Source organism: Desulfonema magnum (genome assembly GCF_017377395.1).
Classification (GTDB): Bacteria; Desulfobacterota; Desulfobacteria; order Desulfobacterales; family 4be13; genus Desulfonema_C; species Desulfonema_C magnum.
Window position 1 is genome coordinate 7,886,373 of the sequence record NZ_CP061800.1, and the last position, 57,671, is coordinate 7,944,043.

Annotated in this window: 39 protein-coding genes (2 of these 39 cut by a window edge); 16 read left to right on the forward strand and 23 right to left on the reverse strand. The window is 44.1% G+C overall.

What is annotated here, in order from left to right; all coding sequences use genetic code 11:
* A protein-coding gene (locus dnm_RS30180; protein WP_207680570.1) for an ABC1 kinase family protein crosses the window boundary here: on the forward strand, positions 1-135 show its end. 1,566 nt of this gene lie to the left of the window's left edge; the window shows 135 of its 1,701 coding nt (coding positions 1,567-1,701); the start codon falls outside the window, past its left edge; the stop codon is at positions 133-135.
* A 241-nt stretch (positions 136-376) separates the two neighbouring features.
* On the opposite strand, the gene dnm_RS30185 is transcribed toward dnm_RS30180, so the two are convergent.
* From dnm_RS30185 to dnm_RS30200, 4 genes are all read right to left on the reverse strand, one after another.
* Complete coding sequence (locus dnm_RS30185) at positions 377-691, reverse strand: hypothetical protein (protein WP_207680571.1); 315 nt, start codon at positions 689-691, stop codon at positions 377-379.
* Positions 688-1,227, reverse strand: coding sequence for a hypothetical protein (locus dnm_RS30190; protein WP_207680572.1), 540 nt, complete (start codon positions 1,225-1,227; stop codon positions 688-690). The genes dnm_RS30185 and dnm_RS30190 overlap by 4 nt, the downstream gene beginning before the upstream one ends.
* An 84-nt stretch (positions 1,228-1,311) precedes the next feature.
* Positions 1,312-2,016 carry a hypothetical protein gene (locus tag dnm_RS30195; RefSeq protein ID WP_207680573.1) on the reverse strand — a complete coding sequence of 235 codons (705 nt, stop codon included), beginning with the start codon at positions 2,014-2,016 and terminating at the stop codon, positions 1,312-1,314.
* Between the two features lie 315 nt (positions 2,017-2,331).
* Positions 2,332-3,183, reverse strand: coding sequence for a hypothetical protein (locus tag dnm_RS30200; protein WP_207680574.1), 852 nt, complete (start codon positions 3,181-3,183; stop codon positions 2,332-2,334).
* A gap of 2,703 nt (positions 3,184-5,886) precedes the next feature.
* On the opposite strand from dnm_RS30200, the gene dnm_RS30205 reads away from it, so the two are divergent.
* Entirely contained in the window at positions 5,887-6,402 is a 516-nt protein-coding gene (locus dnm_RS30205) for an NUDIX hydrolase (RefSeq protein ID WP_246556150.1), read from the forward strand.
* 332 nt (positions 6,403-6,734) lie between these two features.
* On the opposite strand, the gene dnm_RS30210 is transcribed toward dnm_RS30205, so the two are convergent.
* The 14 genes from dnm_RS30210 to dnm_RS30275 form a co-directional block, all read right to left on the reverse strand.
* On the reverse strand, positions 6,735-7,811 hold the full coding sequence (locus dnm_RS30210) for a glycosyltransferase family 4 protein (protein ID WP_207680575.1): 1,077 nt from the start codon (positions 7,809-7,811) through the stop codon (positions 6,735-6,737).
* A gap of 140 nt (positions 7,812-7,951) precedes the next feature.
* On the reverse strand, positions 7,952-8,917 hold the full coding sequence (locus tag dnm_RS30215; protein ID WP_207680576.1) for a glucosamine inositolphosphorylceramide transferase family protein: 966 nt from the start codon (positions 8,915-8,917) through the stop codon (positions 7,952-7,954).
* A gap of 56 nt (positions 8,918-8,973) precedes the next feature.
* Positions 8,974-9,822, reverse strand: coding sequence for a DUF6625 family protein (locus dnm_RS30220; RefSeq protein WP_207680577.1), 849 nt, complete (start codon positions 9,820-9,822; stop codon positions 8,974-8,976).
* A gap of 183 nt (positions 9,823-10,005) precedes the next feature.
* Positions 10,006-10,803, reverse strand: a complete 798-nt coding sequence (locus dnm_RS30225; RefSeq protein WP_207680578.1) for an MBL fold metallo-hydrolase — start codon at positions 10,801-10,803, stop codon at positions 10,006-10,008.
* Positions 10,804-11,182: 379 nt separating this feature from the next.
* Complete coding sequence (fumC, locus tag dnm_RS30230; protein ID WP_207680579.1) at positions 11,183-12,583, reverse strand: class II fumarate hydratase; 1,401 nt, start codon at positions 12,581-12,583, stop codon at positions 11,183-11,185.
* A 37-nt stretch (positions 12,584-12,620) separates the two neighbouring features.
* The gene (locus tag dnm_RS30235) at positions 12,621-12,932 is read right to left on the reverse strand and encodes an STAS domain-containing protein (RefSeq protein WP_207680580.1); all 312 of its coding nucleotides are present in this window, start codon (positions 12,930-12,932) and stop codon (positions 12,621-12,623) included.
* A gap of 58 nt (positions 12,933-12,990) precedes the next feature.
* Positions 12,991-14,811 (reverse strand): response regulator, encoded by a 1,821-nt coding sequence (locus dnm_RS30240; RefSeq protein WP_207680581.1) that lies wholly within the window; start codon positions 14,809-14,811, stop codon positions 12,991-12,993.
* A gap of 194 nt (positions 14,812-15,005) precedes the next feature.
* Positions 15,006-16,487 (reverse strand): cache domain-containing protein, encoded by a 1,482-nt coding sequence (locus dnm_RS30245; protein ID WP_207680582.1) that lies wholly within the window; start codon positions 16,485-16,487, stop codon positions 15,006-15,008.
* Positions 16,488-16,675: 188 nt separating this feature from the next.
* Entirely contained in the window at positions 16,676-19,171 is a 2,496-nt protein-coding gene (locus tag dnm_RS30250) for a DegV family protein (RefSeq protein WP_207680583.1), read from the reverse strand.
* Between the two features lie 97 nt (positions 19,172-19,268).
* Positions 19,269-21,107: a hypothetical protein gene (locus dnm_RS30255; protein ID WP_207680584.1), complete on the reverse strand. Its 1,839-nt coding sequence runs from the start codon at positions 21,105-21,107 to the stop codon at positions 19,269-19,271.
* A gap of 95 nt (positions 21,108-21,202) precedes the next feature.
* Positions 21,203-21,376: a hypothetical protein gene (locus dnm_RS30260; protein WP_207680585.1), complete on the reverse strand. Its 174-nt coding sequence runs from the start codon at positions 21,374-21,376 to the stop codon at positions 21,203-21,205.
* 571 nt (positions 21,377-21,947) lie between these two features.
* Positions 21,948-24,455 carry a DegV family protein gene (locus dnm_RS30265; RefSeq protein ID WP_207680586.1) on the reverse strand — a complete coding sequence of 836 codons (2,508 nt, stop codon included), beginning with the start codon at positions 24,453-24,455 and terminating at the stop codon, positions 21,948-21,950.
* A 725-nt stretch (positions 24,456-25,180) separates the two neighbouring features.
* Positions 25,181-26,788 (reverse strand): M14 family zinc carboxypeptidase, encoded by a 1,608-nt coding sequence (locus dnm_RS30270; RefSeq protein WP_207680587.1) that lies wholly within the window; start codon positions 26,786-26,788, stop codon positions 25,181-25,183.
* A gap of 39 nt (positions 26,789-26,827) precedes the next feature.
* Positions 26,828-27,034: a hypothetical protein gene (locus dnm_RS30275; protein WP_207680588.1), complete on the reverse strand. Its 207-nt coding sequence runs from the start codon at positions 27,032-27,034 to the stop codon at positions 26,828-26,830.
* A gap of 520 nt (positions 27,035-27,554) precedes the next feature.
* Here dnm_RS30275 and dnm_RS30280 point away from each other — a divergent pair.
* From dnm_RS30280 to dnm_RS30335, 12 genes are all read left to right on the forward strand, one after another.
* Complete coding sequence (locus dnm_RS30280; protein ID WP_207680589.1) at positions 27,555-33,260, forward strand: chitobiase/beta-hexosaminidase C-terminal domain-containing protein; 5,706 nt, start codon at positions 27,555-27,557, stop codon at positions 33,258-33,260.
* The gene (locus tag dnm_RS30285) at positions 33,257-34,633 is read left to right on the forward strand and encodes an OmpP1/FadL family transporter (protein WP_207680590.1); all 1,377 of its coding nucleotides are present in this window, start codon (positions 33,257-33,259) and stop codon (positions 34,631-34,633) included. Before dnm_RS30280 ends, dnm_RS30285 begins: the two co-directional genes overlap by 4 nt.
* A 146-nt stretch (positions 34,634-34,779) precedes the next feature.
* Complete coding sequence (locus tag dnm_RS30290; RefSeq protein ID WP_207680591.1) at positions 34,780-35,784, forward strand: ABC transporter ATP-binding protein; 1,005 nt, start codon at positions 34,780-34,782, stop codon at positions 35,782-35,784.
* A 292-nt stretch (positions 35,785-36,076) separates the two neighbouring features.
* The gene (locus tag dnm_RS30295; RefSeq protein WP_207680592.1) at positions 36,077-36,292 is read left to right on the forward strand and encodes a hypothetical protein; all 216 of its coding nucleotides are present in this window, start codon (positions 36,077-36,079) and stop codon (positions 36,290-36,292) included.
* Complete coding sequence (locus dnm_RS30300; protein WP_207680593.1) at positions 36,289-36,480, forward strand: hypothetical protein; 192 nt, start codon at positions 36,289-36,291, stop codon at positions 36,478-36,480. The genes dnm_RS30295 and dnm_RS30300 overlap by 4 nt, the downstream gene beginning before the upstream one ends.
* A gap of 388 nt (positions 36,481-36,868) precedes the next feature.
* Positions 36,869-37,699, forward strand: a complete 831-nt coding sequence (locus tag dnm_RS30305) for an amino acid kinase family protein (RefSeq protein ID WP_207680594.1) — start codon at positions 36,869-36,871, stop codon at positions 37,697-37,699.
* 431 nt (positions 37,700-38,130) lie between these two features.
* Positions 38,131-38,916: a cyclase family protein gene (locus dnm_RS30310; protein ID WP_207680595.1), complete on the forward strand. Its 786-nt coding sequence runs from the start codon at positions 38,131-38,133 to the stop codon at positions 38,914-38,916.
* A gap of 1,122 nt (positions 38,917-40,038) precedes the next feature.
* Positions 40,039-40,884, forward strand: a complete 846-nt coding sequence (locus dnm_RS30315; protein ID WP_207680596.1) for a prohibitin family protein — start codon at positions 40,039-40,041, stop codon at positions 40,882-40,884.
* A 145-nt stretch (positions 40,885-41,029) separates the two neighbouring features.
* Complete coding sequence (locus dnm_RS30320) at positions 41,030-43,786, forward strand: ABC transporter substrate-binding protein (protein ID WP_207680597.1); 2,757 nt, start codon at positions 41,030-41,032, stop codon at positions 43,784-43,786.
* Positions 43,787-43,975: 189 nt separating this feature from the next.
* Complete coding sequence (locus dnm_RS30325) at positions 43,976-46,201, forward strand: ABC transporter substrate-binding protein (RefSeq protein WP_207680598.1); 2,226 nt, start codon at positions 43,976-43,978, stop codon at positions 46,199-46,201.
* On the forward strand, positions 46,198-48,405 hold the full coding sequence (locus dnm_RS30330) for an ABC transporter substrate-binding protein (protein WP_207680599.1): 2,208 nt from the start codon (positions 46,198-46,200) through the stop codon (positions 48,403-48,405). Before dnm_RS30325 ends, dnm_RS30330 begins: the two co-directional genes overlap by 4 nt.
* A gap of 71 nt (positions 48,406-48,476) precedes the next feature.
* Complete coding sequence (locus tag dnm_RS30335) at positions 48,477-49,352, forward strand: DUF481 domain-containing protein (RefSeq protein WP_207680600.1); 876 nt, start codon at positions 48,477-48,479, stop codon at positions 49,350-49,352.
* A gap of 841 nt (positions 49,353-50,193) precedes the next feature.
* Here dnm_RS30335 and dnm_RS30340 read toward each other — a convergent pair.
* The 4 genes from dnm_RS30340 to dnm_RS30355 form a co-directional block, all read right to left on the reverse strand.
* The gene (locus tag dnm_RS30340) at positions 50,194-52,002 is read right to left on the reverse strand and encodes a midas domain-containing protein (protein ID WP_207680601.1); all 1,809 of its coding nucleotides are present in this window, start codon (positions 52,000-52,002) and stop codon (positions 50,194-50,196) included.
* 88 nt (positions 52,003-52,090) lie between these two features.
* Positions 52,091-53,095, reverse strand: coding sequence for a tRNA (adenosine(37)-N6)-threonylcarbamoyltransferase complex transferase subunit TsaD (gene tsaD / locus dnm_RS30345; RefSeq protein WP_337833593.1), 1,005 nt, complete (start codon positions 53,093-53,095; stop codon positions 52,091-52,093).
* 1,371 nt (positions 53,096-54,466) lie between these two features.
* Entirely contained in the window at positions 54,467-55,270 is an 804-nt protein-coding gene (locus tag dnm_RS30350; RefSeq protein WP_207680603.1) for a hypothetical protein, read from the reverse strand.
* A 37-nt stretch (positions 55,271-55,307) separates the two neighbouring features.
* Positions 55,308-56,150, reverse strand: a complete 843-nt coding sequence (locus tag dnm_RS30355; RefSeq protein WP_207680604.1) for an HAD family hydrolase — start codon at positions 56,148-56,150, stop codon at positions 55,308-55,310.
* Positions 56,151-56,580: 430 nt separating this feature from the next.
* Here dnm_RS30355 and dnm_RS30360 point away from each other — a divergent pair, with 430 nt between their 5' ends.
* Positions 56,581-57,126 carry a DUF2889 domain-containing protein gene (locus tag dnm_RS30360; RefSeq protein ID WP_207680605.1) on the forward strand — a complete coding sequence of 182 codons (546 nt, stop codon included), beginning with the start codon at positions 56,581-56,583 and terminating at the stop codon, positions 57,124-57,126.
* 103 nt (positions 57,127-57,229) lie between these two features.
* The gene (locus tag dnm_RS30365; RefSeq protein WP_207680606.1) at positions 57,230-57,478 is read left to right on the forward strand and encodes a hypothetical protein; all 249 of its coding nucleotides are present in this window, start codon (positions 57,230-57,232) and stop codon (positions 57,476-57,478) included.
* 119 nt (positions 57,479-57,597) lie between these two features.
* Here the strand turns inward: dnm_RS30365 and dnm_RS30370 are convergent, their stop codons facing one another.
* Positions 57,598-57,671, reverse strand: the 3' portion of a protein-coding gene (locus tag dnm_RS30370; protein WP_207680607.1) for a glycoside hydrolase domain-containing protein. It continues 2,824 nt past the right edge of the window; 74 of the gene's 2,898 nt are visible here — the last part of the coding sequence; its start codon lies beyond the right edge, outside the window — the gene reads right to left on this strand; its stop codon occupies positions 57,598-57,600.

The window sequence follows — 57,671 nt, forward strand, 5'->3', positions numbered from 1 at the left end:
TCGGCCATGATTGTCATTGCCAAGGTTCCGCCGCTATTTTTCGGGATTTCCCTGGTCGGCATCATTTTGTTTTCCGCGGCCGCGATTATGGGGATATGGCTGTTGGCGGCGATTTTCAAAAAAGGGGGGTTATAAAACAGGGAAGCCTGATATGCTCAGGACAGATGGAAAAATATTTAGCCATCTCGTTCCCACGCTTCGCGTGGGAATGCAGCGCGGACGCTTCGCGTCCTGATTCTGTCTGCTGTTTTGGACGCGAAGCGTCCCGGAGACATTATTTTTTATAAAAAGTTGTAGCGGAGGGGGGAAGAAACCCGGCTTTTTCCCCGAATGAGGCCCTTCCCATGCAGGAAGACCCGGGTTTCTTTTACTTATTTCATTGGCGTTCTGTAATTGCGATTTCCACATAACCGTTCCTTATTTTTAACACATCAAAGTAATACGGCTCTCCATTATATTCGTACTGCCTTCTTGCACCTGATGTTATATTTTCCAGCCGGCTGATTCTCAAGTTGGGAAGTATGACCTTCAAGTCGGCGAACGGAGGATGAGTCTCTAAAAGTTTTACCGTAGCCTGCTTTGATAAAATCTTGATGACATCTCCTTCCCAGAGAAATATCCTTTCTGGTTTTTCTATGTTCTTCTCAGTTGATCTGATATGCCCGATCTCTTTCTCAGGCTTTGTTTTCAAACTTTTAGGAGGATTTTTTTTTTATTAGCTCTTTCAGCCAATCTTTCATCCGTGCTTCTCCGACTTTTTCTCTTATCGCTGTTTATCTGCTCATTCAATAATTTTTCCAGCATTTTTTTTATTTCATTTGTTTTGTCTAATAGTTCTTTTATCTGATCATTATGTAAATGTTCAAAAGCGATCTGCATGTCTTTTATCTTTTCTATTTCCTTTATTACCTGATCGTTATATAATTCGTTCAGAGCTTTTTGTACCTCTTTTATTCTCTCTATATCCTTTGCTATATTGTAGTCATCTGAAAAGTTATTGTTATTTGGAACACCGGAGGCGTTATTGTTATCTGAAACACCGGAGGCGTTATTGTTATCTGAAACACCGGAGGCGTTATTGTTATCTGAAACACCGGAGGTGTTATTGTTACCTGGAACACCGGAGGCGTTATTGTTATCTGTAAAAAAATATGATATAAAAAAAAAGATGATTAATGTGGCTGAAACGCTTATGACTACCAGAAGTATGTTACTTTTATTTATCATTTGAAAACCTCCTTTACGAATTTCATCAGATATGCCAAAGATGTTCAATAATGTGATAATTGCCTGATGAGACAGGAATGGCTATTAGTCATAATAATTCCGCCAGGTTCCCACTTCCCCCATCTCCCTCAGCCATTCCCGCAACAGTTCTGTTTTTTCGATTTTCACCGATCCCACAGCAATAATCCGTCCTCTTCGTGTCTCAATCATGCGAAGGTTGATGTCAATAAAATCCCGGGACTCTGTGACAACGCCGGTTTCAATCACATCAACACGATAGATTCTGCCCAGTGTTCTCGCGAGTCTCTGATCAATCACAAGGTGAGAATCAAAATTTTCAGGATGTAACTCTCTCAGAACATTTCCAAGCAAAAACCGCTCCACAATATTGAAATTATCCGCAATAACCGGTTGCAGAAAAGAGAAAGTCAGGGCTTTTTCTGTAATATAGTTGTGCATTCGGGTGACATTGCGCCGGTCAATATCTGAAATCTCCAGAAACCCCAGCCTGTGTTTTCCAAAGAAATGCCTTCGGTATCCCGGCTTGAGAGTTGCGGTCATTTGCTTCACAGCGTCTAAAATTTTTCGGTCGAATTGCACCTCAATCGTATGTTCCAAATCGCCTTCGGTCATTTGTTTCTCAACGATGCTGAGATTTCTTTTATCATAATAATTCAGAGGCGTTTCCATAGTATCTCTCACCGGAGGCGGACACCCCGTGAGCGTTACTGCAAAAAAAATAGCGACAATGATGACGAAATAAGGAAATGGCTTGAATGAGGGAGACATGAAAAAGAGATTCATTTTATTTTTTTTAGGTGTTAGGTGTTAAGGTGTTAAGGTGTTAAGGTGTTAGGTGTTAAGGTGTTAAGGTGTTAAGGTGTCAGGTGTCAGGTGCTAGCTGTAACATATTTGGAACTTAGGTAGTCAGAAAGAACGCATTGTCCCAGTTTTAATGTCCGACTTTCAGGCAGTCTGTAAATGACAGCTTTGTTGAGATAATGAGTTTTTTCCAAGTACCTTACGGTGTTGTTTCTCTTACTTAACACCTAACACCTAACACCTAACACTTTAACACCTAACACCTTAACACCTAACACCTTTCTAAAATATAAACCTGTAACCCACAAACACCGCATTGTTGGACTTCTCCCAATTATTATCCTCGTCATCCTCATCCTCAAACTGAGCCTGAAGGTATCTGAAACCAACTGAAATAATGCCTTTTTTCTGCCCCAAAACATATAAGCCGAAACTGGTTTTTATCTCTGTGTATTCATTCAGTTTGTCAAAGCAGAGCTGGCTGGGAGCGATACATATCTCCCCTGAAATTTCAAAATCAAAAGGAACACCATAATAAAAAAAATCAACTTCAGGAATATCATATACCGCGGAAAAAAGAAAACCGACAGCCCCCAAATCATCCTGTTTTCGTCCTTCTTCAGCGGTTCCCCACATCCCCTTAAAGCCCATCCCGAGGTTGACCCTCTCAATTAATTCTCTGTTTCCCAATGCAAAGCTGGCATTGATTATTTTATAGTTTTCATCACTGTAAAGCGCGCCAATTCCCACGGAGGTTAAAAAATTGTTTTCATTTTCCTCCCAGGTATGCCCGAGAATAAATTCCGCTTCTGACTGATTCGCATTCAGCTCAAAGAAAAAAGGATACGCATTTGTGTAAACATAGTCATACTGAGTGGGTCTCCGCAAAGAAGCCGGATATGAATCCCGTCGGATTTTTCGTTTTTCTCTTTCATACCTTTGCTTTTTATACAAAAAATCTTCTCGTTTTTCTGCCTCATCCTTCGGTTTATCATACAAAGGAGACTGTCTCAAATCCGGTTCCACTGTATCCGTGAGCTGTTCTTCACTAGGTTCAAAGTAATAATCCTTTTGTGCAAAAGCGTTACCTGACATTGTTAGCAAAATAAAGACAATGAATATTATTCTTTTCATATCTGCCACGTTTCCTTTTCCCAATAATTAAAGCTGAACCATGCTTGGAAAATTTCAAGTAAGTACCAGACCATAAGTTTTTTTGATATTTGTCCGATAAAGAAACCCGGGTTTTTTCCCAGTATGATCCTCTCTTCTTCTCAGGAAAAAGCCGGGTTTTTCCTCCGTTCCCAGGAAAAGATATATAAAAACTTTTGCTCAGGTACTTATTTCCCCATGCTTTCCCAATTCATCAGGAACGCCGGACAAATACCCCAAGTCGTTTTCACAGTGCGTTTTAGTGTACTTTTGCCTTCACCCGGGGGAGCAATCTTCCGGGTTTTTGATCACCCAACCTACAACAAAATCGAAAAACTGTAAACCCTTTTTTAGCTTCAACAAAGAATGTCCTCTGCCTCTGTAGTCATACGAACTGACGAGCAGGACAGTACGGGTGAAAAAAATGAAAACTTTGCTTTCAACAGAGGAAATATTCTGATAAGGCGTTTTTCAAAAATGAACGTATTATCGGTTCGGTTCGTAGTTCCGCCTTTAGGCGGTGCCGCACCGCCTAAAGGCGGAACTACGAACAGAAAAAATGCGCAGAGATGTTCTTTTCTGAAAATCGCCTAAGAAAACAGGTGAAAAAAATGAAAACTTTGCTTTCAACAGAGGAAATATTCTGATAAGGCGTTTTTCAAAAATGAACGTATTATCGGTTCGGTTCGTAGTTCCGCCTTTAGGCGGTGCCGCACCGCCTAAAGGCGGAACTACGAACAGAAAAAATGCGCAGAGATGTTCTTTTCTGAAAATCGCCTAAGAAAACAGGTGAAAAAAATGAAAACTTTGCTTTCAACAGAGGAAATATTCTGATAAGGCGTTTTTCAAAAATGAACGTATTATCGGTTCGGTTCGTAGTTCCGCCTTTAGGCGGTGCCGCACCGCCTAAAGGCGGAACTACGAACAGAAAAAATGCGCAGAGATGTTCTTTTCTGAAAATCGCCTAAGAAAACAGGTGAAAAAAATGAAAACTTTGCTTTCAACAGAGGAAATATTCTGATAAGGCGTTTTTCAAAAATAAACGTATTATCGGTTCGGTTCGTAGTTCCGCCTTTAGGCGGTGCCGCACCGCCTAAAGGCTGAACTACGAACAGAAAAAATGCGCAGAGATGTTCTTTTCTGAAAAATGCCTAAGAAAACAGGTGAAAAAAATGAAAACTTTGCTTTCAACAGAGGAAATATTCTGATAAGGCGTTTTTCAAAAATAAACGTATTATCGGTTCGGTTCGTAGTTCCGCCTTTAGGCGGTGCCGCACCGCCTAAAGGCGGAACTACGAACAGAAAAAATGCGCAGAGATGTTCTTTTCTGAAAATCGCCTAAGAAAACAGGTGAAAAAAATGAAAACTTTGCTTTCAACAGAGGAAATATTCTGATAAGGCGTTTTTCAAAAATAAACGTATTATCGGTTCGGTTCGTAGTTCCGCCTTTAGGCGGTGCCGCACCGCCTAAAGGCGGAACTACGAACCGAAAAAATGCGCAGAGATGTTCTTTTCTGAAAATCGCCTAAGAAAACAGGTGAAAAAAATGAAAACTTTGCTTTCAACAGAGGAAATATTCTGATAAGGCGTTTTTCAAAAATGAACGTATTATCGGTTCGGTTCGTAGTTCCGCCTTTAGGCGGTGCCGCACCGCCTAAAGGCTGAACTACGAACAGAAAAAATGCGCAGAGATGTTCTTTTCTGAAAATCGCCTAAGAAAACAGGTGAAAAAAATGAAAACTTTGCTTTCAACAGAGGAAATATTCTGATAAGGCGTTTTTCAAAAATAAACGTATTATCGGTTCGGTTCGTAGTTCCGCCTTTAGGCGGTGCCGCACCGCCTAAAGGCGGAACTACGAACAGAAAAAATGCGCAGAGATGTTCTTTTCTGAAAATCGCCTAAGAAAACAGGTGAAAAAAATGAAAACTTTGCTTTCAACAGAGGAAATATTCTGATAAGGCGTTTTTCAAAAATGAACGTATTATCGGTTCGGTTCGTAGTTCCGCCTTTAGGCGGTGCCGCACCGCCTAAAGGCGGAACTACGAACAGAAAAAATGCGCAGAGATGTTCTTTTCTGAAAATCGCCTAAGAAAACAGGTGAAAAAAATGAAAACTTTGCTTTCAACAGAGGGAATATTCTGATAAGGCGTTTTTCAAAAATGAACGTATTATCGGTTCGGTTCGTAGTTCCGCCTTTAGGCGGTGCCGCACCGCCTAAAGGCGGAACTACGAACAGAAAGAATGCGCAGGTATGTTCTTTTCTGAAAATCGCCTAAGAAAACAGGTGAAAAAAATGAAAACTTTGCTTTCAACAGAGGAAATATTCTGATAAGGCGTTTTTCAAAAATGAACGTATTATCGGTTCGGTTCGTAGTTCCGCCTTTAGGCGGTGCCGCACCGCCTAAAGGCGGAACTACGAACAGAAAAAATGCGCAGAGATGTTCTTTTCTGAAAATCGCCTAAGAAAACAGGTGAAAAAAATGAAAACTTTGCTTTCAACAGAGGGAATATTCTGATAAGGCGTTTTTCAAAAATGAACGTATTATCGGTTCGGTTCGTAGTTCCGCCTTTAGGCGGTGCCGCACCGCCTAAAGGCGGAACTACGAACAGAAAGAATGCGCAGGTATGTTCTTTTCTGAAAATTGCCTAAAAAACTTTAAGGAAAAGTTTCCAAAGATAACAAGATGGTTGTGAAACATGCTGAATTATCGCATATTGAATTTCAGGGCAATGCTGATATGATGACAAAAACGAAGAATTCCTCAGGCAAAGGATCCTCTGCTTATCCAAATTACCCTCGGGTCGCTGTGGGGGCGATTGTCTTTCATCGGGGCAGGGTCCTGCTGGTGTGGCGGGGCAAACCGCCGGCACTGGGGGTATGGGCTGTTCCTGGCGGAAAAGTGGATCTGGGCGAAACGCTTCAGAAAGCAGCGGAACGGGAGATATTTGAAGAAACCGGGGTGGTCATACAAGCTCGGGAACCTGTTTTTACTTTTGACGTTATCGTTCGCGACGATAACGGGCAAGTTCAATTTCATTATGTGATTGTGGACCTGATAGCGGATTATGTGAGCGGAGACCCGCGGGCAGGGGATGACGCGCTTGACGCACGCTGGGTTTCATCCCATGAGATAAAGCAGCTGAAGGTCAACGCAACCACACGGAAGTTGCTGAGGCAACAATTTGAGTTTGGGATATGATTTGTCCGGAGAGAGTCGTTAAGCTCTGCTTTGTGTGAAAAAAGCCGAGATAAGGCAGACAGATACGCACAAGGCAGAGCTTTGCACTCCTGTGACCAAATATTCAGCAGATCAGGAATTTTCAAGAAACACCCTGAAAGGGCGATTGATAACAGCCCCGGGGGAAGCCCAATGCTGTTGATTTAAGAAATTCCGGGCGGATCCGGAGTGCAAAAATTTTATTTTTGCACATGCGAAAAAGCATTTTTCGCACTCCGGAGAGAACACCGAAAAACCTGTTCAGCCTTGAGTCAACAGTATTGGGGGGAAGCCCCTGCGGGAATTGGGGGGCTTTAAGCCGGAAGAACTTTACTGTAAATATCAAGAATCTTCCCTCCCATCGCATCCATGGTATGATTGGCGCTGACAAATTGAAACGCGTTTTCCGCTCTTTGCTCTGACGCGTCAGGCGCTGTGATGGTGTTCAGAATTGCCTCGGCCAGCAAATTCGAGTTATCAGGAGGAACCAGAAGCCCTGTTTTCTCATGAACAATGAGATCAGGAATGCCGCCTGCGTCCGTGCCAACTACGGGGCAGCGAGCGTACATGGCCTGCTGAACCGACTGCGCGGCTGCCTCATATTTTGAACTGGCAAGCACATGACAGTCAAAAGCCCGAAAATATGGCCAGGGATTTTCCCGAAATCCCAAAAAATGAACCTTATCTCTGATTTTTTTTTCCTGAACCTGATCTTCCAGTGCCGAGAGAAATCCTCCCTTACCCACCAGAACAAGATGATAATCAGGCATCATATCTCCCCTCCTGAGCGGCGTGTTGCTGATTTTGGCAAACGCGTCTGTCAGAAAAGAGAGTCCTTTCTCATTGGATAACCGCCCCACAAAACCGACAAACCTTGTCTGCGGACTTACATTCAGTTCTGTTGCCAGATTCTGCCTTGCCTCTTCGTGTTCAGGCAAATCTGAAGGAGGAAAAAAGCCGCTCGGTAATGAGAATATACGATTTTCTGAGACATCGAGGTCTCTGACCAACTGATGTTTTACAAAATTTGCGGACGTAAAAATATAACAGGTTAATTTTTTGTAGAGAATGCGATTATACCAGGAATTCCGGACCCGCGGTGTGCTGTGCCGGGATCGGATAACACAGGGGATTTCAAGCCCCCGGGCTGCTGTCAGCGCGACTTTGGTGTCTGTATTGCCGTGTGTGTTCAAAACATGGGGACGTATTTTTTTAAGAAGAGAACGCACGCGAAAGAAATCTCTGAGCATTCCGAATTTGTCAAAAGAAATGTCACAGACTTCCCATCCTTCCTGGCTTGCCTTTTTGTAGAGCGGGGAATGCTTTGGCGCTGCAATGATGATATGATGGCCTTTTTCAGCCATCCAACGGGATTCGTTAAAAACCCGCATTTCCTGCCCCCCCCCACTGACGGTGACTTTCTGTGTGTAATATTTTAAGATTTGATTTCATAAATAATGATCAAGAGTTGGCAACCACAACGAACGATGAAAGTTTTACAATTTTTCCTGACACCTGACACCTGACACTTTCAGACTTGCGGAGTTTCTGAAACTTCGCAAGTCTCCTCAGGTTCTCCAAAACCATCCACGCACGCGAACCACTGATTATCATCCAACAAATGCGGATCAATGTGGTGCATTCCCAGCTTATTCCAGCCTGCTCCGCTTGCCGTGATTATCGGAATTTCGCCGCATGCCTGTTCTTCTTTGTAGCTCGTGGTTGTCAGTTCTGTTATTCTGAATGCCCAGACCTGCCTGCCGTAATGGGGATAGGCATCCTGGGTATATCGGATAATTTGGTTATCGAATGTTATGACTCTTCCTCCGGGCCTTGCGATGCTCGGATTTTTCTTTATAACGGGACTTTTCGGATGTTCGGTCCAGGCATCCAGCAAACTGTTCGCGTAATAAAGCCGAAGCGTGCTGTGACCTGACTCTGTAAACATCCACCAGTGACCATTATATTGAAACACAGAGGAATCCGCGTAACGCTTCTTTTTTATCAATGTTTTCTCAAAAACCCATTTTGTAGGAAAATCAGTTGCCTTATATAATCGGACAGACCTGAGCTTGCGGGTTTCAGGAATCAGATAATATTCGTTTTCCCATTTGAAAACATAAGGGTAGGACAGATGAAACGGCTCATCAAGAATGATTTTTTCATATTTCCAATGAAACCCGTCTTTGCTTGTGGCTAATCCTATTTTTCCCTTGTTCTCTTCCCCCGCGTTCAACACTTCTGTTTCAAAAAACATATGCCATGTTGAATCTGCTTTTATCATAAAGGGATCAGCAACAAAGTTCGCTGAGGCATCTGTGACATCCTTTGCTGTCAGCACCGGATTTACGATGGTTTCCGGGGAATTTAAGCGAAGAGGAGATGTACCCGCATAAACTCCTATGGACCATTTACCAGCCGGAGTTTCATCACTATCGGAATTATCACGGCGGTTTGTTAAGAATTGACTGATTTTTTTAAAAAGAGCTTTTGACAATTTACGCACCTGTCTTTTGCCTGTTCACAATCAGAGCAGGCTGTTCAATGTTCAAGTTAAATAAAAAGAGATAAACCTAGCTTTAAACTGGTCCATTTTGAAGGGATGGGAGTAATTCCGTATTTATAAACCGCCCATCGTTGCTTATGAATGGCATCTTCACTGATTTTAAATCGTTCTTTATCTTTATATCGGGAAAAATGGTAAAAGCCGCCTTCTTTTTTATTCCCTTTGTGATCCCAAACAGTGACGCTGCCATTGTTCCATACGGCAAATGTTCTTCTGTAACTGAAACCGGAAGTCCTGGTCGGTTGTATGGGATCTGAATGACAAAAAACAGGTTTGTCTTCAGATACAATATTCATCAGTTCTTCAGATTCGTTAAAACTGTTATGTTCCTGCGCCTCAAAATGACATTTTATTTTATCAGATTCAAGTAAAAACTTCATGCTGGAACGGTCTGTCAGGGTGAAGGGGCCGCAGGGTTGGTTGTTGTCGCCGCTGATTATGGAATAACGCTTCATGTCGGACGGAAGAAAGCGATTCAGCCGACCATAAATCATGTCCATATCGGTATATCCGATGAAATCAAAATCATCAAGCGGCTCCTTATGCCGCCTTAAAAAATAGAACATGATACGATAATCGCAAATCTTTCTGAGATACTGCCCGGGAAGTCTGATATTAAGGATATTCTGAAAATCAGCCATCATTTCATCAAACTGATAAGGGATCACACTTACGGCTTTGTTCACCGCATACCCGGTGTCTGTCTGATCATTATAGACAAACCAGTGAAAGTTTTGGTGATTTATTTCACACGATTTGGCCCAGAAGCTGAAATATGGCGGCAGCTTGCCAAAAAACGGAACCAGAAAGGCACTTTTTATGTTGTCAGATGTCATAAAGTGTTAGGTGTTAGGTGTTAAGTATTAGGTGTTAGGTGTTAGGAAAAAATTCTGAAACTTTCATGCTTCGTTGTTAGCCTCGATAATGATCGTTTAAGATAATCTTCGCCAGCATCCAGAAGAAGAGATTGAAAATTCCTCTTTTTATAATCTTGTTGGTAATGTTTTAAAAGTGGGTATCTACTGAATTTTCAATAAATCACCGCATACATCCTGGGCAGCCACCGTGATCCGGGCATGACTTTGGTTCATTGCCTGGCTGACAGTGTCCAATGCTTTCTGAGGGGTGTTGTTGGTTTCACTCAGATGAGCCAGAATCACATGGGAAAGTCCCTCGTGCCTGACTTCGTTTAAAAGGTCTTTGGATTCCTCATTGGAAAGATGCCCGAGTCTTGATCTGACCCGCTGCTTTAAGTGCCACGGATAAGGGCCGTTCATCAGCATCTCAGGATCATGATTGGCTTCGAGGATCAGAAGCGAACAGTCTTTGAGATGCGTTTTGACCATTGCTGTTGCAATTCCGAGATCCGTGGCAATTCCGATTTTGGTCCCGTTCTGGCTTACAGTAAAACCGGCCGGGTCTTCCGCATCATGGGATATGGAAAACGGATGTATGTTTAATGTTTTGATTTTAAAACCCGAACCGCATTCAAAATGTCTGATATCCTCAACGGTTCCGAGATGTGACGCGGCAGCTATATTTGTTTGGGGACTGATGTAAACCGGCAGATGAAAACGGCGTGAAAGAATGCCCGCTCCCCGGACATGGTCTGAGTGTTCATGGGACACAAGAATGGCGTCAAGGTCTTTGGCACAAAGCCCTTTTGATGCCATCCGGCGTTCAATTTCAATCCCTGAAAGGCCCGCGTCAATCAGCACGGATGTGGAACCGTCAGAGATAAATATGGAATTTCCTTTGCTGCCGCTTGCCAGCATACATACGGACATACCGTCATCGGGTTGGTTGGTAAATGGCATATTTTTAGCTGTTAAGTGTTAGGTGTTAGGTGTTAAGTGTTAGGTGTTAGGTGTTAAGTGTTAGGTGTTAGGTGTTAGGTTGTCAGTATATCATCATGACCGGGGGATTATCCCAATCATGGGCGTTTAATCACCTGATAAGAGTTCAGGTACTCGGTAATAACTCATTATCCAAATTTTTGATATTTGCCCAATAAACATGCTTTAAAACATAATTTCTTGGATGATGAGTATTCTCCGAGTACCTAAGTACTCCCCAAAAGGCGTTATAATCAGAAAAATGTTTCGGACGGAGTTACAAACCCCGTCCGCTAATGTCCGGTAACTGTCCGATAAAAGGCAGGCTATATCCAGAGTTGGAATCCTGCCACGATTTTTTTTATTTTTTCCGGATTCCCGGCCTGACCATTTCTTCAGGTCTTACAAGCTTCTCAAACTCATCTTGGGTCACATATCCCAGACCCAGGGCAGCTTCTTTTAAACTTGTTTTGTTTTCAAAAGCGTGATGCGCCACCCGGGCCGCTTTATCATAACCGATATGCGGGCCCAGCGCCGTGACCAGCATCAGCGAATTCCGCATGAGTTCGTCTGTCCGTTCTCTGTTCGCCTGAATTCCCTTCACAAGATTATTTGTAAAGCTTTGAACCGCGTCAGACAACAGTCTCACGGACTGGAGCAGACTGTAAATCATAACAGGCTTATACACATTCAGTTCAAAATTTCCCTGAGACCCTGCAAAACCCACGGTCACATCGTTTCCGATCACCCGGGTGACCACCATTGTCATTGCCTCGCACTGGGTCGGATTCACCTTCCCCGGCATGATGGAACTCCCTGGCTCATTCGCAGGAATTGTCAGTTCTCCGATACCGCATCGGGGGCCGGAAGCCAGCCATCGGATGTCATTGGCGATTTTCATAAGACTGCATGCGATGGTTTTCATCACACCGCTTGCCTCCACAATGGCATCGTGGGCCGCCAGTCCCTCAAATTTATTATCTGCCGCTTCAAACGGAAGACGCGAAATCTCCGCAATTTTTTTTGCAGCCAACACATCATAGCCCCGGGGCGTGTTCAGACCTGTTCCCACGGCAGTACCGCCGATGGGAAGTCTGTAAAGATTCTTTAGACAACTCTCAGCCCTCGCCACGCCCAGTTCGGTCTGCTTGGCATAGCCTGAAAATTCCTGGCCCAACGTCAGCGGCACCGCGTCCTGAAGATGTGTTCTCCCAATCTTCACGATATCTCTGAATTCTTCGACCTTTCTGTCCAATTCATCTTTCAAATCCGAGAGAGCCGGAATCAGCCGGTGACACACAGAATCAGCCGCGGCAATGTGCATGGCTGTCGGAAATGCGTCATTAGATGACTGAGACATATTCACATGGTCGTTCGGATGGACAGGATATTTGCTCCCGAGCTGACCCCCGGCCATTTCTATTGCCCGGTTTGAAATCACTTCGTTGGCGTTCATATTCGTCTGAGTACCGCTTCCTGTCTGCCATACCCCGAGGGGAAAATGACCGAAGAGCCTGCCCTCAGTCACTTCATCGGCTGCTTTGACAATCAAATCTCCCGCACTTCGGTCCAGAACACCCAGTTCCATGTTCGCCAGCGCGCATCCTTTTTTTAACACCCCAAAAGCAATGATGACCTCCTCCGGCATTCGTTCCTCACCGATCCTGAAATTCTCCAATGATCGCTGGGTCTGGGCCCCCCAGTACCGATCTTCCGGCACTTTGACGCTGCCCATAGAATCTGTTTCAATCCTTAATCCCATTGATTTGTCCTTTTTTTTTCGAGTTTTCAGTTTCAGATCACCTTTTTGATATGGTAAAAATTGTATCCAGCTTCAGAACACCGAACAGCTCATAAACCGTCTCTGACACATTTTCAATTTTTATTCTTCCTCCGTTTAAGGCCAAGTCTTTATAAAACAGCAACAGCTTGCCAATGCCGGCGCTGCCGATATGACTGACATTTTTAAAATCAAACGTTACTTCCCTGAGAGATGGGATATGCAGCTCTCGAAAACGCTGTTTGAGGTCTTCAGCCCCGGGTTCGTCAATATCCCCCCTGATCTCGAAACAGGCCAGTTGTCTATCCTGTGTGACATTTAGTTCCATCATGATATTTCCTCACTTTCATTAAAATAAGAGAGAAACCAAAGTTTAAAACGGGTTTCGCTCAGACTTCTCTGCTGTATGTTCCCCATAACTTCATCAATTTCCTTGCTCTTGCTGAGTTCCTCTTCTCCCTGGGAACAGGATATCTTCTGAAAGACGTGATCAGATGGCTGCCCCCGTTTTTCCAACTCACATGACTGGCAAAATGCTGAATAAGAAATATGCCTCTTCCGCATGGCTTTGTCAGGTTATCATCTGATCTCGGATCAGGGACAGACTGATAATCAAATCCCTTTCCCTCATCAATAACCTCAAGATGAAAATCGTTTCTGAAACGCCAGCGAACAGTTATGGATTTATCAGGGTCCCGATGATTGCCGTGTATCCATGCGTTCAGCAATATCTCTTCTAACACAATACGAAGGCACGGATCAGGAGACTCATATCCCCGCTGATGCCATTCGGATTCAAATTTTTCATATAAGTCAATAACAAGTTTGGCTATTTCTTCAGAATGCCTCGGTTTCCAAACGCTTTCACAATAGTTTTTCTGATTCTCAATTTCCATGCAAAGAATTGTAATATCATCGGCCGAGGTGTTTTTTGCCTCATTCTTATAGGTCCGAGGCATCACTTCCTCCTCGCTTATTTTTGAAATACGGCTCAGAATTTCATTCATTATATCGGAGACTGCCAGTTCCTCCGTGTGTACCTCTTGCCGAGGCTGGCTGATAATTTCTCGGACAAGTCCTTTCAATTCATCTGATGTTATCATTTTTTTGCGTTTTTTCAAAGGCATTTCCGTCAGCCCGTCTGTATAAAAAATCAGTTTGTCGCCCTCCCGGAGCCGGGTCTCACCCACTGCATATGTTATCCCTCCTTTTATGCCAATGGGAATGTTTGCGCCTTTTTCTCCTGGCCCCGGCAAATCCCTGATCTCACCTTCCCGAATAAGAAGAAAAGGCGGATGTCCGGTTGAAACATATTTCATGATAAGTGTTTCATGATCAATCTCAGCGCTCACTGACGTAAAAAAATCTTCCTTGCTGAAAATCTCTGAATAGCATATTTCATTATTTAATCTGGAGATAACTGCTTCCATTGTGGCTGAGGTATGATCGTTCAGGACCGCGTGATGTATCAGATCGGTGATAATACTTCTGAGTACGCAGCTCACCTCATGACCCGACTGATCTTTCAGACTGATGAATGTTTTCCCGGGTCTGCCTTGTTTGTTTGCCCCCGGGGGCCGCACAAAATAATGATCTCCCCCCTCCGCATAACAGGGGAGGGAAATCGCGTCAACGAAAAGTATCCTCCCGTTGGTAAGATCAATATAACGCGGTGCGGTACCATTTACCAGTCGTAACAGTTTCTTAGCCAGTTCTATATTAATATCCTGTTTTTTTAAGAGATGTTTAAGGGCTGCTTCAGATCGTTTCCGTTCCGAAATTTCCTGTTTCAAAACCGTGTTGAGTTCCTCAAGGTGGTCCCGGTGAAGTTTCAGATTCAGGTGGGTGCTGACTCTGGCTTTTACAATAATCGGACTGAAAGGCTTTCGGATATAATCAACCGCACCAAGTTTAAATCCTTTGGATTCCTCTTCTTCTTCGTCTATTGCTGTGATAAAGATTACCGGAATATGCCGGGTCCGCGAATTCGCTTTCAGCCTTCTGCACACCTCGTATCCGTCCATCTCAGGCATAAGAATATCCAGAAGAATCAGATCAGGAGGATTTGAGATTGCGATTTCAATGGCCTCGGGTCCGTTGGTGCTGACGCTGATATCATAATCACACATCAGTGTCACCTGAAGCATTTTAATATTTGCAGGCACATCATCTACGATTAATATATTTTGTCTTGGCAATTTGTTGTTCATTTTTCCTTCCCGCCGAATCAAAAACATAGGGACCGGCCGCGCGTATATTCGAACAGATATCTGTTGCACTGTTGTCAGAATGTCCTGATATTTTTATCCTCCGGGGAAATAACCTGACAGGGAGAAATTTCTCCGTTGGCGGAGACAGCCATATTTTTATTCATCTCCTCCCGGGACACTTTGCTGACAGAGAATTACTGAAGATTTATCTTTTTAACTTTGTTTTTGACGACACATGCCGAATGTTTCTGTCCGATAACAATGATCAGCAGGTCCTTTACAAAGCTTTTCATCTCCACGGCCTGGGCTGAAAGTTCTTCGGAAGCAGCCGCGGATTCCTGGGAAGCAGCAGCAACCTGTTGAGTGACGGTATCTATTTCGCTCGCAGCCAGACTGATCTGTTCGATTCCTTCAGCCTGTTCCTTGCTTGATTCCGTAATTGCAAGGGTCTTCTCACCCATGGAGGTCGCAGACTCAATAATGCCCTCAAAGTCATTATTGATACCCTTTATCGCACGCGTCGCCTGAATGACTCGTTCTACTGTCGTATTCAGCAGTTCCTGGGTATCTTTTGCCGCATCCGTGGTTCTCATGGCCAGATTTCTGACCTCCTCGGCCACAACTGCGAAGCCTGCCCCGGCCTTGCCTGCCCGTGCGGCTTCCACTGCCGCGTTCAGGGCCAGCAAATTGGTCTGGAAAGCAATTTCGTCAATGGTTTTGACAATCTGGCTCATTCTGCCGCTGTCGGCCTCTATCCGAACCATTTCCTGTGTCAGCTTAATGAGGGATTTTAAGGACTGACCGGATTTTTTTATATTTTCATTCATTAATTGTTCCGCGCCCCGGGTCAGTTCCGAAGTTTTTCGGGACATGGCCGTTATCTCTTCCAGTGAGGCTGAAGATTCTTCCACAGAAGCAGCCTGTTCGGCCGCGTTTTCAGACAAAGACTGACCCGATGAGGCGACCTCATCGGCCGCGGCCGCTATGTGGGAAGCGCTTTCGTTTAGTCTTCGGACAATACGGTAAATAGGCAGGGCTATTGACCGGGATATAAAATAAGAGAAACACAGGGCAGCCACGGTAATGGCAAAAAGGACAATACCGACAGAAATGGTAATATTTGTGATCTCATCTTCCACATCATCAACATAGATGCCGGATCCCACGGTCCATCCCCACCCGGGGTATATTTTTACATAAGAAATCTTCGGGGCCGGTTCAGACTCACCGGGCTTGGTCCAGTAATAATCCACAAAACCGGCCCCCTGGCGTTTGCAGACTTCATTCATGGACACGATGAATCGCTTGCCATTGATATCTTTCAGCCCGGATACGTCACTGCTTTCCAGTTCGCCGTTGAAAGGGTGCATGAGCATGAGAAGTTCTGTGTTATGAATCCAGAAATATTCTTTTATTTCATAACGCATATGTCTGACCGTCTCTTTGGCCATATGTTTTGCTTTATCCTGCGAGATATTACCGGCTTCAGCCTGCTTTGCCCAGTATTCTATTACGCTGTAAGCAGATTCCACCACATTTCTTGTCTTTACACGGCTGGATTCATACATCTTTTCTCTGAACTCCGGATAAATCCATACTAACACAAGTATAAAAAAAATGAGAATTGTGATACCTAACGCATTTATCCTTGTTGAAAGTTTATAATTGGATAGCATGTTATTCTCCTATGGAGTTGAAACTTGAAATTTGAAACTTGATATCCGGAAGTTCCGAGGGTTTTCTTATGTGTGCATCTGACTGTTTCAAGTTTCAAATTTCAAATTTCAAGTTTGGAATCTGGAGGAGGGACTGAAGGGCTGAGAGGGGATGAGAAAATTAATTTGACGCGTTCCTGTCCCTGAGCTTATTCTTTGTTCAGGAGGGGAAAATACGCGACAGCGACGGTGCCGGGTCCGCAATGGGTGCCGACCGCTGTGCCGATATGGGACATGACAATGCTTTCGCAATTTAAATGGGTTTCCAAAAGATTTCTCATTTGATTCGCTCTTTTGGGCGCGTTGGCATGCATTATCCCCGCCTTAATCGCTGTCCCCGGCTGATCCAGGCTCTGCTGTATCAGTTCCGTGACCAGTAGTTGCGCGTTCTTACTTCCTCTCACCTGATCTATCATGGTCACTTCACCGTCCCGCAGCGCGAGTATCGGCCTGAGCCGGAGAAGGTTGTTTATAAATCCTCCGGATTTGCTGACCCATCCTCCCCGATGAAGATATGCCAATGTTTCCGTCACAAAAAAAACCTGAAGCTTTGGAATTATTTTATTTATATAATCAGTGAGCTGCGCCATACTTTCCCCTTTTTCTATTCTGTCGGCGGCTTCCATGACCAGCAGGCCCGTTCCCAGGGAGACCTGTTGGCTGTCGGTAATTTCAAACTGAAGGCTGTTTTTTTCTCCCTCCTGCCTTTGTTTTAAATACTCGTCATAATTTTTCTCTCTGACATTCATGGCATGAGCAGAGATATTGCTCAGTTTTTCGGACGTAAAAATGGCAAAGATATCCTTTTCCGGGATAATTGTCCCGAACAATTGCTGAAGCTCATCTTCCCCGGGCAAAGATATTTTCGGAAAACTGTCCGAGTTTTTCAGCAACGGATAAAAATCTGACGGAATGCTGTCTGTTCCGTCCTGATAAACTTTTTTGCCAATGGTGACGGAAATCGGGGTCACCATGATATTTCGGCCGCTGATGATATCAGCAGGCAGGTCCGCGGCACTGTCAGTGATGAGCTGAATCGGAGGCTTTTTCTCCGGTTCAAAAATAAGAATCCCTCTTTGAAACAGATAGAGCAGGTGCTTGTACGTTTGGAGATCAGTCATCCGGCTTGCATCAATAATATCCCGGACTTTGTTGTGCTGCTTTGCGAGTGACAGAGTATATTTCAGGCTGGGACGGGTCTGTATGTCAGAAAATTTTTCCAGCATTTCATGGTTTACATGCAGAAGCTTCTCAAATGAACTCTGCTTCAGACGTTGCAGGGTCTTCACTTCCCGGTTGCCTTCATCAAGAAGAACTTTTAAGGAATCACTGACGGTGTTTTCATCTGTCACGGACCGGGGGTGGAATACAAGCATTCCCCCTTTTCCCGAGAATATTCTGTACAGGGCTTTTTTACCTGTCACGCTTCCGTAATAAGCGTGAACAATATGGCCTTTGTGAAAACATATGGCTGCTTTTTCCTCCCTGTCCCGGATTTCCAGCACACCGTTCACGGAACGGCTCTCAAAAGTATTCAGGGCTTTCAGCAGGGATTCTTCGATCATAGGAAAGGTTTCAGCGTCTGAAACTGAGGACCGAGGATTGGAAAAAAAATCTTCTGATTCAGGGTCATGTCCTTCATGTTCGTGCTTGTCTTCTTCATCTTCCGCATTCTGAACGCTGTTTTCCGCAACAGCGATGATATCGGCGTTCAGCAAAAGGTTGAGCGCATAACCCGCCCCGGGGCGACTCATTTCACCGCTGGTGATCATCTCTCGGACCGTCTGTCCCGCGTCAATCATCTCCAAAATTTTCCGCAAATGGTCCTTTCCTGCCTTATCTTCAATCTCCGGAGGAATTTTTTCAGATATGATATCCAGTGACACATCCTGTTCCGTGAATGTGTCATAAAAAGATCTGCTTTCATCAAGCAAGAATTTGGCGTTGCGCAACACCGTCATATTATCAGCAGCGGAAATTTGTTCGGGGATATCAATTTCCCTGTTATGAAACTCGAAATAGCCTTTTTCCTCACTCATCAGATCATAAAAGGCTTCCTCTCCCTCCAAAGTATCGGTCTGAGCGGCTGTCAGTCTGCCGCCGGTAAAGAATGCACTGCCGATATTTTCGCCTTCGGGACCATGAAGTGAAAGTTCGCCAGTTTTATGGTTTAACTCCGCAATTTCAAGAACATCACTCAGACTCATCTGAGCCAAGTCACCGGTAAACTCCGTGAGAGATTCAAAAGAACTGGCTTTTTCCGCCCGTTCCATTGCTGTTTCTATGTGGTTCAGCAGATCCTCTATTTTAAAGGGCTTGCTTATGTAGTTATCCGCCCCTGTCCTGAAGTTATCCGGCTGATCTGACTGTTCGGGTTCGGACGATAAAAAAACAAAAGGAATGTTCGCTGTATCAGAATTCTGGCGCAGCAGGCGATGTATTTCGTACCCATCCGTATCAGGCGTTATCATATCCGCCACAATAACTGTCTTATGACTTTTGTCCGGTTCGGCCTGTTGAATCTTGTCCTGAAGTTCATTCGAATTGTTAAAATATTCTGCTTCGAAACCTTCCTCACATAACTGGGCTTCAAGCAGATTTCCCATTATAGGATCATCATAAATGATGAAGACCTTACCTCTCATCTTTCTTCCTCAATTTGTAGGGGTGGATAAATCCGCAAAAGGGACCCGACAGAATCGCCTTGGTATGGGCCGTGCGATTCCCGGTATTATGATTATATCATTTGCCCGTTTTTCCAAGAGAACTGTTTAGCAGCTTCTTTTTTTCTTTTTCAACTGTTTTTTTAACCATCTCAGCAATCATTCCCTCAATTTTTTCGGAAAATATTTTTTTTATAATCCGCTCATCAATATCCATGTTTTCAATCTTCTGAGAAATTTTCCTGATCATCATCTGCTCCAGATTCTCTGTGTAACAGCCCGTTTTTTTTAAATTTTCATATCCTTCTTCCGGCACGGCGTTCCAAGTGTCTGTCCCCGGATTCTCTGTTGAAAAAAGGTCATCCGATTCTTCAAGGAGATTTCCCACCTCTTCTTCCATATCAAACATATCTCCTTTGAACTCAGAGAAATAATCTGTTTCCTGTCGTGAATCATGGCTGAGATGTGTGTTTGAAATATCATCCGGAAAGTTGGTGTTTTTTTCTCCGGGAACGGTTTTTTTATCAGACTGATAAACAGCATCCTTATCCGCGATAATTTCAACAGCGATGCCGCCAAGTTCAGACAGATTTTCAGTAGGTTGCAATGAAAAATTCTTTTCACTGACATCAATTGTGTCTTCATCATCTTCAGAAATCTCAACAGCGATATCAGTAAGCTCTATGATATCCTCAATATCTCCCGGCAGGGTGTCTCTCTCACGAATTGTATCCGCGTCATCTTCAAAAACATCAGCAGTGATATCGTTAATATCTACAATATGTTCAGCATCTTCTGATAAAATTTTTCCAGTAAGATCAAGCGTGTTCTCGTCATCATCAGGAGCATGAACCGTGAAATCATTAAGATTGACTATTGTTTCAGTGTGTTCTGACGGAAATATTTCATTTTCAGCACCATTAACCGGATATTCATCATTCATCGTTGCTTCGTTGAGAAAATTCGTCAGCATGGACGTATCATAATCAACAGATTCCGGGGGAGCGATATTCTTTTCCATAAGCCCCGTCAAATCTTTATCATCCGGGCAGGAAGATGTCATTCCGGCAGATTGGTAACCGGGTTCCGGGCACACTTCTTTACCTGTGAGATCAATTATATTTTTGTCATCCGGCAAAGGTGCATCCCTTTGCTCCCTTAGTGTATCCGCCTTGTCCGAGATGTCTGGTGAATAGTTCTTTTTTTTAATAAAATCAATTATATTCCTACCATTCCAGGAAGGTTCGTCTAAGAAATTCGTAAGCACAACCGCGTGATCAGTCTGTTCTCCGGGAACAGCTTCTTTTCCGACAAGATCAATGATCTCCTCATTGCTCAGGGTGAGGTCATCCGCAAACTCCCCCGGCAGGGCAGGTTCTCCCGCGTGTTTCCGGGGACTGCTCTCTTTTCCGACAAGATCAATGATCTCCTCATTGCTCAGGGTGAGGTCATCCGCAAACTCCCCCGGCAGGGCAGGTTCTCCCGCGTGTTTCCGGGGACTGCTCTCTTTTCCGACAAGATCAATGATCTCCTCATTGCTCAGGGTGAGGTCATCCGCAAACTCCCCCGGCAGGGCAGGTTCTCCCGCGTGTTTCCGGGGACTGCTCTCTTTTCCGACAAGATCAATGATCTCCTCATTGCTCAGGGTGAGGTCATCCGCAAACTCCCCCGGCAGGGCAGGTTCTCCCGCGTGTTTCCGGGGACTGCTCTCTTTTCCGACAAGATCAATGATCTCCTCATTGCTCAGGGTGAGGTCATCCGCAAAATTTATAAGCGAAGATGTTCCTTCAATGCTTTCCCGCGGAACTGTCTCTTTTTCGATAAGATGAATGATATCTTCTGTAACCTCTGGCTCTTCATCAGAGACATCTGAAACTCGGCCAGCAAGCTTTTTTATAATGATGTCTCGTAATCCCACGTTTCGCCTCCGTGTATGGGGCACTGTCATCATGCAGATATTATACAGCCTAAAAAATAAAAAATGTTACTACAGCATTGCGATAAAAATATCTTTCAGGTGTCAGGCGATTTCCAAAAATAAACATCCCCGGGATATGAGTTCATAGTTCCGCTTTTAGACAGTGCCGCCTCACCTGAAAGCGAAACTGCGAACCGAAAAATACGCGGCTCAATCAGACACATGACCTGACACTGGCCTGCGACAAGGTCTGAAACCGGTATATTCATTTCTGGAAATCGCCTTAAATGTCAGTATGTTTCCATGGGCGGGAGATCATCCCCGTCATGGGAGTTTATATGAAAGTGTCAGCAGGTGTTAGGTGTTAAGTGTTAAGTGTCAGGTGTTAAGTGTCAGGTGTTAGGAAAAATTGCAAAAATTTCATGTTTTGTTGTGACTGGCAGGGCATACCTGTTTTTATATAAGTACCTCACCAAAAAGTTTTTTATATTTTTTTATAAATCTCATTGCCTGTTGTCTGCTTATTCTCAGATCGGAAAATATTAAAAATTTTTGCACAGCTACTTAGAAAAAAACTTTTTCCCTGCTTCTGCCAGATTGATAAATCCGAACCGGACAAAGGGAACAGATTGTTATTCAGCTTATAACCTTTTGAATTCTAATATAAAAATTATAACAATTTAAAAACTTATCATATGGTATGCCAATATGTCAAGATATAAGGATTTTCCCAAAAAATAAAATACCCGGAAATGCAGGGTCTTGAGAAATTAAGGTATGTTATTTGTCTGAAATTCCCTAAGGGAAAACCAGGATGTGAGAGATTAAGGGTTTGAGAAATCACCCCCGGATTTCCTCATCTGTCAGGGGAAAATAGGCCACAGCCACTGTTCCGGGACCGCAATAGGAACCCGCGGACGGTCCCACATGAGACATCATAATATGCTGACAATTGAGCTTGCTCTTCAGCAATTTTTTCATGTCAAGGGCCCAGCGAGGCGCATCTGCATGCATTATTCCGAGTTTAATTGGCGCACCAGGTTCATCCATGCTCCACTGTATCCATTCCAGTACCCGTTGCCGGGCGTTATTCCCGCCTCTTACCTGATCTATTGTTGTCACTTCGCCGTTCCACACGCCAACTATCGGTCTCATCCCCAGAAGGTGGCCCAGCATTGATCTGATTTTGCTGATTTGTCCTCCCTGCTTCAGATTGCCCAGTATGTCAACTACAAAAAAAATACGGACTTTGGGAATCAGTTTTATGATATGGTCACGCACCCTGTCAGCAGACCATCCGGCCTCCACCTTATCCGACGCCTCCGCCACCAGCAGTCCCATCCCCAGAGAAAGCATCTGACTGTCAATGATTTCAATATGACAGTTTCGGTCTTCCGGGGATTTTTGTTGTCTCTGTCTCAGATATTCGGTGTAATTTTTTTCTTTGGCAGCCACAGCATTGTCATAGATTTTGCTTATTTTTCTGGAGAGAAAGATAGCAAGAATATCTTTATCCGGAGCAATTTTCCAGAACAGGTGATGAAAATCATTTACCGAAGGAGAAGCAGATGAAAGGGGGGTTCCCGGACATTTCTGTGCCTGACAGATATCTCCGGACGAAATATTCATGGTGTGAAACCATACCTTCTGGTCCTGAGACACAGAAAGGGGAACCAGAACAATATTTCGTTTGCCGATGAAATCCGGGGGCAGGTCAGCGGTGCTGTCAGTAATGATCTGAATTTTAGGGACGTTCCCGGCTTCAACCATCAGAAGACCCATTTTAGCCATGTAAAACAGGTGTCTGTACGTCTGAAAATCGGTCATCTGACTTGCGTCAATAATATCTTTGATCGTGCTGTTTTCTTTTACAAGCGCAAGAATATGTTCCAGTCCGGGGCGGCCCTTGATTTTGGTCGTTTTTTCCAACATATGGGTATTCAGCGTGACAACATTGTTAAATGTGGTGCGCTTTAGTCGCTGCAAGTTTTCAATTTCTTTGTTTCCTTCTTCAATCAGGGATGACAGACGGCCATTAATTGTTCTGGCAACAGTGAGAGGCTGAACCTTAAATTTGAGGGTGCCGCCTTTTTCCCAAAATATCCGAAAAAGGGCTTTTTTGGCGACCACGTTTCCATGATACGCATTGACAATGCGGCCTTCCTCAAAATAAATGGCCGCCTTTTCCGGGCGGTTTCTGATTTCCAGAATCCCTGTCAACGCGCCCCGTTCAAAGCCTTTCAGCATCTTCAGAAATCCCTGGTCAATCATGGGAGCGGTGTGATGGGATAAGTCAGAGGAAAAATCAGCTTTTGGAGAGAGTATTTTTGGAGACACCGCTTTCTGAACGGACTGAGATTTCAGTGCGTCTGTCCTCCCGGAAGAAGGAGAAGGAGAAGAACCCTGTTTTTGAATTGCCACTGAACCTGCGTTAAAAAGACCGGCCAGCAGGGAACCCGAACGAAGAGGACTCATCAGCTTGCAGTTGATAATGTCACGAACCGTGCGGTGATTATCAATCATTGATAAAATATTTTCTATGTTGTTCCTGCCCCCTGTTTCCTCAATATCCGGGGGAATTTCCCGTGATTTAATTTCCAGAAATATGTCCAGATCCGGGAGCTGACGATACAGACCTCTGACTTCATCAGCCATACGGTTGCCATTGAGCAGGAGCGACATATTATCTGTTTTTATTTGTTCCGGCGCATCTGTTTTCCGGCTGTGAAATTCAAAAAGCCCCTCATCTTCTCCCATCAGGGCATAAAAAGCTTCTTCCCCTTCCAAGAGTCCCATCTGAGCGTTCACCAGCCTGCCTTTTTTGAAAAATGCCCTGCCGATTTTACCATTTTTGGAACTGTTGAACACAAGTTCCCCGGTTTTACGATTTGACCCGACAATCTGCATCACATCGTTCAGGCTCATCTGATCCGAATCAGCACTGAATTCAGCCTGAGAATGAAAGGCTCTGGCTTTTGCAGAGCGTTCTATCACACTTTCCAGGCGGTTTATCAGGTTCTCTATTTTAAAAGGTTTGTAAACATAATCATCTGCCCCCATGCGCAAACCTTCCAACTGTTCCGGGGTGTCGGTTCTGGCCGACAGAAAAACAAAGGGGATGCCCGCTGTTTCAGGATCCTGACGCAGACGCCGGCGTAATTCATAACCATCCATATGAGGCATTGCAATGTCTGATATGATGATATCAGGTCTGACCCGCCGAATATTTTCCAATGCTTTGGTACTGCTGTCCAGATATTCAGCTTCAAATCCTGCTTCAGTCAGCCCACCTTCAAGCAGATTCCCTATTATGGGCTCATCATCAACGATGAGAACCTTTGTTTTCATTTTTCCTCCTGAATAACGGAGAAGAACCGAACTGCTTTTCATCTTTCCTCCTGAGCGGCGGAGAAAAACCGGCTTGCTTTTAGTTATAGGGATTAAGAATAGAGAAATAGGAATCAGAATCAGTTCGGTGATGTGCTGCAAGGATCGAATTTAGTAATTAAAGCCAGTCAGTCAGCACAAGCCGGTTCTTCATCAAACCTGATTTCCAATTCCTAAATTTTTTGTTCTTGTATAGGAAATTATAAACTTTAAGAGATAATTGATAAGATTCTGTTCTCACTTTCATATTTCATGTGACCCACGGGTCATGACCGTTTATATGAAAGTCCGGAGTGCAAAAACAGAGCGAAGCGGTTTTTTGCAGAGACTTTCATCATTCATTGTGACCGTCAGATCATGGCCGTTTATATGAAAGTGTCAGGTGTCAGGTGTTAAGTGTCAGGAAAAACTGCAAAATTTTCATCATTCGTTGTGACCGGCAGATCATGGCCGTTTATAATAAAATTTATTTTTTAAGAAGAATAATATAAAAACAGAAAATTTGTCAATTGTAATTATGCCATAAGGTTGAAACTTGTTAAAGTGATTTACCTTAGCGGACTCTCATTATCTATTTCAGAAATCAAATAAAGTCAATAGGGCCAAAACAGTATTCCGTGGTGGAAAAATCCTACTTTCAGGACGCTGTTGCGGGTTGCGGTTGATGACAAACGATCAATGTTCTGTCAGTTTTCCGGGTCAGAAATTTTTCGCAGGACATAAACCGCTTCTTGCAAGCCGATCTTTCCGTCATTATTCAGATCAGCGTCTTTATGCACAGGGAAAACTATATCTGTTCCGGTAAGCAATTTCATCGTGACAATGGCGTCAGTCAGATCCGCACTGTTGCTATGGTTGATATCACCGGGGACTTGGGGGACCATTGCCACATTAAGCTGTGTGGCATTACCGGAACCGACAATCACTTCCTGCACGGTCTGTGTCTGATAGCCGTCCGCGGAGAACCGGATGTCGTAAGTTCCGGGAAGGAGCAGTCTGTGATAGTCGCCCGCGTCCGGATCGGTAAAGACATCATGGGCAATACTGACAACCGTGACAGTGGCGTTCAGGGGCTGCCCGGTCACGCTGTCCGTGATCACTCCGCGCACCCCTCTGAGAGACCATTCCATATAGGTGAGCATGGATTCACGGTTGTCATTCCAAAGGTCCGGGATGTCCGAATACGGGGGCCATTTGATATCGTTCAGTTCAATGGTCACTTCGTTGCATCCCAGCCATATGTAATTCCAATCCTGCATCCCGCCCCTGATATGATACCATTCCGCACCATTGATAATTCCCCGATCAAAACTGCCGTTATACATGGGTTCGTTAAGGGAGGCGTAGGTCAGTGACAGTTCAATAAACAGGGGTTCATCAGGTGTGGCTGAGTAATTTGCCCGGGGGTCGGGATCCGAGTCATAGGGATAGTTCACCACCAGCGCTCCGGTGTGAAAATTGGCAGAAAGAACAGATGAATGGGCAAATGCCCAGTTCATAACATGCTGAGTTTCAATGGGACGGTCGGCAACAGTGTTGTTCGGATCATAATTCTGGTCAGGGAAACTTCGGTTCAGGTCTCTGCCTTTTGCATTATATCGGCTCTGGCTCATATAGCCGTCCGGATTCATAAGCGGCATGATCCAGATTTCAATTTCATTCACCAGTGCGGTTATTCGGGGATCTGTCCCGTATTCGTCTGTTAAAACACGGATCAGGTTCAGGCTGAGTTCCGTTCCCACGGGTTCATCACCGTGCATGGTGGAAATATATTTTACTTCGGGTTCATCCTCTTCAATGTCCGGATTGTCGGTGATCTTCATAAACCAGAGTTCCCGTCCCTGTTCGGAATTACCAATGTTGTAAAGGCGGCAAATATCCGGATGCGCTGTCTCAGTCGCCTTCAGTTCGGATGTGAGTTCTGAATAGCTATGGTATGCCTGAATAAGATCAGAATCACGCCGGATTCGGTCCGGAATGACAGTCACCTCATACCCCAGGCTTCGAAGCTCCTTCAGGCGGTCGGGAAGCATGTATGCCCGGGCCGTGGTTTCCCACACACCGTCAATATCTATGCCCATCTGAGTGAGCCGGACCAGGTCTTCCCGGGTAAGATTGTTAATTCGGGTTTCAAGGAGATCATGGGGATTGAAGACTGTTTCTGCCTGGGAAATTACTGGAAAAAATATCTGGAAAATCATAAATACGCAAAGGATGATAAAAATATCAGGTGTTATCGTCTTAGTTCTGAAATATCTCTGAGAGAATACGGTGTTCATGAGAACGGATATCATAATTTTTCCTTTTATCCAAAAAGCCCGGGATTCTGAAACTCAATGATCAAGTTTTTTTTTGTCATAAATTCCCCCGTTCTGCTTCTGGGCACAGGCAAATCCGGCAGGATTCGGATTTTCCAATCCGAACCGGGCAGGGGACCACGCTTTGCTCTTGCTTATGAAATTATAAAATTCGGCAACGATCAAACAGCAGAGCAAAAATTTTTCCGGCGTGAAAAAACAGAGCGAAGCGGTTTTTTGCATCGGGCGCATCCGGCTTCCCTATAATTTTGTTCTTACTATAGAGAAAATTACCCTGTTTGTCGAGCATATAATAAGATAACCTCAAATTTTTCTTTATATGTGAGTCGGAATATGATACTTTTTTCGGCAAATTGGCAAAATTCAGTATGGGGTCAATATATCATCACTGATCAGCCTGATACAGAAGTTGTATTGAAACATCAATGGATCAAGGAACTGTTTTCACCGGTTTGAAAACTTTCGGGAAAAGCCCTGAAATGGCGATTTATTACAGTTCGGAGTGAAGCCCGACTTAAAATAAAGATCATATTGTGAGATTTCACAGGCTCTGAGAGTCAATATTAGATAAAACCAGTATAAAAAGGATTGCAGATTATCTGTCATTTTTAAAAAACAATAAAAACTGATCCGGAGTACAAAAAACAGTTTTTCTCCGGAATGCTAAAGCAATCTGAAAAACCAGAACCGTATGTTTGCTGAGACACAAAATCAAAGACTAAATTAAGCGGATTAAAATATTATGAAGCAGAACACAATACATTTTGGGATAACCTTTGCGATTTGTCTTATAGGTCTGTTTTTTATCCCCGCCATCGCTTCAACAGACCGCCCGGATATCTATGAAAAAGATGACACATATGATCTGGCGCATATCATTGTTCCGAATGATGATATCCAGAAGCATAATTTTCATAAATCCGGGGATGAGGACTGGGTGAAATTTCGCGGGGCAGAAGGGGTGAGTTATACTATTGGCGTATATCCCGTAGGGAAAAATACTGGTGTTATCGTAGAACTTTATGAATATAATTCTGAAATCCATGATCTGATCCTGCTGGAATATCAGGAGATGTTTGAGGAGATGTCAGAAGAGATATCTCTGACTATGATTAGGGCTGAAAGCAGCCTTTGCTATGTGAGGATACGTCATTATGATCCGGACGCGTATGGAGAAGATACCGCATATGAAATTAAACTGGAAACTTTTCCTTCCCCAAGTGTTGGTGATGAAGATGGTTTCTTTCCAACTGAGGACATTTATGAAGACGACAACAGAGTTGATCAGGCCAGCGTGATCATCCCGAACACCGAGACACAGCATCACAGTTTTCACAACCTCCGGGATGAGGATTGGGTGAAATTTGACGGAACAGAAGGAAAAAACTATAACCTTGAAATAAATATTCCGGAGGCAGGCTGCGACATTCTGATTCAGATTTATAATGCTGAAATGAAGTTATTGGAGGAGTTTGAAAGTTCATGGAAGCTGTGGGAATGGGATATGATGAATTGCTATTCCTGGTTCTCCTGTAAGCAGGACGGTGTTTATTACCTGAAAGTCCGACCGCTTTATTATACCCTGCAAGTTTGCGGCGAAAATAGGACATATGATCTTAAGCTAAATACGTTCTGCTCGGATCTCTATGAAGAGGATGATATATTTTTTCAGGCGGGCTGGCTCACTCCGTGCGGAACTTATGAGCAGCATAATTTTCATGATGCCGAGGATGAGGACTGGTTCGGCTTTGATGCAATTTCAGGACAGATTTATACTGTTGAAGTAAAGACCAAGGGAAAAATGTGTGATCCTGTTATTGAGTTTTATGATACAGACGGCGTGACATTGCTGGATATTCAGGATAACGCGGGCTCCTCGGAAGATGAGTCTCTGAGCTGGCTCGCTCCTCAGGACGGTTTTTATTATGTGAAAATACATCATCGTGACCCGAATGTCTATGGCGAAGATACTGAATATGAGATTGTGGTGAATAATGTTTTTTGCCCGGATTTCTACGAAAAAGATGACGTATTTTTCTTAGCGAATCACATTGATATGTACGAGCCTCCCCAGCAACACAATTTCCACACTGCCGGAGATGAGGACTGGGTTGAATTTTTCGTAATGCCAAGTAAATATTATAGCATCAGAACAAGCAATATGGGAAAAAATTGTGATGTTGCCATTGAAATTTATAGATATGATTATGATATTGAGGAACTCATATGGTTAGCTTCTCAGGATAGCCCCGGAGCATCGGAAGATACAAGCCTGACCTGGCTTTCCGGGGAAGAGAAGTCTTATTACGTGAAAATACGTCATCGTGATCCCAATGTTTACGGCGAAAATACGGAGTATGAGGTTTCGCTCACCACACCTTGCTCGGAAGACGGATTCTGTCCGGATATCCACGAAGATGATGACACTTTTTCTGATGCTGTTCTCATATCTCCGTATGATGGAATATTTCAACGACATAATTTTCATGACAGCGGAGATGAGGACTGGATTAAATTTGACGGAAAATCAGGTGTCATGTATGAGATTGAGGTTTACAGTATTGGCGCGGATACTGATTTCATCATGGAGCTTTACGACTCGGACGGCGTAACATTGCTTGATTCGTACTCGGGAGAGAGAAACAAAGGCGGACATTTGAAATGGCTCTCTGATAAAGACAGCGTTTATTATATGAAAGTACGTCATCGTGATCCTGATGTGTATGGCCGGAATACCGCGTATGAAATTTGGATATATGCGTATTCGGACATCTACGAAGAAGATGATTCTTTCGATCTGGCGGCTACGATTATGCCAGCTTATAGCTTGCCGAATTCTGGTATAGGTGAAGGTAAGGTCGCTCAGATATACAATAATTTTCCTGTTCCCGGAGATGAGGACTGGTTCAAATTTGACGCTCTTTCAGGCGAACCATATACAATTGAGGCCGTTGAACTGGGTGAAAATGCCGATATTGTTATTGAAATTTACGATTCTGACGGCGAGACATTGCTCGTGTCTCAGGATAATGCCGGGGTGGCGACTGATGAATCTCTGACTTGGATTCCTCCTGAAAATACAACGTATTATGTCAAAACACGCAATCAGGACACTGAGGTTTACGGCACGAAGACAAGATATAATCTTAATGTGGGCGGCGGCGGCGGCGCATCTGCCTTTGCCGGGTCTGTCGAAGGCGTTGTCATGGATAATTTTACCAAGGCTTATATTGAGGGGGCGACAATTAAAACCAGCAGCAATATTTACACATTGAGTCTGCCGAATGGCGGATATCGCATGACTCATCCCGCAGGCACTTATACCATTACTGCCGAGGCATCGGGTTATGAGACGTTTACAGACGCACTGACTGTGGAAGAAACAGGAACTACCAGCAAAGATATTCTTATGATTCCCATAACCGGAACAGTTGCCACACCTGAATTGTCACCGGCTCCCGGCACATACACAACAGAACAACTTATTAAAATCAAATGTGAGACGCCTGGTGCGACGATTCGTTACACAAAGGATGGTACCGAGCCTTCGGATTTGTCTCCGGCTTATGTAACGCCTCTTGCTATATCTGAAACCACCACACTGAGGGCAAAAGCATATAAAAACAACTGGACAGAGAGTGACATGACTTCAGGTGTTTATGAGATTACAGGTACGGTTGAAAAACCGATTTTTTTTCCGGATCCAGGCACTTATACCGTGGAGCTGTCTGCTGAGTTATCGTGCGCCACACCGGATGCAGTGATTTACTATACCACGGACGGCAGCGAGCCAACAGAGCTTTCGCTGGTTTATATTGAACCTGTTTCTGTGTCTGAGACCACAACAATCAAAGCAAAGGCGTTTAAAATCAGTTGGGAAGCCAGTGACACGGCAGAGGAAACGTATATAATTACAGGAACGGTTGCAATGCCCACTTTTTCGCCTGAGCCTGCCACATACACCACGGGGCAGGATGTGGCGTTATTATGCGCCACGCCGGATGCAATTATTTATTACACAACGGACGGGACCGACCCTTCAGAAAGTTCTATGGCTTATAGCGGGCCTGTTTCTGTAGTTTCCACCACCATAATCAAAGCAGGAGCTTTTAAAACGGATTGGGCTGCCAGCTCCGTGGCTACAGGAATTTATACAATAACAGGAACAGTGGCGATGCCTGTCTTTTCCCCCCCTCCCGGAACTTATCCCTCAGCCCGGAATATTGAGATTTCGTGTGCCACGGCCGGTGCGACCATTCATTACACCACGGATGGCTCCGATCCCACTGAAATTTCTCCGGTTTACAGCAGCCCGGTTCCCGTGCCTTCGGGCATGACTATAAAGGCAAGGGCGTTTAAGACGGACTGGGCTGCAAGTGCCGCTGTCACGGGAAAATACACAATAACAGGAACAGTGGCGACACCTGTCTTTTCGCCCGCTCCCGGAACGTATGCGTCAGCGCAGCAGGTCGGGATATCATGTGACACGCCCGGGGCGAGCATTCATTACACCACGGACGGCAGTAATCCCACGGAAAGTTCTCCGGTTTACAACAGCCCGGTTCCCGTGTCATCGGCTGTGACGATTAAGGCGAAGGCGTTTAAGACGGACTGGGCCGAAAGTGCCGCTGTCACGGGAAATTACACGATCACCGGAACAGTGGCGACACCTGCTTTTTCGCCCGCTCCCGGAACGTATGCCTCACCGCAGCAGGTCGGGATATCATGTGACACGCCCGGGGCGAGCATTCATTACACCACGGACGGCCGCGAGCCCACGGAAAATTCTCCGGTTTACAACAGCCCGGTTCCCGTGTCATCGGCTGTGACGATTAAGGCAAAGGCGTTTAAGACAGACTGGGCCGCAAGTGCAGAGGCCACAGGAAAATACACGATAACAGGAACAGTGGTGATGCCTGTCTTTTCCCCCCCTCCCGGAACTTATCCCTCAGCCCGGAATGTTGAGATTTCATGTGACACAGCCGGAGCGACGATTCATTACACCACGGACGGCCGCGAGCCTTCGGAAAGTTCTCCGGTTTACAACAGCCCGGTTCCCGTGTCATCGGCTGTGACGATTAAGGCGAAGGCGTTTAAGACGGACTGGGTTGCAAGTGCCGCTGTGACGGGAAAATACACAATAACAGGAACAGTGGCGACACCTGCTTTTTCGCCCGCTCCCGGAACGTATGCCTCACCGCAGCAGGTCGGGATATCATGTGACACGCCCGGGGCGACCATTCATTACACCACGGACGGCGGCGATCCCACTGAAATTTCTCCGATTTACAACAGCCCGGTTCCCGTGCCTTCGGGCATGACCATAAAGGCAAAGGCGTTTAAGACGGACTGGGCCGCAAGTGCCGCTGTCACGGGAAAATACACAATAACAGGAACAGTGGCGACACCTGCTTTTTCGCCCGCTCCCGGAACGTACGCCTCACCGCGGCAGGTCGGGATATCATGTGACACGCCCGGTGCGACCATTCATTACACCACGGACGGCACCGGTCCCACGGAAAATTCTCCGGTTTATTCATCGCCCATATCTGTATCAGTAAGCACAGTGATCAAAGCAATCGCTTTTAAAAGTGAATGGACTCCCAGCAATACAATAAGCGCAATTTATACAATTACCGGAACAGCTGAATCTCCCACTTTTTCACCAACTCCCGGAACATACACCGCTTCTCAGCACATTGAGTTGTCAGGTGTTTGTTCAGGTGCTTCTGTTCACTATACCACGGACGGCAACGAACCCACAGAAAGTTCACGGCTTTATACATCGCCCATTTTGGTATCTTCAACCACGACAATAAAAGCAAAAGCGTTTAAAACAGACTGGAACCCCAGCACCACAGCAACCGGGGTTTACATAATTACACAAACCGTTGAAAGCCCTGTATTTTTATCAGTTCCCGGCACATATATTACAGAACAGCATGTTGCGTTGTCATGTCCCACATCCGGGGCAGATATTCACTATACAACAAACGGGACCGACCCCACTGAGGAATCTCCGGCATACTTATCCCCCATATCTGTTTCTGAAACCATGACAATCAAGGCGAGGGCTTTTAAAACAGACTGGATCCCCAGCCATGTGACAACTGGAATCTATACAATTACGGGAACAGTTGAACCTCCTGTTTTCTCACCTGATTCGGATATGTATCTGACATCTCAGGAAGTTGAACTGTCCTGCCCCGCACCGGGCGTTGTCATCCGCTATACCACGGATGGCAGTGATCCCACAGAAGATTCTCCAGCCTACTCATCGCCCATATCTGTTTCTGAAACCACTACGATCAAGGCAAAGGCATTTAAGACCGACTGGGCACCGAGCAATACAGTAAGAGGAAACTATATTATCACCACAATTGAAAGCCCCGAATCAGGAGGCGGCGCGTGTTTTTTGAACACCTTATTTAAAGAGGCAAATAAATGAGACATGAATCCACCTGTAAACTATCACTTTTTTTCCTGAGTTTTTTCTTTACCAGCTTTGTTTGTCTTATGGGTTGTGCTCTTGCACAGCCCTCCGACATGATTGAGTTTCAGCGGATTGAAATCCCTTCGTCTTTCAATCCTGTGGGATCAGGAGCAAGAGCGTTGGGGATGGGCAGCGCGTTTATTGCTGTGGCGGATGATGCCACCGCGGCTTCGTGGAACCCCGGCGGTCTTATTCAGCTGGGACGGCCGGAACTCTCACTTGTAGGAACGTTTTTCCATCGCACCGAGGAAAATGAGTTCAGAACCCATTCCGAAGCATCAGGAGAACAGCGTGTGACTGAAAAGAACATCAATTATTTTAGCTTGTCCTATCCCTTTGCCCTTTTCAATCGCAATATGGTCCTTTCCCTGAACTATCAGCGTCTTTTTGATTTTGCACGCGAATGGGATTTTCCCATTATCGAGCGAACTGAGCGAACGTCGGCCGTTCGGAATTTGAGCTATCATCAGGAAGGGAGCCTCTCTGCCGTGGGATTCGCCTATTGCATTCAGATGACGCCGAAATTTTCTTTGGGATTTACGCTGAATTTTTGGGAAGACTGGCTGGATGATAACAGTTGGGAGCAAACCAGACATGAAAAAACAACGGGCTTTGACCGCCGAGAGAATGACCAATTCACCCACGAATTTGACACCAGGAGTCGCTATTCATTTAGCGGATTCAACGCCAACTTGGGATTTTTATGGAATATAAATGAAAAATTTGCCCTCGGCGCTGTTCTTAAAACGCCTTTTACGGCTGATCTGAAACAAGAGTCCTCATCTGAGTATGCCTTCCGTTATTCTGAATTTTCAGAATATAATTCAAGCGGTTCTGATGCTTCATCTGAGAATCAGGAATTGGATATGCCCGTGTCTTACGGTATCGGCATTTCATATCGCTTTTCAGATCAGCTTACCCTGGCTGCGGATATTTACAGAACCGAGTGGCAGGATTTCATCCTCGAAGATTCCGAGGGAAAGCGCATCTGCCCCGTAAGCGGCCGTTCACTTGACGAATCTGATATTGATCCGACTCATCAGGTTCGTATTGGGGCAGAGTATCTGTTTTTTAATCCGCTTCATTCCAAATACATTATTCCGCTGCGCGGAGGCCTGTTTTACGACCCTGCTCCTGCCGAGGGAAGCCCTGATGATTTTTATGGTTTCAGTATTGGATCGGGAATCGTAGTGGGACAGTTTATTTTTGACCTTGCATATCAGTATCGTTTTGGTGAAGATGTGGGGGATTATATCCTTCAAGACATGGGATTCTCACAGGACGTGAGTGAACACACGGTGTATTCATCAGTGATTATCCATTTTTAACCGACACATCGGCGACATGCCTGCGGCTTAAAAATAATGCTACAAATATGCCGCCCTTACAGGGCTTGGTCGGCTCTCCCCTAACTCCGTTATAATCAGGAAAAATCTTTTGTCCGGATGGTTAAGCATAGACAAACAAAAACACAATGCTTTATTCTGTCAGAAATCTGAAAAAAATATACAATGGCCGGGCAGTGCTTGATCTGGAAAGACTGTCTCTTGAAAAAGGCAAAGTCTATGGGCTGCTCGGACCCAATGGCTCGGGCAAGACAACCCTGCTCCATATCCTGAGTTTTCTGACTTCTCCCTCAGCGGGGACGGTCTTTTACGAAGACAAACCTGTTTCCTTTGCGGAAAATTTGTTACAGCCGCTTCGCAGGGAAGTTGTTCTGGTGGATCAGCATCCCATTCTTTTCAGCACTTCGGTTTATAAAAATATCGAATTCGGGCTTAAAATCCGCAAGATTCCCAAACAGGAAAGGAAAAAGATCATTGAAGCATCCCTCGATATGGTGGGGATGCGGGAGTTTATGTCCGCGGATAATCATCATCTTTCCGGAGGGGAAACTCAGCGGGTGGCGATTGCCAGAGCTTTGGCCTGCTCCCCGAAAGTCATGCTTTTTGACGAACCCACATCCAGTGTTGATGTGAGCAGTCAGATTGCCATTGAAAACATTATCCGAAATCTTCACACGGAAAAAGGGATATCCATCATTTTTTCCACCCATGATTTGCTTTGGGCCTCAAAATTAGCTGATGAAAAAATTTTTCTTTTTGAGGGGCACCTCAGTTCTTCTGTTTATGAAAATATTTTTAACGGAAAGGTGCTTGTCAAAGGGGAACAGAAATATTGTCTGGTCAATGAAAACGTTCTGATTCCGGTAAAGGCAGACGCTGAAGATTGGGTAAAAATTGCCGTAAATCCCAAATCTGTTAAAATTGTTGCTTCCAAAAAAGCGGATGATCATGCTGAAATCCTGAAAGGCAGAATATTTCAACTCACTGAAGAGAGGGAAAAAGTCAGGGTTGTGGCAGATGTGGGAATTCCTCTGAGTGTTTTGCTGAAAAAAAAAGAATATATTGATCTTAGGGTTTGTATTGGGGACACTGTTATGATAAAGTGTTTTGAACATGGCGTAAGCATCATTTAAAAAAGGAAAGGAGAGGTTTGTATCGGAAGCACTGTTCTGATCACTCGATCATCTTTTTTTTCTGTCATTCCTGCGAAAGCAGGAATCCACTTTTGCCGACAACCGCTGATAAAAAGGCAGTGCATTCCTGCTTTCACAGAGTCGGCGTGAACTCAGATTTCGGCGAGATCAGTCGGGTCGTGGGACGAAATCACAGGCTGTTCTCGGAATCAGCTCGGAAAATTTGATGATCGAGTGATAACGTCTTTTGAACATGACGTAAACATGATTTAAAAAAGAAAGGAGAAAGGTCATGAATGGAAAAATCTTTTATCGTGAAAGAAGGATAGTCAAGGAAGGCGAAAAAAAACCCAGATACAGAATTGTCGCGGTAGCTGATTTGAACCTGAAGATTTATGCCAGTCATCTCCGTATGAGCGAGCTTCAGCATATTGCAGATGATCTGGGTGCAAATCTTATTGAACTTCGCCGGGGTCCCAAACATCAGGGGCAGGATAGCGGGAAATGATCAGTGATCGCCTGTCACTGACTCGTTATCAGTTCATTGCCCGAAAAAAAATCGCAGAACAGGTGAAGCCTGGCAGAGATCACATTCAAATCACATATCCGAATCTGTTCATCGCGATGAGCCTGGGCTCACCCACTCTCAGCAAATCGAAAAAATTTTCAGGCCCTCACAGGACAGACAAGGAATAAACCCGGGTTTTTTCGACAGGGGAGACACTTCGTCCGGGGAAAAAAAGCCGGGTTTCTCCGCTGTCCAGCGCACAGCCCGGAAACTTTTCGACCTGTGCAGTGAATTTCGGTGGGTTCCGCTTCGCTCCACCCACCCTACATCTCTTTTTTAATTTCAAATAATTATAAAAGGCACAGGTCGAAACTTTTCGAGCTGCTGACTCTGCTCAAACATTATCTTAAACGGCCATGATCATCCGGCCGCGACAAAACATCAAAGTTCAGCGTTTTTCCTAACACCTAACACCTAACACTTAACACCTAACACCTAACACCTAACACTTAACACCTAACACCTGACACTTAACACCTAACACCTAACACCTAACACCCCATAAAGGAGTTGAATATGCCGCTGGTACGGGAGAAGGATGGAAAAAGATTACACGTCAAAAGCAAACTGATGGGCGAGAGCCTGGTCAGCAAAGCATTTATTGAAAGCCTGGACATTGCTCCCCAGCACAGGCTTTTTCCTGATGTCTGCATTATGAAAATCGGGGGGCAGTCCATATGTGACCGGGGCGCAAAAGCCCTTCCCGGAATTATTAAGGAGATCGGCGAGAACAGGAAAAAGCATAAGATGCTTATCACCACAGGGGGCGGAACCCGGAGCAGGCATATTTATACCATTGCTCTGGAACTGGGAATGCCCACCGGCATTGTCGCCAGCTTTGGCAGTACGATTTCAAAGCAGAATGCCCTTATGGTTTCGTTTCTTTTGTCGCCCTGGGGCGGAATCAAAATTTCCCATGATGACATCTGCAAACTTCCCACTTATTTTGCAGAGGGGATTATTCCGGTCACTCATGGGATGCCGCCATATGATTATTTTGCCATTCGGCCTGCAAAGGGAAGAATTCCCATTCACAGAACCGATGTGGGCATGACGCTGCTTGGTGACCTGATCGGGTCAAAAAATATTATCTTTATCAAGGATGAAAAAGGGCTTTACACGGACGATCCCAAGAAAAATCCGGACGCGAAATTTATTCCCGAAATCGGAGCCAAAGAGCTGATGGACATGAAGCTGGATGACCTTGTCATTGAACGTCCCTGTCTGGAGATCATACAGAACAGCGAGGTTATCGAAAAAATTCAAATTCTCAACGGAATGGAACCTGGAAATATTACCCGGGCCTTAAATGGCGAGCATGTGGGAACCATCATTTATAAACAATAGCTGTTTTGATCTGTGGCTGACCACGTTGAGCATCAGAGGAGTGCGAAAAATACTTTTTCGCTTTTTCGCTAATGCTAAGTACCTGAGCAAAAGTTTTTTATACATCTTTTTTTCTGCGGACGGGAGAGAAACCCGGCTTTTTCCGACTCGGGAGGCACTTCATCCGGGAAAAAAAGCCGGGTTTCTTTGCCGCACAGCGCACAGTCCGGAAACTTTTCGATCTGCTGATACTCAATAATCAAGTTTTTTCTGTCATTCCTGCGAAAGCAGGAATCCATTTTGAAAAGATGCCGTGCGGATTGCTGCTTTCGCAGGGCCGGCCGGACCGGATCAGAAAATTTGATTATCGAGTAATAATGATTTCTGCTGTTTTTTGCGAAAATAAAATTTTCGCACTCCTTTATCTTAAACATGAATTGAAAGGACTGAATATGGGACACAAACGCCTTGTTGATCTGAGTATCTGCATTGAACCTGATCTCCCCAGCGACCCCCCGGAGATGATTCCCCAGATAAATTATATGGATCATGCCATGGGGGCTGAACAGATGAAAGATTTTTTTCCGGGGATTACAAAGGAACATCTTCCGGAAGGTCTGGGGTGGGCCATAGAAATGCTGACACTCACCACCCACTCGGGCACACATCTGGATGCGCCTTATCACTATCATCCCACCATGGACAAGGGAAAGCCCGCCCTGAAAATTGATGAAATACCGCTTGAATGGTGTTTCAATGACGGGGTGCTTCTGGATTTTCGCCACAAAGCAGATGGTGAGCGGATTACAGTGGATGATCTGAAAAAAGAACTGGATCGGATACAATACCAAATCAGACCGCTTGACATTGTGCTTATTCAGACTGGTGCGGACAGTGCCTGGGGGACCCGGGAATATCTTGTCAAAGGAGCCGGCATGGACAAAGAAAGCACGCTTTTTCTTACAGATCAGGGCGTAAAAGTGACCGGAACAGATGCCTGGAGCTGGGACAGACCCCTGCCCTTTATTGCAAAAGAATTTCAGCAAACCAAAGACCCCAAAGTTATCTGGGAGGCACACTTTGCCGGAATAGAAATCGGTTATTGCCATATGGAGAAAATGGCAAACTTGTCCGCCATTGGAAGACCTCATGGTTTCACGGTGTGTTGTTTTCCAATCAAAATCAGAGGGGCCAGCGCGGGGTGGACGCGTCCGGTTGCAATTGTGGATGAAGATTAAAGAATATCCCCCCGAAAACCAAATCCGGGAAATTCATCTCTCACCTTTAAGGAGTGCGAAAATTTTATTTTCGCATATCTCCCCGGTGTCATAAACAAGTAAGGGATTTTCCCAAAAATAAAATACCCGGAAATGTGGAAATGTAGGGTGGGTGGAGCGAAGCGGAACCCACCGCACATTTTTATCGGGTATCTGTGTACAGGACAAAAAAGATAAGTGCCGGAGAAACCCGGCTTTTTCCGACAGGGGAAACCGCCTCGTCCGGGGAAAAAAGCCGGGTTTCCTTGCCGCCTGTCTTTTTTGTCCTGTACACAGATCGGGTATATTATTTATCTCGAGTTCCCTAAGTATCCGGACATAAATTTTCAGATATAAATGCGACATCAGACCTGCGAGGTTTCGGAATCGTCGCAGCCCTTCGGATATGATCACTCGATGTTCAGTTAAATGAGCTTGCTGTCCTGCGGGAGATCATTCTTTGGCAAAAAATCATAAACAGACTGACTCTGTTTTATAATACCACAAAAGGGCATGTCTGCGTGGCCTTCAGAACAGTCGTCGCCCGAAAACTTTCTGATCTGCTGAGAATATTAAGCATTGATTATAGCTGGTTATTATGATAACTCATACACCGTTTATAATTTTTTTTTAAATTTATCCTATTGATATTAAAATAAAAGTAGTCCTGAAAAGGTAGTGATGAATCCCGTTCAGTCCCCTGATTTATCAGGACATTGAATCTCATCCATCACTGCTTGTACAGGAGTACCAGAATAAAATGTGTAACTCGATAATCAAGTTTTCTTTGTCATTCCGTCCGATGACCAACTGAGCCTGCCGAAGTCTGCGAAAGCAGGAATGACAGACTGTTCTGCCGGATCGGATCTGAAAACCTGATGATCGAGTGTAAGGGACAACAAAATGAGGATAGTCATCCCGTTAAAATAATACATCTGCTGATACCTGATGATCAAATTTTTTGACTCCGCTTTAACAAACAGCCCGTTATTCCTGATAAAGCAGGAATGACAGAAAAAACCTGATCATCGAGTCATAAGATATCCGCTGTCCGGCAGATGAAACTGGCTCTGTTCTTTGGAAAAAGGGAAAAGAGGCGACAACTTGAAATTTTATAAAAAAATTATAACTAAGTTAAAAGCCGGAGCGATTCCGCTTTTGATCTTTTTTCTTATGGTTCTGATCATAATTTCGTATCTGAGTAAAAGAACCTTTTATAGCATTATGCCTGGCGAGGGAGGCGTACATTGGAGCCGTTTTCACGGAACAGAGATTGATTATGTGTATCCTGAGGGCTTACATACGATTTATCCGTGGGATAAGATGTATATCTATAACGTCAGAATTCAGGAAATTGCACCTGAATTTGATGTTCTGACCAACACGGGGCTGAGGATTCATTTGCTGATATCTATTCGTTACGCACCGAAATACAAATTACTGGGAGTGCTTCATCAGAAAGTCGGACCGGATTATGTAAATACAGTCATCATTCCGGAAATCGAAGCTGTTTTGCGTGAAATTATCGGAACAATGGGAGCGGAAGAGATATATACCACTGGGAGAGCTGTTATTATCGAGGCCATTAACCAGGCAATTGAGCAGGTTGCCCAACGGTACATTAATGTTGACGATGTGCTTATTAAAAGAATTGATTTGCCGAACACTGTTGCAAAAGCAATACAATATAAAATAGAACAAAAACACCTTGTCGAAGCTCATAAATTTATTGTTGAGAGAGAAAAAAAAGAAGCAGACAGAAAACGTATTGAAGGTGAGGGCATACGGGATCAGCTTAAAATCATCGCTTCGGCCCTTCCTGAAGGGGAGATATTAAAATGGAAAGGAATTCAGGCCACTGAGAGCATTTCCAAATCAGATAATGCCAAAGTTGTGATTGTCGGCAACGGACCCGAAGGTTTGCCGATCATATTAAATACAGATAAATAAGAGATGATTCAGGATACGACTGCCTGTATTCATGAACTGAGGGAGAAGCCCTGAAATTTTATTTCAGTGATCCCCGGGATATCTCTTCCCCAAATCGTAAATACGCCAGATACAACGTCCGGATAAATTTTCCATAATATTTATTTTGAAAGCATTGAATATTCTGACACTCAGCCACTCAGATCAGACGCCGAACATAAAAAATTTCCTTATCCTAATGGTCGCCATTTTTTTTATTGCTTCCTGCAAACCGCCTACAATAGCAGAACGAAGGGCACAGAAAGCTGCTAATTCAAAAGGAGATATTGTTATCGGAATTGTTGACAGCTCGCCCGGTATCCCCCTTTTTGTTGAAGGGATCAATTTTGCAATAGAGGAACTGAATGGAGAGGGCGGTATTCTTGGGAGAAAAATACGGGCCATCTATCGTGATGATGAGGGGTCTGTTGAGGAAGGGCAAAAAATTGCAAGGGAATTAGGGAAAAACACGAATATTATCGCGGTTGTGGGACATTGTTTCTCTGATGTTGCGATTCCGGTATCCATTACATATGAGAAGTCCGGCCTTGTTTTTATTTCCCCGGGAACAACGAATCCGGATTTAATACGATCAGACAACAAATTTGTTTTCAGAAACATACCTTCGGACATCGTAACAGGGCGCGAACTTGCCAAATTCGCACATCGTAGCGGATATAAGCAAATAGCCGTAATTTATGACAGGGATTCTACTGGCAGAAGACTGGCAGAAGTTTTTTATAAACATGCTGATGACATGGGGATCAAAATTGCTGCAGAAATCTCCTATTCCGGATCCTGGGAAAAGGATTTCAGGCTTCTTATTGCGGAACTTGTCAAGGAGACCAAGTTTGACGCTGTTTTTCTGGGAGGCGAGATCCCTTCTGGTGCCCATTTTGTAAAACAGATGCGGAAAATGGGAGTGACAGTTCCCATCATCGGAGGAAACAGTCTTGACTCACCGCAGCTTTTAAATATTGCCGGAAAATCAGCTCAGAACACAATCCTTCCGACTGTTTTTGATCCCAAACGTTCCCGAACACTTACCCGGGAATTTGTGAAAAAATTTAAATCCAAAACAGGTATTACTCCCGACAGATGGGCTGCCCAGGGCTATGATGCTGTCCGGCTTCTGGCCTTTGCCATTAAGTCAGGTGATTCCACTGTTCCGATTACACTCAGCACCATCCTGCGGTTTCTTGAAAACTGGGAAGGGGTCACCGGGTCTTATTCTTTTACTTCTGACGGAAACATTATTGACAAGTCTGTTTTTTTCAAAATGGTTGACCGAGGAGAGTTTCGATTTTTAGAACGTGATTTAAGAAAACAGGAGAATCCGTTTGAAATACTGGAAGAAGTTACGTTAAGGCTGCCAGTTGAGGGAATTATTCCGACCATTGATCCGGGGCTGACTTCGGATGTGACCTCTATTGAGTTAACCGAACAACTGTTCCTGGCACTGACCGATTTTGACCCCAAAACCTATGAGCCTGTTCCGGAATTTGCCACAGAGTGGAAAGCCAGTCAGAACGGGAAGTTTTATTTGTTTAAATTGCGAGAGGATGTCACCTGGACAAACGGCGAACCTGTGACCGCCCACGATGTTGTCTGGGCAATCCGGCGCAATATTGATCCGAAAACCGAAGCTCCTTTTGCCCATGCGCTGTATGCGCTGAAAAACGCCAGAGCAATACATAAGGGAAAACTCAAAGATATTTCAAAAATCGGGGTCAACGCGATTGATGATTTTACATTATGGTTCAGACTTGAACATCCTGTTGCCTATTTTCCTGCTCTGGTCAGCCTGTGGATTTACCGTCCTTTGCCTCGGAATACCATTGAAAAATACAAAGACAAATGGACAGAACCTAAAAATATTCAGACCAACGGTTCCTACAAGCTGATTGCGTGGGAAAAAGGCATGGCAATGGCCCTGCAAAAGAATCAGGATTACTACGATGCGAAAAATGTCCGTATTCCCAAGATATGCTACTATGTGATACCGGAAAGTTCCGTGGGACTGGCAATGTATAAAAATAACCAGCTCGATATTATTGGAGACAGTTATCTGCGGCTTCCGATGGCCGAACTCCCGAATATATTGGCAGACCCGGTATTATCCGCAGAGTATTCCCAACAGCCGATGTTTTCCACATATGCTTACGCGTTTAGTACCAATCCCCCGCTGGATAACGTTCTTGTTCGGAAAGCCATTGCAGCAGCTATTAATCGTAAGCTTATTATTGCGTTTATAACAAAAGGGGGAGAGAGGGCTGCAAAAACATATGTAACGCCGCCAGCTTTCGGCTCTGTTGATCCCGAAGACGGCGTGGGCATAAATTTTAATCCGGCTCAGGCAAAGAAATGGTTGGCAGAAGCCGGATATCCTGATGGAAAAGGCTTGCCCGAAATCATGCTGACATATAATGATTCTGAAACCCACAGAGAGATTGCCCGGGCGATTCAGATATTTTTGAAATATTATCTGAACATAACTCTCAAACTTGATGAAAGAAACTGGTCTGATTATCTTGAATCATTGTCAAACCCCTCTGAACTGCATATGTTCCGAATCGGATGGTCTGGCGATTATCCTGACGCGAGCAACTGGTTCGACAGTCTTCCTCATTATTTTTCTTTTGACAAAATGGCTTGGGGAAATTCGGAGTTTGTCAAAACAGTCCGACTGGCAGAAAAAGAACAAAGCCTCTTGGAAAGAAAAAAGCTTTATATGCGTGCAGAACAAATTATGTGTGAGGAAGACTGCGTGGTTACTCCGATTTTTTTTGATATTGGAAAATACCTGGTCAAACCCAGGATAAAAGGGTGGTACAATATGGCACTGGGCGGCCAGCATATTCGGGATTGGTATTTTGAACAATAGGGTTTTCCGAGGGCATATTTCAAACTTGCTGATATCTTTTGTCTGACGGTTTTTTTGCGGTTTGCGGGACGGGGTTTGCAACCCCGTCCGAAATGTTCATTGTTTTTGCGGGACGGGGTTTGCAACCTCGTCCGAAATGTTTCCACGCCCGGGTAAGAATATGGGAAAAATATATGTCCGGGTACTCACATGACTATGAAAAAAGCGATATTCATATATTCAACACTCAGTTTAATCGGGCTGGGTGTCTATTTTTTACTGCCGGAAATAACTTCTCTTGAAAAAGCCCCTGTTTATATCGCTTTGGCAGCCCCTCTGAGCGGTCCGGATAAACCGGAAGGAAAAGAGATTCTCAAAGGCGTTCAGTTGTATCTTGATCAGATAAATAAAAAAGGAGGAATTGGCGGCAGGAAAGTGAAATTGCGTATCTTTGATGATAACGGAAAGAGCGAAAATTCAGGGGATATTGCCTCTGAAATTGCCATGAGCAAAGATATTCTGCTTGTACTTGGGCACTTTACTTCATCTGCTTCTGTTGTCGCAGGAAAAATTTATAAAAGATTCGGAGTGCCTGCCATCACCGCCTCTGCAACTGCCGGACAGGTGACCTTTAAAAATGACTGGTATTTCAGAATGATATCGAATGATGCATTCCAGGGAAAGTTTATTGCAAATTATATCTGTACAGTTTTGAAAAAAACATCAGCCAGTATTTTATTTACAAACGACAGCCGCAATTCCGAACTTGTAGGATATTTTGAGAGAGAAGCGAACAAGTGCGGGCTTGAAATTAAGAAAAAATGGAGCATTGATTCGGACAGGAATAAGCTGGAGAAAGAAATAAAGAAGGCTGTCACTGTGCTGAGATCAGTAAAACAACCCGGTATGATTTTTATTGCGGCTCATGCCTATGAAAGTGTCAAGATCATCACGTCATTAAAACATCCCGGAACGAATTATCACATCATAGGCCCTGAAATATTTGCTGACAAATCATTTATCAGCAGGTTCGCGAATTATCCCCAGGAGCAGGTAAGGCCCGGATACTATACAGACGGTATTTATGGGACATCCGCGTTTATTTTTGATCTTGCAAACAAAGAAGCCCATCAGTTCAGGAAAGCATTTGTAGCAAGATACAAAGAAGAGCCTTCGGTCCTGGCAAGCTGTTATTATGATGCTGTCCATGTTGCCGTTGAAGCCATTAAATTATCCGAAATTAAAGGCCGGAACGATATACGAAAAGACCGGAAAGAGATCAGGGATATACTGATCAGTATGAACAGCATCGAAAATGGCATTCAGGGTGTAACCGGATATATCTGTTTTGATAAAAACGGCGATATCAACGGACAGATATATGTCGGTGTCTATCAGAACAGAGCGTTTTTCCCGGCCTATTCGCAATATCCCCCGATCATTCCCGAACCAGCAGAAACAGATGTCTTTATCGAAAATGCTCCGACTGATGAAAAAATGCTGGCTCACGAAAAAAACAAGAACATGACCCAGATCGTTTATGCTGGTATTGATATTAATGAAATCAGCAATCTGAACATCAGCCGTTCAAGTTACACTTTGGATTTTTACCTTTGGTTCCGCTTTAAAGGGGAATTTGATGATTCAAACATTGAATTTACAAATGCGGCAAATGAAATTAAATTGGACCATCCCATTACAGAAACGCGTGACAGGGACATTACGGTTCGGGCATACCATGTAAAAGCTGATTTTAAGAGTGATTTTGATTTTCATGCCTATCCGTTCGGAAAACAGATTTTACGCATTCATTTCCACCATCTCTTTCGAAAAAAAAGCAAGCTGATTTTTGTTCCTGATGTCCTGGGACTGTCCGGCTTTCACGATAAAAAAAATGCGGGAAAACAAATACTGCATGCCACAACCGGCTGGACTGTGGATGACATCTCACTTTATCAGGACATTTTAAGTCGTGCTTCCGACCCTGATATTCCGGATGTTCTGAATTATCGGACGACTACCAGCTACTCTCGGTTCAACGCTGAAATTCGGATTAAGAGAAAAGGGTTCAGCTTTGTTTTAAGAAAATTTTTACCAATTATTTTAGTGGGATTAACTTTATACTGCATTTACTTTATACCGTCCGGATGTCATAAAATTCGTATTGTGATCCTCATCGGAGGACTCATAACAACTGTCCTACATCATACAAAGCTGTTATCAGACATATCCGCAATAGGATACTTTACTGCCATTGAGTATGCTTGTTTCACCATATATGCATTGATCATATTATCTGTTTTAATCACAATTTCAATATTCATGCTATATAAAAAAGGAGACAGAAAAAAAATAACATATATTATTCGTTCAGGAAAAATTATTTATTTTTCAAGTATGTTCATCGCTGTTGTATGGATGGTATATATAACATGAAAAAAGCGATATTCATACATCTGACGATCATTTTTATCAGCCTGGGTACTTTTCTCCTGGTGCGTCAGACCATTCTTGTCAAAGAAACGCCGCTTCATATTGCCGTGGCAGGGCCTATGAGCGGGCATTATATGGCAAAGGGAAAAGAAATGCTCAAAGGGATTAACTTGTATCTTAACAAAATAAATAAGGCAGGCGGGATTAATGGCAGAAAAATAAAATTGCGTATTTTTGATGATAAAAATGAGATAAAAACGGCCAAAAAAACAGCTCTCGAAATTTCAAGGAGTGATGATATTCTGATTGTACTGGGACATTATTTCAGCGAGATTTCTATTGCCGTAGGAAAAATTTATAAAAAAGGGCGAGTGCCTGCCATCACCGGGTCAGCCACGGCCAGATCCCTTACCACGGAGAATGACTGGTACTTCAGAACAGTGCCGAATAATGTTTTTCAGGGAAATTTTATCGCAAATTATATTAATAAAGGCTTAAAGAAAAATTCGGTGAGTGTTATATTTATTAAAGACAGTTTTGGTCTTGATTTTTTAGGACATTTTGAAAATTTTGCAGTTGATTTGGGACTTGAAATAAAAAAAAAATGGGGATTTGATCCGGATAGAAAAAAATTGGATGACGAGATGAAGAAAATCACGGAAGAATTAAAGTCAGTAAACGACCCGGGAATACTCCTTTTTGTGGGCGGGAGCTATGACGGTGTGAAACTCATCTCATCATTAAAAAAATCAGGTATAAATTATTCTTTAATAGGTGTTGACACACTTACAGAGCCGTCATTTTACAACGGATTTAATGAATATCCTTTGGAGCAGGAGACACCGGGATATTATACAGACGGTATTTATGCCATATCTTCGTTCCTTGTTGATATTGCCGGTAAAAACGCCTATGATTTCAGAGAGGAATTTTTTGAACTGTATAATGAAGAGCCGTCCTGGATAGCTGCTTTCTATTATGATGCCGTGCAGACTGTTGCTGAGGCCATTAAAAGAGCCGATATTCAGGATAAGGAAGATATAGAAGATGCCCGAAGAAAAATCAGAGCAGCTTTGGCAGGCATGTACAATCTTGAAAAAGCTGTTGACGGCATAACCGGCCATATTTATTTTGATAAAAACGGTGATGTGAACAATCCTTTGGCCGTGGGAGTCTATAAAAAACAAAAGTTTATTCCGGCATTTTCACAATATGATATTATATCCGGTGCCAAAGGCACTGCTGATACCATCAGGATGGTACTGAACGGTAATATCATACTGATTAACGGAAAAATGCTGAAAGAAACTCAGGTTGTTTATACAGGTATTCATATTAACGAAGTCAGCGGGGTGGATATAAAAAACGCTCATTACACCGCAGATTTTTACCTCTGGTTCCGTTTTCAGGGAAAATTCAAAGCTTCTGATATCGAATTTATAAATGCTCTGAAGCCGCTTAAACTGGATCAGCCAATGACGGAGAAGAGCGAAGGAGAGTTCAGCATTCAACTATACCATATAAAAGCGGATTTCAGAAGCGATTTTGATTTTCATAATTTCCCTTTTGATCATCAGGTGTTACGGATATGCTTTCGCCATGCCTTTCGAGAAAACAGCAGCCTGATTTTTATTCATGATCTTTTAAAACCACCTGAGTTTTCGGACAAAAAAAATAACGAAAAAACAAGGTTCGGGGATATGAAGTGGAGTATAGATGAGATATCACTTTATAAGGATATCATCAGTAATGTTTCCACGCTCGGTATTCCGGATCGTTTTAATTCTCCGAGGCCCATTAATTATTCCCGGTTCAATGCTGAAATTCGCATTAAAAGAAACGATTTTACTACTGTTTTTAAAAGAATTTTACCTATTTTCATAGGGCTATTAGGTTTATATTTAATTTACTTTATCCCCTCTGACCAGCATATCCTCCGCGTGCTGGGCGTCATGTTTGCGTTTATTGCAAACACTTTCTGCCATTTAAAATTTCTATCAGACTTGCCTGTAGAATATATTATGATCATTGAATATGTTTTTTTTATGGGATATGCGTTGATAATGCTGTCCCTTTTAATATCAGTATCAACACTGATGCTGCAAAAAGGAAACAGGGACAAGACAGTCCGGATCATGCTTGCAGGAAAAATTATTCATCCTTTAATCGTTTTGACAACGGGTTTATGGATCGCATATATTCTGTGATTAATTGAGAATTGAGAATTAGTAATTGAGAATTGAGAATTGAGAATTGAGAATTGACAAGGAGAGGAAGAATGAAGGGAATAAAATTATTTATCCGTGTATTTGTTGTTTTTATGGTCATCGCTTTTAATTGCCACTCTGTTCATTCTGGCCGGAAAGCGGACAGGACTCATCATAATAAAATATATTTAAGCCGGTTGGTTGTTAAGGATTACAGGCCCAGGGAACCGATTCTCCTCGCTTATAATTTCATAGGCCAGCCAACGGTTCAGGATAGCAATGATATCCGAAAATGGACCAATGAAACAGAGCTTTCCTTCTCCGATACAGGGGGAAACACTGATGTTGTGAATTTGTCTGCCAATACGATTTGGAAGTACAAGTTTAATGAAAAGCTTGAGGGGAGCTGGAAACTCAGCGGGTTGTACGGTGAAAGTGACAGTGAAAAAAACGCTGAAAATTATTCAACCAAGCTGCGGGCAGATTATTTGTTTTCAAAACGGTTTTACTCTGCGATTACCGCGGGCTGGTTAAAGGACGAGTTCGCAGGTATTAAGCACCGCTATCAGTTAGGGTCTCCCAGTGTGGGTTATAAATTTTTCAGCGGCCCGAAACAGTTTCTGAAAAGTGAGGCAAGTATAGATTATGTAAAAGAAGAATACACGGATGACACAGAAGCTGATTTCCCTTTGGCCCGTGCTTTTACAGAATATGAATATGCTTTCACAGAAAAACAAAAGTTTTCCCAGTCCCTGGAATTCCGCTATGATTTTGAAAGCAGTGATAATTATGATGGACATTCGGTAACGGCGTTGACATCTGCATTGAGCGACAATCTCTCCCTAAAAGCTAGTTATGAAATAAAATATGATAACGAACCCGTTCCTTCAACGCTGAACAAAACAGATACCAGCTTGGGAATTTCGCTTATTATTCATTCGGATTAGAACTCGGGTTCCTTCTCCCCAATCCAAAGCGTCACTGTCAGCAGACCGAAAAGTTTTCGAGCTGTTGCGGAGCGGACACAACGGGCAGGGGAGAAACCCGGCTTTTTCCGGCAGGGAAGACACTTCGTCCGGGAAAAAAAGCCGGGTTTCTTTGTTCTTGCGCACCTGGTCCGAAAATTTTTCGAGTCTCACTCATTATTCATTCGGATTAGAAATCGGGGTTCCTTCTCCCCAATCCAAAGCGTCACTGTCAGCAGACCGAAAAGTTTTCGAACTGTTGCGGAGCGGACACAACGGGCAGGGGAGAAACCCGGCTTTTTCCGGCAGGGAAGACACTTCGTCCGGGAAAAAAAGCCGGGTTTCTTTGTTCTTGCGCACCTGGTCCGAAAATTTTTCGAGTCTCACTCATTATTCATTCGGATTAGAAATCGGGGTTCCTTCTCCCCAATCCAAAGCGTCACTGTCAGCAGACCGAAAAGTTTTCGAACTGTCACGGCGCGGACACAACGGGCAGGGGAGAAACCCGGCTTTTTCCGGCAGGGAAGACACTTCGTCCGGGAAAAAAAGCCGGGTTTCTTTGTTCTTGCGCACCTGGTCCGAAAATTTTTCGATCTGCTGACTGTCATTAAGCTGAGGAATTTTTTTATCGCACAGAATGTCATTTCAGAGGAGTCAGCGTTTTCTTTTATGTCAGGCCGTTTTTTAACATAATGGCAGTCAAACCGGAGGTCGGATGCGCTATGAGGCATCAGGGAGTGGTGAAATAAAAATTCACCACTCCTCCGCCAATTCATGAATATAGCCTGTCTTACAGGTAAGTTAGTCAGCTCCCACTTTTTAGTTATGATGCCCAAGTTATTTTCTGATAACTCATTAAGGTCATTATATCCTCTTCTATTTTACAATCACATTTCCCTCCCGGACTCCCGCATAAGACGCATTTCAGTTCATCCAGATGTTTTTGCCATTGTTCCGGCGTAACCATCTTGGGTCGTTGGGTCTCTGACAGGCGGTTGTCAAAATGGTGAGGATACATCTCATAAAGACTCAGATTTTTTGTTTCCTTTAGTTCTTCAGGCAACACATCGCTATTCTGAATCATGCGATTTTCCTCTTTTTGCTCTCCTCCTAATTCTGACAAAGATTCGGTTTCATCCTCAGAATCATGGTCCTGAACAATGACCTGCTCGGATTCTCGTAAAGGTGCGATGTCATGCTGAGAATCACGGGTCCGAGCCATGCCGGTGTCTTCCTCTTCTGTCCGGTCCGATGCTTGCAAAGATGCCATGTCATGTTGCGAATCACGGGTCCGAGCCATGCCGGTGTCTTCCTCTTCTGTCCGGTCCGATGCTTGCAAAGATGCCATGTCATGTTGCGAATCACGGGTCCGAGCCATGCCGGTGTCTTCCTCTTCTGTCCGGTCCGATGCTTGCAAAGATGCCATGTCATGTTGCGAATCACGGGTCCGAGCCATGCCGGTGTCTTCCTCTTCTGTCCGGTCCGATGCTTGCAAAGATGCCATGTCATGTTGCGAATCACGGGTCCGAGCCATGCCGATGTCTTCCTCTTCCGTCTGCTCCGATGCTTGTAAAGATGCCATGTCATGCTGCGAATCATGGGTCCGAGCCATGCCGGTGTCTTCCTCTTCCGTCCGGTCCGATGCTTGTAAAGATGCCATGTCATGCTGCGAATCATGGGTCCGAGCCATGCCGGTGTCTTCCTCTTCTGTCTGCTCCGATGCTTGCAAAGATGCCATGTCATGCTGCGAATCATGGGTCTGGGCCATGCCGATGTCTTCCTCTTCTGTCTGCTCCGATGCTTGCAAAGATGCCATGTCATGCTGAGAATCATGGGCCTGAGCCATGCCGGTGTCTTCGTCTTCTGTCCGGTCCGATGCTTGTAAAGATGCCATGTCATGCTGCGAATCATGGGTCCGAGCCATGCCGGTGTCTTCCTCTTCCGTCCGGTCCGATGCTTGTAAAGATGCCATGTCATGCTGCGAATCATGGGTCCGAGCCATGCCGGTGTCTTCGTCTTCTGTCCGGTCCGCTGCTTGTAAAGATGCCATGTCATGCTGCGAATCATGGGTCCGAGCCATGCCGGTGTCTTCGTCTTCTGTCCGGTCCGCTGCTTGTAAAGATGTCATGTCATGCTGCGAATCATGGGTCCGAGCCATGCCGGTGTCTTCCTCTTCTGTCCGGTCCGCTGCTTGTAAAGATGCCATGTCATGCTGCGAATCATGGGTCCGAGCCATGCCGCTGTCTTCCTCTTCCGTCCGGTCCGATGCTTGTAAAGGTTCAATGTCAGGCGATGAATCATGGGTTTGAACAATGCCCCTGTCGTTCTCCTTTGACAGTGCTGATGTCGGTAAAGGTGCGATGTCAGGCGATGAATCATGGCATTGAACGATATCGCTGTTATTCTCCTGTGACAATTCTGATATTGGTAAAGGTCTTGTCTCATGCTCCGAATTATGGCTTTGAACAATATCCCTGTCATTTTCCTGTGACAGTGCTGATGTTGGTAAAACTGTTCTGTCATACTCCGGAGCATGGGGTTGAACAATAGCACTTTCATTCTTCTTTGCCAGTTCTGATTTTGATAAAAGTATGGCGTCAGATTCCGGCCTTATATTCGCATCTTCATTCATTTTTTTTACATCTCCAATTTTTTTATTTGAAACCAATATTCTTTCTTATAAATCCGTTGTTTTTTTCGCAGACAGGAAAAATAACTAACTATAATACCCTGGAATACACATCTGTATTCATATCTGATACCCCTCCGTTTGTCAAATAGTGGTATCCGGCAGCCGCAATCATTGCCGCGTTGTCTCCGCACAAATGAAAACAAGGAATATGAACCTTAATTTTTTTTTCTTCGGCATCCTGCCTGACTTTTTCCCTGAGTCGTTTATTCGCGGCGACACCGCCCACAATGGCAATATGTCGGCATCCTTTTTTTATTGCAGCGTTGATAATTTTGTATGAAAGAACATCAACAACCGCCTCTCGGAATCCTGCAACGATATCCGGTATTTGGTTCTGATATTCATCTTCATGCGTCTGAATGTAACGATTTACCGACGTTTTCAGACCGCTGAAACTGAAATCAAAACCGGATTTGTCCAGATATGCCCTGGGAAAAATAATTTTATCCGGGTCCCCTTCTTTCGAAAGCCTGTCAATAACGCCTCCTCCCGGGTATCCGAGGCCAAGCATTTTGGCCACCTTGTCAAAAGCTTCTCCGGCCGCGTCATCACGGGTCTGTCCCATGAGTTCAAGCTCTGTATGAGAGATCACATGATAAACATTGGTATGCCCGCCGGATGCCAAAAGCGCCACAAACGGAAAAGGAGGCGGATCCGGTTCCAGAAATACCGAATGAATATGACCCGCAAGATGGTTTACACCGGTCAACGGAAGATCAAGGGCGAACGCATATGCTTTGGCAAAGGAAAAGCCGATAAGCAACGCGCCAATAAGTCCGGGTCCCCGGGTCACGGCAATAGCGTCAATTTGTTTCAAAGCAACGCCGGACCTGCTGATGGCTTCATCAACCACCGGAACTATCGCTTCAAGGTGCTTCCTGGAGGCGAGTTCAGGCACAACGCCGCCATAAGGGCGATGTACCTCAATCTGGGAGGAGACCACAGATGATAAAATTTTTGTACCGTCAGCAACGACTGCCGCGGCCGTTTCATCGCACGAAGTTTCAATACCGAGTACCTTCAAGATCAACATCCTCAAAATTAATGAAAAAATGTTAAAAAAACAAGTAATTTGCTTTGTAAAAGCCTCTGACAGCGTCAGCATATTTCCGAATCCCTCTGCTATATTACCAAATACGTTTTGACGGGCAAGTTCGAACATCAGACCCGATAGGTTTCCAAAGTCTCGAAGGTCTTCACCCGTCGAAAATGGAAAAACTAAGTTTTTTGAAAAAACTTAGTTTCTTATCCGACAAGCTCATGCTGAAAGAAGTATCAGTAGATCGAAAAGTTTTCGGGCTGTCGCGGGACAGACACGGCAAACGGGGAAGAAACCCGGCTTTTTCCGGCGGAGGGAGCCTTCTGTCCGGGGAAAAAAGCCGGGTTTCTTTGCCGCACCGCATACAGTCCGGAAACTTTTCGATCTACTGAGTATAGTAAAATTTCTGATTATAATGGATATAGGGGAGGGCCGACCAGGCCCTGTAAGGGCGACATATTTGTAGCATTAAGAAGTTCCGGGCGGATCCGGAGTGCAAAAATTTTATTTTTGCAATTGCGGAAAAGCATTTTTCGCAGTCCGGAGAAATTCGCCTGCTGTTAAGTCAGCATTAAGAAGTTCCGGGCGGATCCGGAGTGCAAAAATTTTATTTTTGCAATTGCGGAAAAGCATTTTTCGCAGTCCGGAGAAATTCGCCTGCTGTTAAGTCAGCATTAAGAAGTTCCGGGCGGATCCGGAGTGCAAAAATTTTATTTTTGCAATTGCGGAAAAGCATTTTTCGCAGTCCGGAGAAATTCGCCTGCTGTTAAGTCAGCATTAAGAAGTTCCGGGCGGATCCGGAGTGCAAAAATTTTATTTTTGCAATTGCGGAAAAGCATTTTTCGCAGTCCGGAGAAATTCGCCTGCTGTTAAGTCAGCATTAAGAAGTTCCGGGCGGATCCGGAGTGCAAAAATTTTATTTTTGCAATTGCGGAAAAGCATTTTTCGCAGTCCGGAGAAATTCGCCTGCTGTTAAGTCAGCATTAAGAAGTTCCGGGCGGATCCGGAGTGCAAAAATTTTATTTTTGCAATTGCGGAAAAGCATTTTTCGCAGTCCGGAGAAATTCGCCTGCTGTTAAGTCATCAGAATTACCCCGCCTCACCCTGTAAGGGCGGCATATTTGCAATATGATTTGCTACAAATATGGCGGCCGCGGGGCTTTGCCAGCCTCCTCTAAATCTGTTATAATCAGTAAAATTTATGTCCGAGTACCTATAATTACCATCAGAGTTTCGTTTGGCAAGGGTTTTCTGCTTCACTGCATCTGGAAAAATTCGGGAAACGCCCAGCTGTCACAAAAATAAGCCCTGATATCAATATCAGGGCTGAAAGCAAAAGCCAGTTCAAAGCCGGCTATGGGGATATTACGCTTTGGGACTCATCCGAATTTTTTCTTTCAGATCGAAAATCCGTTTTTTTATCTCATCCTTGCTACAGGAGTAAAGCGTTTTGCAAAACAGCGTGATTTCCGAAGCCACTTTATCCTGTTTCGGAAGTTCAGGATATGTTTTCAAATCCAATGAATCAAGATCAACAGGCTGGAACGCGAGACGCTGATTAATGCCGCATTCGTCTCCGCCAAAGCACATTCCCCCTGTGATACACGCTTTTTTCTCAGCTCCGGGATCAAATTTTTTAGCAAACTGAAGAACAGAAGAAGGAGACATGTCACAATTCATACTGCGTACCTTTTCATTGATGAAATCGCACATGCTCACGATCAGATTATAATAGACACTGATCTTCCCGATATTTTTCTCACAACAAGTCTCGTCAGCCTTTCCATTGACATATTCATCACAAACCTTTTGCAGATCATTATATGCCCCCAATACAAGCTTGGTAAATTCTCCTCTTTTTGTAAACGCAAAAGGAATCTCTGTCGGAAGGGGGGCACCTGAAAACTGACTTTCCAGCAAAATATCCGGAGAATCAACTCTGAGAAATTTGTAAAAATCACGGGCCGCGTGGCCGCCCAGAAGCAGATAATTCAGAAACCCTGCCCGGTCAGCCACTTTTGCCTCATTCTCCCGAAGCGATTCCACAAAAGACCCGAACAAGGCTATCATCTCTTCCATCTGCTTCCGTGCGCCGAAAAAAGTGCAGGCAGCGTCCGTGAGAACCTCTTCAACCAAAGCATCACTAAAATCATTATGATATAAGTTCATGACATCACGTATTCCCTATGGAAAATTTTTGTGAGTGTTAAAGTGAGTCCGGGAATAAGATATTCAAAACACGCCTGAGGTCTGAGCGATCACCTTTTGGTTCCGCTAAAATAATCGTTCCCGGAATTTTTTCATTTTTAAGAACATTTTCCAGGTGATTTTTCAATGCCTCATTATAATTAAAGGCTATTCCCAGCCCCCCGTTTCTGGCGACTTCGCATATCCCGCCACTATCCCCCATGGTGTCACCGATGTGAGCGACACCTGTCCTCGGAATGTTCATTTTATCGGCAAGCTCAAAAACGAACATGGCCTTGTCTTCTTCATTCCGGATGCCGAGTTCCACTTTTCCGGTGGCATGGATTTTGTCATAAAGTGCTTTATCTGCCCTGTTGACAAAATAGTCTCTCACAAGATCAGACAGATCGTTTTCACCAATTGTTTTTGACGGATTTCCTTCCCATGCGAAAATAAGCCGGTTGCAAATGACACCATAAATTTTTTCCGGTCCGAAAAGGGATTTTATAACCTCCGCTGTCACCGAGTATCCAGTGGAGTTAATAACAAAATATTTTCCATTTTTATAAAGTGTCAAGATAAATTCTTCAAACCCTTTTATAAAACGCATTTCTGAACGGGCATATTCAATGGCATTTCGCAACGTCAGCCCCTTTGTCAGCGGACCGGCCGTATCAAAAGCCTGCTTCATGCTTAACAGGCCGGATGTCTGTTTTGCGAAAATATCCTTTGCTCTTTCATACTGTTCAGGTCTGTGGGGGAAATAAACCCGTATCATATCCATCATGGTATGCTGGTGAACAAGCGTGCCATTGAGATCGCAGGAGACCATTTGAATTTTTCGAAGCTGTTTATCTTTCATCGGAGAACCACCTGACTTATTAGTTTTTTTAAACAATGCTTTTAATTCTGAGAATAAATTAAATTATAAACAAAAATTTTATTTTACACAACTCTATTTTTCTTTCATTTTTATAAGAGGTATCTTCTTGTTTTTATATGTGATTATTAAATAAACCCATTCAATCATCTTGATTGTTGCATAAATATTAAAATTATCATAAATATTATCAAGGAATCATCAGAAAGAAAGATAGCTACTCAGAGAGATGGGATAATCCGGAATTCCGGAATCTGTGTATATGCAAAACCTGACCAGACAGGCTGCCCTGTCCGGCGATTCCCGGGGATTATTCTGAAGACTTTTTCTGAATCATGTCCCCTGCTTTCCGATTTAGTCGTTACAAAGACAGGTGATTTCCTGAATAGTTGAATATAATAAGGAGAATGAAATGGGTTTGATTGAACAACGCAAAGGAGAAAAACTTCATACCAGAAACATTGAAATATCCAGTTACATTTGCGACGATGAAACGATCGTTGTTGAAGGAAAACTGTTGGATAATCGTTTGGTAACGTGGCACAGTATTTCAGGAGAAAAACATCCGCCGGATATTGTTCATCAGATGGTGATCCGGCTGATATTCGACATTTCATCGCTCACCATAAAGGATATTGAAGCGGAAATGCCGAATACGCCTCGTGAAGAATGCCATGAAATAACCAGGAGTCTTGATAAAATTAAGGGGTTAAAAATTGCTCCGGGGTTTACGTCAAGAATAAAAAAAACATTTGGCGGAACCAAGGGCTGCGTACATTTAAGCACGCTCCTGCTGACAATGTGTCCGGCCGCGATACAAGGCCAGTGGGTTTATCTTGCCCGAAAACCTATGACTGGTTTTTCTTCTGATCTGCTGGAACAATATCTTCTTGACACATGCCATGTATGGAGAAGAGACGGCCAGTTGGCTAAGGACGTTCAAAGAGCAATGACATGATTTCTGATACGGAAACGGATGGACACTTTTCCTTTGCTTCAGTAAAATAATCGGAGCGTCAAAGCGCAGCTTTGAGGCTTCCTTCATCAGTTGGGGGGAACCAATGAATATGCGGGTAGAATGCCACGCGGGATATTGTGGAGAAGAAACACCTCGATGTATTTGGCTGGGAAAAAGACAAATTGAAGTCAGAGAAGTTCTTGATTGCTGGCTTACACCGGGCTGTCGCTATTTTAAAATTCTGGGCGATGATAACTCCATTTACATTCTTCGCCACGACGAAGGATCATGGGATTGGGATATGACTTTCTACAAGCAGGCAGAACCAACGATTTGCTGCGACAGAGAATGAGAACTTTATAAATATGTTGTCATTCCTGTGGAAACAGAAATCCATATATCAGCAGTACCGATTTTTGAGTTTACAGGAATGACATTCTGTTTCGTTGTGACGGATTTTCAACAGTGCTGTCAGGGTTTGAAACTGTCGCAATCCGGTTTGTATGGTTCAACTTTCGGTGACACGGGAACATAACCGACATCAG

Coding starts and splice junctions, on each gene's coding strand:
- dnm_RS30190 (WP_207680572.1), bottom strand. CDS start 1,227: ATGATAAATAAAAGTAACATACTTCTGGTAGTCATAAGCGTTTCAGCC.
- dnm_RS30195 (WP_207680573.1), bottom strand. CDS start 2,016: ATGTCTCCCTCATTCAAGCCATTTCCTTATTTCGTCATCATTGTCGCT.
- dnm_RS30200 (WP_207680574.1), bottom strand. CDS start 3,183: ATGAAAAGAATAATATTCATTGTCTTTATTTTGCTAACAATGTCAGGT.
- dnm_RS30205 (WP_246556150.1), top strand. CDS start 5,887: ATGGTTGTGAAACATGCTGAATTATCGCATATTGAATTTCAGGGCAAT.
- dnm_RS30210 (WP_207680575.1), bottom strand. CDS start 7,811: ATGCGGGTTTTTAACGAATCCCGTTGGATGGCTGAAAAAGGCCATCAT.
- dnm_RS30220 (WP_207680577.1), bottom strand. CDS start 9,822: ATGACATCTGACAACATAAAAAGTGCCTTTCTGGTTCCGTTTTTTGGC.
- dnm_RS30225 (WP_207680578.1), bottom strand. CDS start 10,803: ATGCCATTTACCAACCAACCCGATGACGGTATGTCCGTATGTATGCTG.
- fumC (WP_207680579.1), bottom strand. CDS start 12,583: ATGGGATTAAGGATTGAAACAGATTCTATGGGCAGCGTCAAAGTGCCG.
- dnm_RS30235 (WP_207680580.1), bottom strand. CDS start 12,932: ATGATGGAACTAAATGTCACACAGGATAGACAACTGGCCTGTTTCGAG.
- dnm_RS30240 (WP_207680581.1), bottom strand. CDS start 14,811: ATGAACAACAAATTGCCAAGACAAAATATATTAATCGTAGATGATGTG.
- dnm_RS30245 (WP_207680582.1), bottom strand. CDS start 16,487: ATGCTATCCAATTATAAACTTTCAACAAGGATAAATGCGTTAGGTATC.
- dnm_RS30250 (WP_207680583.1), bottom strand. CDS start 19,171: ATGAGAGGTAAGGTCTTCATCATTTATGATGATCCTATAATGGGAAAT.
- dnm_RS30260 (WP_207680585.1), bottom strand. CDS start 21,376: ATGAATATACCGGTTTCAGACCTTGTCGCAGGCCAGTGTCAGGTCATG.
- dnm_RS30265 (WP_207680586.1), bottom strand. CDS start 24,455: ATGAAAACAAAGGTTCTCATCGTTGATGATGAGCCCATAATAGGGAAT.
- dnm_RS30270 (WP_207680587.1), bottom strand. CDS start 26,788: ATGATATCCGTTCTCATGAACACCGTATTCTCTCAGAGATATTTCAGA.
- dnm_RS30275 (WP_207680588.1), bottom strand. CDS start 27,034: ATGCAAAAAACCGCTTCGCTCTGTTTTTTCACGCCGGAAAAATTTTTG.
- dnm_RS30280 (WP_207680589.1), top strand. CDS start 27,555: ATGAAGCAGAACACAATACATTTTGGGATAACCTTTGCGATTTGTCTT.
- dnm_RS30285 (WP_207680590.1), top strand. CDS start 33,257: ATGAGACATGAATCCACCTGTAAACTATCACTTTTTTTCCTGAGTTTT.
- dnm_RS30290 (WP_207680591.1), top strand. CDS start 34,780: ATGCTTTATTCTGTCAGAAATCTGAAAAAAATATACAATGGCCGGGCA.
- dnm_RS30295 (WP_207680592.1), top strand. CDS start 36,077: ATGAATGGAAAAATCTTTTATCGTGAAAGAAGGATAGTCAAGGAAGGC.
- dnm_RS30300 (WP_207680593.1), top strand. CDS start 36,289: ATGATCAGTGATCGCCTGTCACTGACTCGTTATCAGTTCATTGCCCGA.
- dnm_RS30305 (WP_207680594.1), top strand. CDS start 36,869: ATGCCGCTGGTACGGGAGAAGGATGGAAAAAGATTACACGTCAAAAGC.
- dnm_RS30310 (WP_207680595.1), top strand. CDS start 38,131: ATGGGACACAAACGCCTTGTTGATCTGAGTATCTGCATTGAACCTGAT.
- dnm_RS30325 (WP_207680598.1), top strand. CDS start 43,976: ATGACTATGAAAAAAGCGATATTCATATATTCAACACTCAGTTTAATC.
- dnm_RS30330 (WP_207680599.1), top strand. CDS start 46,198: ATGAAAAAAGCGATATTCATACATCTGACGATCATTTTTATCAGCCTG.
- dnm_RS30335 (WP_207680600.1), top strand. CDS start 48,477: ATGAAGGGAATAAAATTATTTATCCGTGTATTTGTTGTTTTTATGGTC.
- dnm_RS30340 (WP_207680601.1), bottom strand. CDS start 52,002: ATGAATGAAGATGCGAATATAAGGCCGGAATCTGACGCCATACTTTTA.
- tsaD (WP_337833593.1), bottom strand. CDS start 53,095: ATGTTGATCTTGAAGGTACTCGGTATTGAAACTTCGTGCGATGAAACG.
- dnm_RS30350 (WP_207680603.1), bottom strand. CDS start 55,270: ATGAACTTATATCATAATGATTTTAGTGATGCTTTGGTTGAAGAGGTT.
- dnm_RS30355 (WP_207680604.1), bottom strand. CDS start 56,150: ATGAAAGATAAACAGCTTCGAAAAATTCAAATGGTCTCCTGCGATCTC.
- dnm_RS30360 (WP_207680605.1), top strand. CDS start 56,581: ATGGGTTTGATTGAACAACGCAAAGGAGAAAAACTTCATACCAGAAAC.
- dnm_RS30365 (WP_207680606.1), top strand. CDS start 57,230: ATGAATATGCGGGTAGAATGCCACGCGGGATATTGTGGAGAAGAAACA.